The following is a 57671-nucleotide window of genomic DNA, read 5'->3' on the forward strand; positions in this document are numbered from 1 at the left end:
TCGGTCATTAAGATTAATCTCGTGAACAGTAATATGGAAGGTTTGAAATTAGGAATTGGTTCCAGCCTTGGTTTTACCAAAAAAATGAACATGTCTCAGAATCTCAATCTGAATTATAAATCTGCAAAATTTGAAATCAATACCCTTTTAAGCAGTACACATTCCAATGTTCTTACTGAGGTGAATGCTCAGAGAGAATATAAAAATAATATCTGGGATATTGCTCAGAATCAGGATATTCAGAAATCTACTAATATTTATTCTTTACTGGTGAATTATTTTGCAGACAAAAGGAATAAGTTCAGCATTTATGGAGAGTATAATCCTGTCAATACACAGAGCGAGCTTAATGCAGATAATGGCTTGCCTACAGCAGAAAGGGTTTCGAGAAAGGATTCTATTTTTAAATACAATTCAATGTTTAAAGATTTGGGAAGAAGTACAAATGTTCAGGCTAATTATAAATTTGAAAATGATTCTGCCACTCAGAAGCTTACTGTTCAGTTTGAATATTCAAATGCCAACAGAAAAACGAACAACAGCTTCAGAAATTACTTTTATCAGCAGCCTTCTTATCTTGATGGTAACAGGATAGATGATTCCTCTTCAAGAAATATCAATATGTACATCGGAAATGCCAATTATACTATGCAGACAAAGAAATGGGGAACATGGTCTGCAGGAGGAAGGTTTTCGTACAGTGACATCAATAACCCTATTAATATAACAGTAAATGATGTTGACTCTCAGGAAAGTGTACAGAATTACAGCGAAAAGCAGTACGCACTATTTTTAGAGGGACAGAAAGAGTTTAATAAAACATATGTAAGGCTGGGAATGCGTTATGAAAGTAATATCACCAATTTTTTTGATCAGGATCTTACTTCAAATTCATTCAAAATAGATGGGTTTTACCCTAATATTTTGGTTCAGCATAGCTTTTCAGATAATTTTCAGGCGGAAACCAGTTATAAAAAAACACTCATCAGACCTGATTATTTTTTGCTGAATCAGCTGAGAAGAAAGAACAGTGATGACAGTATGCTGTACACCTCCGGAAATATCAATCTGAGACCTCAGGTGGAGCATGAAGTAGATCTTTCCCTGTATTACAAAAACCAGATGTTATCTGTAGGAATGAATTATTCTCCCAATTACATCAGTACCCTGATTGTAAAGCGTGGTGATTATCTGGTGCAGGAGTATAACAATTTTAAAATGATGACACTGTATGCAAGCCTTGCCCTGAACAAAGTATTCAATAATAAATATATTGTTAAAAACTATTCCACGGTAAACTACCTTCCGATCATGGAGTTTGAAGGTTTTGAAAAAGGAAAAACCAATTTTGCTTTTGATAACAGAACTGTTTTGGGGATTATTCTTAAAAAAGGGTATGCTGCTGAGGTTTCTTATTCCTTTTCAACGGATTTTTATGACGGATTTTTCAAACATGGAAAAACAAATAATCTAAGCATTACCTTACAGAAGAAAATTCCTCATCTTAATCTTACCACTTATCTTGTGGTTACAGATTTGCTGAGAGGGCAGAAAAATTATGATGAAGCAATATATCCTATCGTGTATAAAAACTCATCTTACAATGACAGCAGAAGTATACGGCTGGGATTATACTGGACGTTCGGTAATCAGAAATTAAAGGAAATTAAAAAAGAAGATTCTCTTATGGATGATCTGAAGAACAGAAACAGAAAATAAAAACAGGATTTCCATATGATCAGGATATGAGATAGAAATCATTAAAGACTTTCATAGCAGAAGCAGCCATGGCTGAATTTAATAGGCTTTTCAGCCTGGCACCGGGTATGTTTCTGCGGGTATTTCAAGGGAAGAGGCTGTTCTTATAAGACAGCCTCTTTTGATATTTTGTGAATAGTTTATTTTAAAGTAAACTTCACTTTCGTTTTAATGGCATCGGAAGAATTTCCGATCAGCGCTTCAAAGTCTCCCGGTTCAGCTACCCAATCGTGTTTTTGAGCATCAAAATAGCTTAAAGCCGTTTTATCAATGGTAAAAGTCACTTCTTTCTGTTCTCCCGGATTCAGGTACACTTTTTCAAAACCTTTCAGCTCTTTTGCAGGGCGGGGAACAGAGGATTTTAAATCGGTGATATAAAGCTGCGCCACTTCAGCACCTGCTTTTTTACCTGTATTTTTAACGGTTACTGTAAATGTAATTTTACCATCCTGTGAAATAGTAGTCTGGTCGGCTTTCGCTTTTCCGAATTCAAAAGTGGTATAGCTCAGGCCATGTCCGAAACTGAACAGAGGTTTTATCTTTTTAGTATCATGCCAGCGGTATCCTACAAAAATGCTTTCATTGTAGGTAATATTGATAGGATTTTTCTGATCTTTTCCTTTTCCTGCCGCCAGTTCATCTTTCTGTCCCGGATATTCTCCAAGCTGATGTGCTGAATTGTCTTCAAGTTTTACAGGGAATGTAAACGGAAGTTTTCCTGATGGGTTGGCATCTCCTGCTAAAATGGCAGCAATTGAATTTCCGGCTTCAGAACCCAGATACCAGGCCTGTACAACCGTTGGAACCTCTTTAATCCATGGCATGGCTACAGCATTTCCGGAAACTAAAACTACAGCAAGATTTTTATTTGCCTTTGCAAGAGCAGTAATCACCTGATCCTGACTGTATGGAAGCCCATAGCTTTTTCTGTCGTTTCCTTCACTGTCCTGGAAGTCTGCTTTATTCAGGCCGCCTACAAAAATGACATAATCTGATTTTTTGGCCAGTTCTATGGCTTCATTCAGTAATTCAGTTTCAGATCGCGTATCTTTTAAGTCCTGTCCGGATTTTACTCCATTGTATTCACCTCCGATATCTCCTACATAGCCTCTTGCATACTGTATATCTGCCTGTTTTCCAAATCTGGATTTGATTCCGTCAAGAGGAAGGGTTTCATATTTCACTTTTAAAGATGAAGAACCACCGCCTACAGTCATTATTTTGATAGCATTTTCTCCGATAACGGCTATTTTTTTAGCCTTATTAATATCAATTGGAAGAATATTTCCCTGATTTTTTAATAAAACAATTCCTTCTTCACCAATTTCTTTAGCAACCGCTTTATGCTCTTCAGAAGCGATATTCCCGAAAGGTTTGTTACGGTTCATCGTCGTTTTATAAGCAAGACGAAGTAATCTGGTTACCTTGTCATCCAATTCTTTGGTGCCTACTTTCCCTGCTTTAATCAGATCAAGATAAGGCTTTGCCAGATAATAGTTGTCGTAGGCATTTTTAGTTCCTGCAGAAAGTCCGTTGGTCCATGATCCGAATTCCAGATCAAGCCCGTTATGAATGGCCTGTTCAGTATTGTTGACAGCTCCCCAGTCTGAGACTACAACCCCTTTATAATTCCATTCCTTCTTTAAAATATCATTTAAAAGATACTGATTCTGGCTGGCATACTGGCCTTTGTACATATCATAAGCACCCATAATGGTCCAGGAATCCCCCTCTGTTACTGCGGCTTTGAAGGGAGGAAGGTAGATTTCATAAAGCGCTCTGTCATCCACATTCACATTGCTTGTATGACGGAACATTTCCTGATTGTTCAGGGCAAAATGTTTTACAGAAGTTGCCACTCCGTTGGATTGTACCCCTTTGATATAAGGAACCACCATTTTTGAAGTCAGATAAGGATCTTCACCCATGTATTCGAAATTTCTTCCGTTTAACGGAGTTCTGTAAATATTGACTCCAGGTCCAAGAAGAATATCTTTTTTTCTGTAACGGGCTTCTTCACCCAAAGCTTTCCCATAGTTCCATGACATTTTTTTGTTCCAGGTGGCAGATAAAGCAGTCAGGGCAGGGTAGGCGATAATAGAGTCGTTGGTCCATCCCGCCTGATCCCATTCGTCCCACATTACTTCGGGACGAACTCCGTGAGGTCCATCTGTTGTCCAGAATTCCGGAATTCCCAATCTTGGTACACCCGGCGAACTGAATTTCGATTGTGCATGAAGCATGGCTACTTTTTCTTCCAGGGTCATTCTTGATAATGCATCCTGAATACGCTGTTCTACAGGTTTGGATTCATCCAGATATACAGGGATGGTAGTATTAGTCTGAGCCATATAAGAAGCAGAAATAAAAGTGAATAAACTTATAATGACGGTTTTCTTTAACATAATGCCTTTCTGTTTGATTAAAAGCAAAAATAAAGAAAATTTCTTTATTATCTCAAATTGAGAAAATAAAATTTTAGCGAATAAAAAACTGCCTGCTTATTTACAGACAGCTCATTATTAAATATTTTATTTGTAATGACGAAAAAAATAAAGAGAAGCATACGAGTGAAAAGCAATACTCTGAATCCCGGATCCACTCTCACAACTCTAATACTCTCAAACCCTCTCACTCATCAATCCCATCCCCTCACAGCGCCTCCTTTGAAGATTTCTTTAGCTTTCTTTTCCACTTCGGGAGACTGATAGGCTTTTACAAAGTTTTTTACTTTCTGGCTGTTTTTATTATCCTGTCTGGCCACTACTAGATTGACATATGGAGAGTCTTTATCTTCAACAAGGATACCTTGTTTCTCCTGATCAAGGCCGGCCTGAGCGGCAAAATTATTATTAATCACTCCCACAACAACATCTCTGTCATCCAGCACTCGTGGAATCTGAGCACCTTCAATCTCCATGATTTTCAGTTGTTTCGGGTTTTCTGTAATATCGGTTACTTTGGGCAGAAGTCCGACACCATCTTTTAATTTTAAAAGACCGCTTTTCTGTAAAAGAAGTAAGGAGCGTCCTCCGTTGGTAGGATCATTCGGTATAACGATAGTGTTGCCTTCCTGTAACTGGCTGATATTAGTAATTTTTTTTGAATAAGCTACAATAGGATAAACAAATGTATTCCCCACTGGCACAAGGTTGTAACCTCTCTGCTTTGACTGTTCTGTTAAATATGGAATATGCTGAAAGGCATTGGCATCAATATCTCCGTTAGTCAGTGCTTCATTGGGAACTACATAATCATTGAAAGGGATAAGTTCCACTTCCAGATTGTATTTTTCTTTAGCTACTTTTTTGGCCACTTCGGCAATCTCCTGTTCCGGACCATACGTAATGCCTACGCGGATAAAGTTCGGGTCATCTTTTCTTCCCGAGCACGCACTGAACAGCAATATTCCTGCAGCCAGTAAACCAAAAAACTTTATTTTTTTCATTCTATTTTTTTATTTTAAATGCTATTGAGGTAATAGATGGATGAACTCTCATACACTCAAACCCTCAAACTCTCAAACTCTCAAACTCAAAACTACCTGTGATCAAATCTTTTTGATAATCTGTCACCCATAAACTGGATCATGAAAACCAAAAGAACCAGAAGAATCAGAACGGTATTCATAATGACAATGTCATACCCGATATATCCGTATTGGTAACCTACCTGTCCAAGTCCTCCTGCGCCTACAGCACCACCCATTGCAGAGTACCCTACAAGAGTAATCAAAGTGATAGTAGCATTGTTGATTAATGAAGGAAGTGCCTCAGGCAGCAATACTTTTCTGATGATCTGTAACGGAGAAGCTCCCAAAGCTCTTGCTGTTTCTATAAGACCGTGAGGAACTTCAATAAGGCTGTTCTCCACCAGTCTTGCAATAAAAGGTGCTGCTCCCACACTTAGCGGAACTAATGCGGCATTCACACCTATAGAAGTTCCTGCCAGAATTCTGGTGAAAGGAATCATCCATACAATGAGAATAATGAAGGGAATGGCACGGAAAATATTAACCAGAATAGATAGTCCCCTATGGTAGACTGCATTTTCCAGCAGCTGTCCTTTTCTGGTTAAAAATAACATGATTCCTACCGGAAGTCCCAATACAAATCCAAAAAATCCGGATAAAAATGTCATATAAACCGTTTCCCAGGTTCCTTTTGCCAAAAGGGCAATTACCGTATCACTAAGCATATCCTTTTACTGTATTTTGAATTTTATTTTGGTTGAAATAATAGATCGCCTGCTGGTTTTCTTCCGCTTCACCCTGGAGCTGCAAAAGCAGTTTACCGAAATTGGAATTTCCAAAATATTCTACATCTGCTTTTAACAATTTATAAGGGATTTTATATTGGTTGTATAGCGTTGAAAGAATTTCTTCAACACTGATGTTTTCGTTAAGTTCTATTTCGATCAGCGGAAATAAACCTTCTTTAGGCTCTTTCTGAAGTCTGTTGATGAGTTCCTGTGGCAGGGTCATGATGTCTGAATTGATGAATTGGCGGATGATCGGGTTTTCTTTATCCGAAATAATCTCGCTTAAAGTTCCTTTTGTTAATAATTTTCCTTTGTCGATAACGGCCACATGGTTGCAGACCGCTTTGATGACTTCCATTTCGTGAGTAATTAAAAGAATGGTAATTCCCAGTCTCTGATTGATATCCCTTAAAAGCTGCAGGATAGACTGCGTTGTAGCAGGATCCAGTGCGCTGGTGGCTTCATCACAAAGTAAAAGGTGAGGGTCGTTGGCTAAAGCCCTGGCAATAGCTACTCTTTGTTTCTGCCCTCCGGAAAGGCTTTTGGGATAATCGTTGGCTTTATCTTCAAGTCCTACAATCTTCAGGAGTTCATTTACTTTTCTGTTGATATCGTCCTTGCTGGTATGATCCAGTTCCAATGGAAGCGCTACATTATCAAAAACAGTTCTTGAAGAAAGAAGATTGAAATGCTGGAAGATCATTCCTATTTTTTTACGCTCCTCAGCCAGTTGTTTGGAGCTAAGTTTGGTGAAATCTTTTCCATTAATAATGATCTGTCCTTCATCCGGTCTCTCCAATAAATTGACCGTACGGATCAGCGTACTTTTTCCTGCACCTGAAAAACCGATAATTCCTACAATATCTCCTTTATCGATAGTAAGACTCACCTTATCCAGTGCCTTAAAAGACTGTTTTTTCTGGTGAAATGTTTTGGATATGTTTCTGATTTCTATCATTCTGATTTTATATACTATTTAAATAGGCTGATAGGGTCTGCCTGCTTTGTTTAAAAATCTCTTTACTCTTCTGATTTTGACCTTGGACCGTTTTGAAAGTCTGAAATACTTGGTGACATTGGTTAGAAGTACTCCCAGCAATATAATAAATAAACCATACAGCTGACCTCCATTGATGCTTTGGTTCGCAACAATCCAGCCTGCAATCACTGTTACAATAGGATTGATGTAGGTATGGGTGCTTACCAAGGCAGCGGGTTTTACGGACAGAAGCCAAATGTACGACAAATAAGCGATTATCGATCCAAAGAAGATTAAAAATAGAACCCCAAACCATGCCGATAACGGAACGGCAGAAACTGAAAAATCAGTCCATTCCTTTCGGAAAAAAGCAATCAGAAAAGAAGCTAATCCTGCTACTATAAGCTGTTGGGCAATATTCATAAACGTAGATTGGGAAGCAGGATTTTTCTTTGAATAGAGAGCACCAAGTACCCAGGCAATGGAGCTTAATCCCAAAACTATAAACGCAGTAATACGCAGACTTCCGTCAGCAACTACATGAATATCAGAATTTATGCTGCCTTTTAAAAAGAGTACTAATCCTACAAATCCTATCACCAGTCCTATCGGAATAAATTTATCCGAAAAATAATATTTCCAGTTCTTTTTGTCGATCGCAATAAACCAGAATGGGCCGGTTGCAATAGAGATAGCCGCTTCTGAAGCCGTTACATATTGTTCTCCCCACGCAACAAGTCCGGTTCCTCCTGTAAGAATAAGAACCCCGATAACTGCATTTTTCTTCCAGTTGATCAGAGAATTTGCTTTTTCTCCTTTAGACAGAAGATATCCGATCATTAGAATTCCGGCAACCAGAAACCTTAATCCCGAAAGAATGAATGGCGGAAAACCTTTTAAGCCAAATGAAATAGCTAAAAAAGTAACTCCCCATATCACATAGATGTTTGTAAAAGCTAATGGAATCAACCATTTGTTTTTGGAATTATTCATTTTTATGTTTTTAATGTTGTTGTATTTAATAAGAAAAAGGCTCTACCACGTGGTAAAGCCTTTGAAAATATATCTAAATAAAAGTAAGGTCAACCACAGTGTTCTTCATGTACAGGCATACAGATATCCTTCATCATATTTTTGATGGTATATTTCTTTTTTGGATTATTCTTTAATTCTGCCTTCATTTTTTTTATTTCCTGAATACGTTTGCAAATATAGAATATAATTTTTATTAGTCTACTAAAAAAGTAGGTATTTTGAATATTAAATTATTGTTAATGAATTAAATTGTTGTCTTTCAGGTTGTTGTATGTTTTTTATTTTTAATTTTTTTTGGTGAAATATATTGTTTTTATGTCTTTTTGTTCCAGTTATATCAAAATTTCATTAAAACAGATGTTGTGAAAAAGTCAAAATATATTGAAATTTATGAGAATTATGTAATTGTGAAATGCCTGTAAAGGTGATTACAGAAACACAGGTATTGCATTTATTAAACCAGTTAAATGCACAGGATTTCTGTTCACAGTAATTCAGCATCAAAATTAAAAGAAATGAACGGTAGAATATTAGGCCTGTCATATTATTCCTGTTGCAGACAATGCTAGAATAAATTTAGATTTTCATACTAAAGTTTTAGGAGTAAGACAGGTAAAAAAAATCATAAATTTTGATGATCCGGGAACGTATCACTTTTATTTTGGAAATGAAAACGGAACACCGGGAAAGATTCTTACTTTTTCCCATGGGAAGGAATAGGTAAAGGAATAAACGGAATTGGTATGGTTATCCATATCGGATATTCAGTACTGAAACTACGCTCGAACTTATCAACTCGAATCCCGAAATCCCGCCTTCTGTCTTAATAACCAATTAACAATTTCAATACATGGTTATGCGATATTTTCCATGTAAAAAAACAGAGGTTTCAATAGTATGAATTTTATCATGCAAGTGAAAATATAATGAAATATTGTTGGAGAAACCAGTATTTTTGAAGTACTTTTTGCATATAATAAAACACAAATTTAGAATTATTTCAGAAAGCCAAATCAATGGCTTTTTGTTTTTAAATAATAGAATCTTTATGAAAAAAACAATTATTTTTAGTGGATTATTCTTATCCATTCTTATCAATGCTCAGAAGAATAACGTTATGTTTAATCCTTTTTCCCTCGCTTTTGGAAAAATTCAGGTAGGGTATGAGCGACCTATTAATTCTAACATGACTTTAGGCTTAACTATCGGGGCAAAGATGTCATCAGGTGTTTTTAAAATCTCCGGATTAAATACAAATGCAATCCAAACCGACGATTTTAATTATAAAGGTATTGAGCTGCAACCAGAATATAGATGGTATTTACAGAAAAATGTAAAAAATTACACCGGATTTTTCTTAGGAAGTTATTACAGATACCGGAATTACAATAACAAACTTGCTATTGTATATAGACCGAATTCAGCCGATGATTCTAAAAATTACAACCTTGAATCTGGTCTTATATCTCATACCTTAGGCTTTGAAGTAGGCTATAAGCTTCCTGTTTATAAAAATTTGTTTGTTGATTTTATAATAGCGGGACCAGGGGTGAGTTTTAATAAAGTTACCTTAGATACTTCTGGTGTAAACATCGAAGATCAGTTTTATACTGATTTGGCAGCTGCTATTAAAGAAAAATATAGTTTTGTAAATAATTTAAATCCAAACTTAAACTTCAAAAAAGACGGTAATTCAAACAGAAGTTCAAAAATTGTATTACCAGCTTTTAACTATGGAGTAAAAGTGGGGTATTCTTTTTAATTCTGGATTTGTAAAATACAGTAAAAAAAGCCATGGGAGGCAGCGTTAAGAATAATACATTAATCAAAAAGCTCTTCTCCTTATTAAAGAGGTTGGAAATTTACAGTACTACAGCGAATCTAACTAAAGTTATTCTTTTAAATTAAACAGGTTTAAGAGTAAAACATACCCGTATGTTTTCCAAAAACAACAATCCAATATAACCATACTGCCGGATACAAAAAGTTTCCGGCATTTTTTTTTTGCAGGAAAGTCATTTATTCAGCCAGTTAAATGTGCAGGGTTTCCAGTCTCTCTAAATTTGTCCTGTCAGACAAGAGCAAATAACAATCTGATATGGACAGGCAAGATTTTTTAAAGAAAGGATTATTGGGAACAGGAATGTTTGTAGCATCAGCTTCTCTGTCAGATGCTATGAAAAATGACATCGAACCCCTTAGAACCGATCGGATACAATCATCTTTACAATACAGAATCAAAAATAAAAGAAAACTCCATCCTCCAAAAAGCCAACTCAAGAGGAAAGGCAGACCATGGTTGACTGTTGAGCCAGCACACTTTCAGTTTTGCCAACTATTATAATCCTTAAAGAATGCATTTCGGAGTACTGAGAGTCCTGAATGACGATAAAATTGAAGCAGGAAGAGGTTTCGGAACACATCCTCACGACAATATGGAAATCATCAGTATTCCTTTGGAAGGTGACCTTGAACACAAAGATAGTATGGGGAATACAGCAGTGATAAGAAGCGGAGATATTCAGGTGATGAGCGCAGGAACTGGAATTATGTACAGCGAATTCAACAAAAACAGTGATAAGCTTGTAAAATTTCTTCAAATCTGGATTTACCCAAAAAAAAGAAATGTTACATCGAGATATGTCCAGATCACTTTAGACAAAACAAAAGGTTACAATAAATTTCAACAGATTCTTTTTCCTAATGCAGATGACGAAGGTGTATAGATCCATCAGTATGCGTGGTTTCATCTGGGAACTTTTGATAAGAATACAGAAACACTCTATCGGGTCAGAAAAAGAGGAAACGGAATTTATGCTTTCATTCTTAAAGGAAGCGCAGAAATAGGCGGCGAGACCATTGAAGAACGCTATGGATTCGGAGTCTGGGATATCCATGATCTCAATATCAAAGCCCTTAAAGAAGGTACGGAAATCTTTTTAATGGAAGTACCCATGAATTTTTAAGATTACTCTAAATCTACTGAATGGCCAATATCATTTCAAAATAAAAAAAAATAATGAACCTTGTTTCATTACATTGTTGATTGAGCCTACTTTTTTTAAGGGGACTTTTGTATTATGGAAAACCGTAGTTTTTATGTATTGAATTTTATTATATTAGTCAGTTAAACTGAAAATTTATAAATATATGGAACATATAACTGATACTGAGCGAGAATCTAATGATTTGACTACGTCTTTGGAAATTCATTTAAATGAAGAATATAAAATAAAAATAGAAACTGGAAATCAATTTAAAAATTCTATTTTTAAAGATGTTTATAAAAATGCTCTTAAGAATGTAATCGAAATAATTAAACAATCTGAAAAAGAATCTCAGTATGATGATTTTAATAATATTATTGCATTTACGGGAGAACGAGGAAAAGGGAAATCTTCTTCAATGATTTCATTTAGAGAATCATTAATTGACAAATCAAAACCTGATCATACTGATTTTTTTAAAAAAGATGATAATGATTCTAAAATTGATTATGATTTTATTCAAAATAAATCTTTTGCTGCAATTGATATTATTGATCCTTCGCTTTTTAGAGGGGGAGAAAGTCTTTTTGAAATTATTTTAGCTAAAATGTTTCAAAAATTTCAGGATGCATTAAAAATAAAAGTTTTGCTTGATGAAGATCGCCGTAATTTAATAAATCATTTTCAAGAAGTTTTCAAAAACTTACAAATTATCAATTCAGATAGACAAGATATCTATAAAAAAGAATCTATTGAAGCATTAAGCAAACTTGCTACAAGTAGTAATTTAAAGGATAAATTTAAAGATCTTGTTAAAAATTATCTAGAAAAATTTGAAAAAGGTAAAGAATACTTAGTCATAGCAATAGATGATTTTGATTTAAATACTGAAGGAGCTTATTTAATGCTGGAGGATATTAGGCAATTTCTAATACAAAAAAATATAATTTTATTAATTGCTTGTAAAATCGAACAACTCAGGGATGCTATCGAAATTTATTATAAGGAAAAGAATAATGTTAACGAGATAGATAATAAAATAAATAAATATTTAGAAAAGTTATTACCTTTTAAACGAAGATTAATATTGCCCGATGTACAAAAGATAAAAAATTTAGATTTGAAAATATTAGATAATAGAAAAGAACTTTTTGATATAAAATCATCGGATTTATCTAATGTTTTATCTAGTGTTTTGTTTGAGAATTTTGAAGTTTATCTACCAATATCTTTTCATTACAACAATTTTTATCCACATACAATTAGAGAAAGCCAGAATTTTTTTAATGTTTTGCAAGAAGAAAAAAACTATAACTTACTAAAAAATTACTTGCTTTTAGAAGTCAATAATAAAAAAATTTATAATGAAGTTTTTCTTGAAATAGAGGATTCTGATAATGTTTATTTGAATTTATTAACTATTCGAATTTTAAATAAAACTTTTGGTGTGCAAGAACTGAAGGGGTACTCTTCAAGTAAACTTCCAGAAAAAATATCTATTGGGGATGTAATATTTGCTCTTCTAACATATGAAAAGAGGTTATTCTTTGATAATTACAAAGAAGTTGCTTTTCTAGACTATTTAAAGCTTTATTATTTTATAAGGATAAGGGATATGAAAGATAAGGCAGTGCAAGATAATATGTTGAAATATGGATTTGTGAATGTAGATTCAAAAATAATGTCAGAAGAAGAAGGTACAAAATCAAGAGATTTCGTTGAATTTAAGGGAACTATTGATTTAAAAAAAATGAATACTGAAGAAAAATTTATTTTAAGCCAATTTATGTTTATTTTGGGGGATAATAAAAAAACATATAGAAATGAGTTTGAAAAAGATCATTTAGTAAGTTCTTATAAAAAAGGTATTCTATCTCCTTTTTCAATATTTCATAATATGATTAATATTGATGTCTTACATCATATATTTAAGTTTGACAAAAGTGATAATTTTGTTAAATTAAACATCAAATGGTTTTTAAAGTCAAAATTTATAACCCAATTATTCAATCCTAACTTTACCATTGCTTTTTTGTTTGAGCTAAATAAGTTTAGAAAATTAGAGGTTAAAGAAAAACTTCCTAATAATTATTTTGATACAATTTGTTTACTATTTGTTTATGGTTCTGTCAAAAGTCTAGAAAATATAAAATGTAATAAATCAATTATCAATGATTTTCTAGAATATCCTATAGTTAAAACTTTGATACTAGCTTTTTTATCTAGAAATAAAATAAATTACAAAGTTGTTAACGATATAAATAATAATCATAGCTTATCAATTGATAAATTGGGTGAATTAAAAATTACGGATCATTTGATTGATATTATAAATAACCTTTATGACAGTTTTGAACCTGAAGAAATGGAAAACCAAGATTTAGATTTAATTAAAGAAAAACTAAAACTTTTACATTCAAGAATAAAGAAGAATCCAAATTATAAGATCATAACACTATCAACAATTATCAATGAAATAAAAGCTATTGATGAATTTCATGAAGTGGTTGATGAGTTATCATCATATCAAGATGGTATTAAAAGTGGAGAAGAAGATATTGTTAATAGAACTAAAAAAGAATTAATTGACTATCTAAAAAATAAAATAAATGGATAATCTTCGTAAATCAATCCGTTTATTATTTACAGATTATTGTTCAGATTTTATTTTATCAAAAAAGGATTCGGAAAAATATATTAATGTAGATAGTTTTATTGAAAAAGGCTTTAGAACTTTTTCAAGCTATTCCGTAGATGAAATTCAAAATGTATATCAAAAACTTGATTCAGATTGGTTCCATGATGTCCATCAGGAAAAGAATAAGAACTATTTTCATATTCTAAATCATTTTACTTCTAAAGTTTTAATAGAGCAAGATTTAGAACCATTTGTAATATATGAACATCTGTTAAAGTGGAGAGATTTATCTTATTATATTGGAGAAGATATACTTACCACTTCTTTTTATGCTTGTTTAGATAATCGGTCTAGAAGGCAAAGAGATTTTTTTGCTTGGCGACCTACTGCATTTTCGGATAATAAGCGACTACATCAGCTTTTAAAAAAAGGATTAGCAGAAAATCATTTTCATCTAAAAGGCTCTGGGCCTGTTTTTGATTTAAGTTGGATTAATATCATGAACCATCCAACCTCTTTTGAAAAGGCATTTGAAGATCTAAAAAAAGAAATAAGTCTATTAACAAAAACTACTAATGCATCTCAAAGCTCAAAAAAGGAATTAAAAATACTTGTTTATAAAGCAGCTTATATAAGGTATGAGTTGTTTAGGTTAGTAAATAAAATAGATGAAAGTAAAGAATTTACTATTGATATAACTAAAGAAAGTAATTCATCAGCATCCTTTGATCTGTTGATGAATATGCATGAGCTTTCAAAAAATATTGAAGTGTTAAGATATGATTTGGGACATCAATTTGAATATAAGGGTAATGTAGAAATAATAGATTACACCATTCCTAAAAACATTCATATTCAAAATCTTGAGAAATCTTATGTGTTTTATGGAGAACGAAAACTATTATATGATTGCTTTACGCTAATTTATTCAGGCGATAAAAAATTTCAATCATCTATTTATTTATTCCATACCTATTTGTTAATTAAAGCGCAGTTTAGAGCAGAGCTTATTCAGGTAAATGATAAAGTTGGTTTTGGTAATTTCTCAATGTATCAGGATAGAAAAGAATTTTTTCTACCTGATGATTCTATTTATCATACTGCATTTATGAATTTGGCTGTGCATGATACTAAATCGCATAGTCAAATCAAATCTTTTGAATTAAGAGTTGCTCCAAAAGATAATGTGTTAAAATTAAAATCAAGCTTAGAAAGATATAACAAAGCCTTAGATAGGCAAGCAATATTATCAAAACAATTAAACCGTTCATTATCTGATGATAATACATTTGATTTAAAAAAGCATAATATATTTTACACCATACATTATATTAAAAAAAGAGATAGTAGAAAATACTCTGATTTATCAGAAGAAGTATTGTGCAGACATCATGATTTAAGGATAGAAATAAAGAATCAATCAATAGCCATAAGCCAGCTAAGAGAAGGGTATTCTGAAATTTCAGATTTGATCAGAGGGATAGATGCTGCATCTAGTGAATTCAATGCAAGTCCGGAAGTTTTTGCACAAGGGTTTCGCTATTTAAAGAATCACAAAATAAAAGGGTATTTTAACCATTTAAAAGATAAACTGGAAGAACCTAAAATATATGCAACTTATCATGCAGGAGAAGACTTTTATGATTTGGTAGATGGTTTGCGCGCCATAGACGAAAGCATCAGATTTTTAAATCTTACACAAGGTGATAGAATTGGGCATGCATTAGCATTAGGAATTGATGTTAAAGAATATTATGCTTTCAAGCAGTTTAAATTAATGCTGCCAAAACAAATGGTTTTGGATAATATTGTTTGGTTATTAGCCAAAATTAGAAAATTTGGAATTGGAATACATCGAAATGAAGTGAATCGGCTTGAGAAGCTGTATGAGAATTTATTTTATGAATTATACACAGCTAATTTTGATAAAGGAAGCTTGCTAGAACAAAAGTACATTCGTCATACTACCTATTTCGATGCCTGGAAACTTCGAGGTGATGATCCTTATTTATATTTATCAGATTTAAATGATGATATTTATATAAAACCTAATTTGACTTATTGGGAAAGATGCCGAATCAATGAAGATTATCCTAAAAATAAAAATATCCGAAACAATATAGATATAAAATGTCTTTATCAACAGTATCATTTTAATGTGAAAATTAAAAAAGCTGGCGCTCTGATTAAGCAATTTGAAATATCTCATGCTTATATGGAATTGGTAGAAGCTGTTCAGTTTAAAATGATGCATGAACTTAAGAATAAAAATATTGCCATTGAAACTAACCCTACATCAAACTATCTTATCGGAACTTTTAGAAGATACGCAAAACATCCAATTACTAAATTTTTTAATTTAGGACTAGAGCTAGATCACGAAAAGATAAAGAATTGTCCGCAACTTTCAGTATCTATAAATACTGATGACCAAGGAATTTTTTCTACCTCTTTAGAAAATGAGTTTGCATTGATGGCAATTGCTTTAGAAAAAGAAAAAGATGAGAATGGAGATTTGAAATATAACTCTTCTATGATTTATGAATGGCTGGAAAGAGTGAGATTAATGGGTATAGGGCAGAGTTTCAATACTTAGAGCTAAATTAGCAAAATCCAAAAAAAATCCCGATTTTTGCACTCCTTCAATAAACCCGAGTTCATGAAATTATGTATTGCCGAGAAACCCAGTGTTGCCAGAGATATCGCCAAAGTATTGGGCGCTACCACGCCTAAACAAGGCTATATGGAAGGAAACGGCTATTGTGTAACATGGACTTTCGGACACCTCTGCACCCTGAAAGAACCTCACGACTACGGTCCGCAGTTCAAATCCTGGAATCTCTTTTCACTGCCGATTATTCCCAGCAGCTTCGGAATCAAGCTGATCCCGAATAAAGGAGTGGAAAATCAGTTTAAAGTGATTGAAAGATTGGTGGAAGAATGTGATGAGGTCATCAACTGCGGGGATGCCGGGCAGGAGGGAGAACTCATTCAGCGTTGGGTATTGCAGAAGGCAAAATGCAACAAACCTATCCAGCGTTTATGGATTTCTTCATTGACGGAAGATGCTATTAAAGAAGGATTTGCAAGTTTAAAACCTGCCGAAGATTATAAAAATCTATATCTGGCCGGAAATGCCAGAGCGATAGGAGACTGGTTATTAGGAATTAATGCTACCAGGCTTTTTACCAAGAAATTCGGGGGAAATAAAGCGGTTCTTTCCATTGGAAGAGTGCAGACTCCCACACTGGCCATGCTGGTTCAGCGTCAGAAAGAAATTGATGCTTTTACCACAGAAGAATACTGGGAGCTGAAGACCAAATACCGTGATGTCATTTTCAATGCAGCGATCGATCGTTTAAAAACATTGGAACGGGCAGAGAAAGGGCTGGAATATCTTAAAGTCAATCCATTTGAAATTGTTTCTTTCGAAATTAAAGAAGGAAAAGAAAAAAATCCACGACTTTTTGACCTTACCGGTCTCCAGGTGGAAGCCAATAAAAAATATGGATACTCAGCAGAAAATACGCTGAATTATGTGCAAAGTCTTTATGAAAAGAAACACGTAACCTATCCGCGTGTTGATACCACCTACTTATCCGATAGTTTATATCCGAAAATTGCAGGAATTCTTCAGAAAATGTATCCTTATCAGGATCTGATTGCTCCGTTGCTGGAAGCTCCGATTCCGAAATCGAAAGCGGTTTTCGACGATACAAAAGTAACCGATCACCATGCGATCATTCCTACGGAAATTCCACCTTCACAGAATCTGAGCAGGGAAGAAAAACTGATTTATGATCTGATTGCCAAACGTTTTATTGCTGTATTTTATCCGGAATGTAAAATTTCCAATACCCTTGTAGAAGGAAAAGTAGGAACCATTCCTTTCAAAACAAGCGGAAGACAGGTTCTTGAAGCAGGATGGAGAGCCGTTTATGCCAAAGAACCCAAAGAAGAAGCTACCGATAAGGAAAAAGAAAAAGAGGAGGAACAGACGATTCCTGAATTTATTGTAGGAGAAACCGGACCACACGATCCGATGATTCACCAGGGAAAAACCACACCTCCAAAACCTTATACAGAAGCAACCTTGCTGAGAGCCATGGAAACAGCCGGAAAGCAGGTTGAAGATGAAGAGCTTCGTGAAATGTTGAAAAACAACGGAATCGGAAGACCATCTACCCGTGCGAACATCATCGAGACCCTTTTCAAAAGAAAATACATCGAGAAAAAAAGGAAAAATCTCATCGCTACCCAAACCGGAATACAGCTGATCGATACCATCGAAGACGAGCTGTTAAAAAGCCCGGAACTCACCGGAGAATGGGAATCTAAACTTCGTAAAATTGAAAAAGGAGAGTATGAAGCCAATCTTTTCAAAGAAGAACTGATTCAGATGGTTACAGAACTGACTGAAAAAGTGGTGTACGGAAAAGGAAAAGTGATTACCCTTCAGGAAGAAGAAAAAGAAGAAGTGAAGGAAAAGAAAAAAAGAGAACCTGCCCAGAAAAAAGAACTTCAGTCCTGGGAAGAAACAAAATGTCCTAAATGTAAAGGACACAATCTGATCAAAGGAAAAACAGCGGTAGGCTGCTCTGATTTCAAAAACTGCGGCTTTAAAATCACCTTTGAAATTTTCGGTAAAAAATTATCAGATAAACAGCTCCTGGATCTCGTATTAAAAGGAAAAACCTCAAAACTAAAAGGTTTTTCTATCCATCCGGAAGCTATCACAGAAGGTGTTCTCACTTTAAATGATGATTTTCAGGTACAGCTTAGTTGATCAATTTCAAATCGACAATTCCATTCGGAAAAACAGTTAACGAGAATGATTAAGTGGAGAATACGGGATTCGAACCCGTGACCTTTTGACTGCCGGTCAAACTTGGTAAATCTTTGTATACGCTAGTTCTATTGGGAATGACAAGCTGTAGGGATAGACTAAGTGCTGTATTTGTCATTCCGCGGGTTGCAGTTTTATACTTTCTCTGAAAGAGTGGTTTACCGGAACAATCTCCTGTACCAGCCATCAACATCACTCCTAATCTCATCATGATGCCTGCATAAAATGACTGCCAGCTCCAGCTCAGACCTTTCAGGTTGATAAGGATTCAAAGTAAGAAATCCGAAGAAATTTCCATCCTGATCAACAATCGCCGGAGGATAAGAAGCGTAAGCATTCCATGGAGAATATGCACCATATGTACTACCGTAGTTTCCATAGGTATTCCAGATAGATTTTGAACCGAAGGTATTTCCGTAATCGCTAAACTTGTTCCAGATCGAATTTTTATCAAAATTATCACAGTTTAGGCATCCCAAATATTGATCATGATCTGCACCGCCATACAAATGCAGCGTTTGCGCATGAAAAATACAGCCAGCCAGAAAACTTAAAAACAGAAGTGCTTTTTTGATATCCATAGAAGTATTCCTTTATTACAAAGCTAACTCTTTGAACCGGAATTTTGATAAAGCAAAAATAATGAGTTTGCCTGCTCAAAAGTTCATGCCCTTAGAAATTTTTTACGCTTTAAATTCTTTACTCTTTAAATCAATCTTTAAATTTACATGCAAATTCAAAAAATAATGACTCCAGAGAAAAGAAAACTCATTACAGACAGCTTTGGCCGTTCAGAAACCCTGAAATTCTATCAGGCAGAACTGCTGGAAGCAGAAACTGATTTTATCTCCATGAAGATCCCTAAAATGGAAATGATGACCAGAAAAGCAGGAATGTTCAACGGCGCAATGATCGCCTCTTTGGTAGATTTTTCCTCTGGATATGCCGCTGTGAGCCATTATCCGGAAGACTGTTATGTAGTGACCGTTGAGCTGAAAGTGAATTACCTTCGCCCTGCCATGGGAGATGCATTGGTTTCAAAATCTTATGTTATCAAAGGTGGAGGAAAAATTGTTGTAGTGAGAACAGAAATTTATGTTCAGACCGAAGGTTCTGATTCAGAAAGTCATGTGGCCACCTCATTAGTCACCATGATGAAAATAAAATAAGAATTTAAGAAAAAAAAGACAGAATATTCCTTCAATAAAGGGTTTCAGAGAATTCTTTTTTCCGAAATGGAATGGCTTTTGCTCCACAAATCCCATAAACATTAAAAAATATCACAATGAACTTAATTATCCGACTATTTATCACAGCGATTGTCGCTTACCTTTTAACTAAAATTTTACCGGGAGTACAGTTTGAAGGATTTTCTTCAGCGATCATCTTTGCTATTGTACTTGGGGTTCTTAACATATTTGTAAAGCCTGTTTTAAGCCTGTTTGGCCTTCCGTTGACCATTCTTACCTTAGGATTCTTTGCTTTGGTAATTAATGCTGCAATTGTTCTTATTGCAGATTATTTCATAGACAGCATGGTAGTAGATGGATTCTGGTGGGCATTTATCTTCAGTATATTATTGTCAATTGTAACCTCTCTGGCAAACTCCATGTTCTCAGATGGAGAATAACGATCAGAAATAAATCCAATATAAAATATAAAGCCTGCTATTTTCAGCAGGCTTTTTTGTAGATAGAAACCGAATGCCGTTACTTGTTTTTATTTTCTCTTTTCAAACAGCCACTTGGGAATATCTTCAGTTGTTAAAAACGGGATGGTAATCGTATTATGATTAAGGTTACCGTATGTTGTAAAAGTCAGATTTTTGTTTGAAACTAATTTTTTAAACAATTTGATACTTCCCGAATAGGGATTTTCATTGTCTTTTTCACCGTGAATGAGCCAGATATTTTTTTATCCAGTTGTTTCAGATTTGAAAAATCAGGAACCGCTGCAATGGAAACAATAGCAGCAAATTTGTCAGGCTCTATGCTCATAAGATTTTGTGCTGTAGAAGCTCCCATAGAATATCCCACCAGATAAATTCTGTTTTTATCAATATTCCGGTATTCTTTTTCTACATTTTTTATCAGATCCCATAGGGCAAAGACATCATTTGATGGTTTTGAGACCAGATCATTATCCGTGTTGTTGTCATAAACTGAAGAACGCGTGCTGAATTGTGGGGCTATCACATAGCATTGGTACCTGTCATATATTTCCTCTCTCAGCCATATCTTAGCCAAAGGTTCAAGCTGGCTTTCATTATCGTTTCCAATTCTTGTGGAATTATGAAAAGTAATGACTAATGGAAACTTTTGATTTTTGTCATTATCCTTCGGAGTCAGGATTCTGTAGGGAATTTGTATATCATTCTTGATGAAAACCTTTTTCTGAAAATTATCTGTATTTAAGCTGTTTAAAAATTTCCTGGTAGTAACGAAAGTCAGGCTATCTACCTGTGTATCCAAAAATTCACTTTTCTGAGCAAGCACCGGATTTGAAGTGATAATGACGAGTAAAGTGATCAGGATTTGTTTTAAATTTCGGTTATTCATAGTGTTTTTATAGTTTTCCGGTTTATTTTTCCTTTCAAATATAAATATTTAACAATTTGTATAAAACAGCAATTTAAGCTGGAATGGGTTGCCAGATATAAATAGGAGTTGCTTTGGCATCTGTACTTGTTTATATTTCTTAACTATACATTTATTTTTAAGAATATAGAATAAAAATCTAAACTTAAATGTTAATTCTTTCGTGCGTTTTTATTTTAAATATTAACTTTGGCAATCTTTGAATGTAATAAAAGGATTTCGTGAAACTACTATGATTTCACAGATCCGTTAAAAATGAATATCAACATATGAAACTTAAGTACAGTCTGCTGGCTTTGGCAGCTCCGCTTTTAATGAATGCACAACAAGTAATGACGCCTGAAATTCTTTGGACTTTGAAAAAAGTGGGAGTACAGGCAGTTTCACCGGATCAGGCTTCTCTTATCTATAAAGTAGGACAGGTTGATCTGAAAACAGAGAAAACAAAAAACGAGAACTATTTTCTGAATGTTCTTAATCATAAGTCTTCTAAAATCGATTTCGGTAAAAAAGCACTTATTCAGTGGGATAAAAACGGAATTTATGCTCAGGAAGGTGATAAAATCTATCTTTCTAAAGATGCCGGAAAAACCTGGACAGAATTTTATACTATCGGGGAAGCTGATAATATTGTCATTTCTCCGGATGGGAAGAAAATTGCCTTCAGCAAGCAGGTGCTGGTAGAGAAAGTAATGGGGAAAGATAAATTCAGTGATACGCCTAAAACTACGGCTCAGGTTTATACGGACCTGAACCACAGACACTGGGATTATTTCAATGAAGGAAGATACAACCACGTATTTGTAGTGAGTACTTCGGATAAAGTAGAAGTTGCTAAAGATCTTCTGGAAGGTAAAACCTGGGATTCCCCGCAAAGACCTTTCGGTGGAGCTGAAGATTTTATCTGGAGCCCGGATTCTGCACAGCTTTTATATGTTACAAAACCTAAAAGTGGCAAAGAGTACGCTACCAGTACCAATACCGATATCTTTGCTTATGATCTGGCATCAGGTACTACCAAAAACCTTACAGAATCAAACAAAGGATATGATGTAAACCCAAAATTCAGCCCGGACGGAAAATCTTTAATCTGGCAGAGCATGGCCAGAGATGGATATGAAGCAGATAAAAATGATGTGAAAATTCTGGACTGGAAGTCAGGAAAGACGACTAATCTTACTTCAGGCTGGGATGAAAGCGTTTCAGGAGATGTGTTTTGGGGAGCAGATTCAAAAACAATCTACTTCACAGCGGCATTCAGAGGGACAAAACAGCTTTTTGCCCTGGATTCAAAATCAGCAAAAGTACAGCAGATCACCAAAGGAGATTTTGACGTAAATGAAATCTTTACAGACAATAAAACTACACTTTTAGTAGGAAGAACAGACGTAAACCATGCCACAGAATTATTCTCTGTAAACGTTAAAAACGGAGAAATGAAGCAGGTTACTGAAGCCAACAAAGAAACTTATGCTAAGCTGGCTCAAGGGAAATCTGAACTTAAAATGGTGAAAACTTCAGACGGTAAAGAAATGGGAGTCTGGTTCCATTATCCACCGAACTTTGATCCGAACAAAAAATATCCTACTTTGGTATACTGCCAGGGCGGTCCGCAGTCTGCATTGACACAGTATTTCAGCACAAGGTGGAACTTTGCTTTGATGGCTGCCAACGGTTATATCGTAGTAGCTCCGAACAGAAGAGGTATGCCGGGCTGGGGAACAAAATGGAATGAAGAAATTTCAAGAGACTGGGGCGGACAGCCAATGAGGGATTATCTGGCAGCCACAGACTTTGCGAAAACTTTACCATACGTAGATGGAGACAGAGTAGCTGCTGTAGGAGCAAGTTACGGAGGATACAGCGTATTTATGCTGGCAGGAATCCATGAGAACAGATTCAAAACGTTCATCGCTCATGATGGTTTATTTGATATGAAATCATGGTATCTGACTACTGAAGAACTTTGGTTTGCCAACTGGGATATTGGTTCTCCATGGGAAAAGCCTCTTCCAAAAGCATACACAGAATTCAACCCAAGCAATTTTGTAGAAAAATGGAACAAACCCATCATGATTGTTCAGGGTGGAATTGATTTCCGTGTTCCTTATGAGCAGGGGCAGGAAGCTTTCCAGGCTGCAAAATTAAGAGGATTAAAATCTAAACTGGTGTACTTCCCGAACGAAAATCACTGGGTACTTCATCCACAAAACGGATTGGTATGGCAGCGAGAATTCTTCGACTGGCTGAAGGAAACTTTATAAGATAAACAACAATTTATGATCAATAGAAACGGGCTTTAGCCCGTTTTTTTTATAATGAATAATCTGACTTCCAGCCTCTCTCTTCCAGCTTCCCAATCTGTGAGCAATAAAATCAATATATTTGAATATGCAAAACCGTATTTCTTCATTTCCACCTCTTATTGATATCCAATCTGAAATTTTAATTTTAGGCTCAGTTCCCGGAGTAAAATCACTGGAAAAACAGCAATATTATGCTCATCCACAAAACAAATTCTGGAAAATCATTTTTGAATTGCTGAACGAAGAATTTACAGAGGATTATTCTCAAAGAATTGCAACAATAAAGAAACACCATATTGCCCTCTGGGATGTCATTGATTCCTGCGAGAGAAAAGGAAGTCTGGATTCTGAAATCAGAAACGAAGAAGCTAATCAAATTGAAGAATTGCTTGAAGAATATCCAAATGTCAGAGCCATTTTTTGCAATGGCGGAAAATCTTATAAAAACTTGCTGAAACTCTTGGGTAAAGAGTATAAACTGCCCATTTTTCTATTGCCTTCTACAAGTCCGCTTCATACCATTTCTTTTGAAAAAAAGCGGGAAGAATGGAAGAGAATTCTGGAGTTTTTGGTTTGAGAGTGAGTAGATAAAGTTAGATTCTTACCGGAATGACAAAATGTTCGGATAAATAAAGCGCTCTGTTTGTCATTCCGTAGGAATCTAAATATCATATGTAATCTTAGTACAAATGATAAGAATTTAAAAATCATTTACTTCCCAAGTATTCTCTCAATCCTTTCAACAGTTCCAGCTGGTTTTTGGTTCTGTCCAGATTGTGTTCAGGATGTGTGATAGAATAGTAGGTGCTTCCGTTAAGGTAATCCGTCAAAAAACGAAGTTCCTGAATGTAAATAGCGACCTGTGCTGCATAATCAAGATTCTCAGATTCTGTCTTAGTCAGTTTTTCTTTTAGATAAAATAAAAAGCCCTCTTTTACAACCTTATACATTTCAGGATTGAAATTGTTTTGGGCAGCTCCGTCATCTTCCTGTGTAGTATTGGTATAAGATTGGATCATTGTTCCAAAATCATATAAGATGGTAGAAATCATCATGGTATCCAGATCAATCACAGCCAGCGGCTTATGATTCTGATCAAAAAGAATATTACTGATTTTTACATCGGCATGAATAATTCTTTTAGGAATCTGATGGGTTTTCTCCATTTCGATCCATTGGTCAGGCAAAGACAGAAGCTGGTTGGTGATTTCTATTTCAGCTTTTGCATTTTCTTTTAATTGAGCTGGTGCATCTTTGAGTGCGTTTTTATAATCTGCAATCCTTTTCTCAAAATTGAGGAAATTGGGAAGAGAATCTTCAATGGCAGGCAGTTTTTCAGTATTTACAGTGTTCAGAAAATAACTGAAGGTTTTAGCAGCATCAAAAGCGGTCTGTAAAGATGGAGCAGTAAGAAAAGTAAGGCTGTTCTCTATAAAATTAAGCATACGCCAGGGCTCGCCATTTATATCTTCTACCAGCAGCTTATTAGCCAGAGACGGAATAGACTCAATAATCTGAAAATGATAATTATTGGACTTCAGAACTTCATTAATTAATAAATGATTATTAACGACAACCTCCGGCTGTTTAAAAACATGATTGTTGATTTTCTGCAGAATAAACTTTTTCCCCTGATCTTTATTCTCCAGAAGATAAGTTGTATTGATTAATCCGTCAGTAATAGGAGTGAGTTCATAATTATCCTTACCAATAAACTCAATAACAATATCATTTATTTCCATAAATCTTTCGGGTATCTGTGGTTGTTAGTCTCTGAAATCAGAAAATCTTGAATTTCTTTTTTATCATCAGCATAGGTAATTCCCATCCATTGGGATGGAGAGGCTTTCACTTTTACTTTTACTCTGTTTTCGTCTATCATTTTTTGTATTGCGGAAGGAATGTAAAATTCCTGATTGGGAAGCGGATCAGATTCAATGAAATCATAGAAATAGGCTTCCAGATAACAAAAAATATGAGGATGAAAAATAAAAAAGTTCATAGATACCAATGTTTCGGGATCTAATTTTATATTTTTTCCGTTGTCCACATAAATGATTGTACTATTGATTTTTTGGATAGACGTTTGTTCCTCTACTTTAACCAGGTAATTTCCGGCATCCAGGGTACATATTCCCCTCGCCACAGCACCGTTATCACTCAATGTTGTATCTACAGGGTAAGCAATCATCCCCAATTGTGTATCTGAAATATGATGATGATTAATTTCATGGGCTGCCAGTTGATAGGCTTCTTTTCCATAAAAATCATCCGCATTGATCATCACAAAAGGTTCCTGTATTGAATATTTGGCGCAAAGTACGGCATGAGCAGTTCCCCATGGCTTCTCCCGATCAGGGTAATCAAAGCCTTCCAGTGAAATAGGAATAGTGTCTTTCTCCTGATATACCCAAAGCAATTCAAAATTTTTAGCTTTTGAAATGCTGTTGAGTCTTTCAATATAACTTTCAGGAATCAGTTTGTTCACAATAATAACTATTTTTTGAAAACCTGCTTCCAGAGCATCAAAGATAGAATACTCAAGAATCGGCGAACCGTTATCAAGTATTCCATCCACTTGCTTGAGGCCTTTGTATCTGCTGCCTAATCCACCAGCTAATATGAGTAATGTTTTCTTAGAACTCATCAGTCATTCCAAATACAGGTTTACGGGTTTTCCATTTTCCGTTGGTGAAATCAGGAATATCAACAACCTGACCGCCTTTGGCAATAGACTCTTCACTCAGTGGCGTAATGGAATACCATAAAGCAAGATCGTACACATCCATCGGGAATTCTATATTTCGTTTGATACATTCAATAAAAGTATTCATCACAAAGAAATCCATTCCGCCATGTCCGGCTCCTGCAGCGGTAGCTTCAAACTTCTTCCAAATCGGATGATCATATTCTTTCATCCATTTTTCAGTATTATCCCAACGGTGGGTATGGTTCATTGTTTTTTCAAAATAGATGTGTCCCTGGTTGAAATCTCCCCATCCGAAATCCTGCCACAATCCTTCAGTTCCCTGAACTCTGAAACCAAGATCATAAGGTCTCTGTAAACTTGTATCATGAGTAAGAAGAATGGTTTCTCCATTAGCACAGGCAATCTGTGTAGTTACAATATCTCCCTGGTTGAATTTTACTTTCGCACTCGGATGGTTTTCTCCGCCTTTTGGATGCTCAACAATATATTTATGAAGCCCTACAGATTTTGATGAGAATGAAGAAAGCCTTGTTAAACGGTTTCCTCTGTTGATATCCATCATCATGGCAACCGGTCCTAAGCCATGCGTAGGATAAAGTTCTCCGTTACGTTTTACATAATGTTCGGTTCTCCATTTAGCCTCACTGAATCCTTTTTCTCCAAATTCAGCACCGGAATTGTACGGAGTAACTCCGTCATTGAAAAGAACACCTCTCAGATCATGCTGATAACCGCCTCTTCCATGTACCAGTTCACCAAACATTCCTTTACGGACCATATTCAGGATGGCCATGATATCTCTTCGGTAGCACACATTTTCCATCATAAATATGGGAACTTTCGTTTCCTCATATACCTTTACAAATTCCCAGCAGTCCTGAAGCTTTATCGCTCCGGAAACTTCCATACCCACAATTTTTTTAGCGCGCATGGCTTCCACACCTTGTGTAAGATGCCATTCCCATGGAGTAGCAATAACAACAGCGTCTATTGTTTTTAATTTTAAAAGATTCCGATAGTCATATTCTCCGTTGGAAAACTCCTGAGCAGCAGGTTTATTATTGTCTTTTAATATTTTTTGAGACGCGGCAAGCATCCTTTTCTCCGGATCTGCAAACGCAACAATCTCTACATCATTTCGTTTTGCCAGTAATTTTACATGCTCCTGACCACGAAGGCCTACGCCGATAAAACCTACGCGGACTTTTTTATCTGTTTTAAAATCATTGGAATAAGCAAATAAGGAATTGGGTAAAACCAATGCCCCAAAGCTTGCTAAAGCAGCTGTCTTAAGAAAGTTTCTGCGGGAATTACTATCGTTCATCTATTTTTTTCTTAAATATATTAAAACTTTTGTAAATCCCCATAACGTGATGGATAATAGGAGAATGAATTGAGGGAGGCGGTTTGTAAGAATTTGAACGTTGTTGGATTTTAAAGTTGAACGCTTTTGGAGTTGTTGAATTATAGGTTATTAATTTTCACTATTTTGTTTATTTATGTTTTTTTTATCTGCATGAAAATTTATTGATTAATCCAGGCCTTCCTTAATGCAATTTGTTTTGAATCAGGATGGGACACTGAAGTTACCTTTCCGGTAGTTTCATCATAATTGAATCCTGCTTTTTCCAGATACTCTTTTAAAGGAATGGGTTGAGTGCCTTCTACGAAATCTCTAAAAAAAGTATGTATTTCGGGATAAGTCATTTTGGTAATCTCATCAAAAAGTTCATCATCGTTAAAATATTTACCTGCTCCATACTTTTTCATAAGCATCTGCATCAGATCCTGAGTTCCCATTTTCCCGTTAGAAAGTTCTCTTAGTCTTATATCCAGACATAACCCGAGTAATGCTCCTTTCATATAAAAGTTCATATACTGATCCTGTCTTTCCATGGATTTTTTACTCATTTCTGTAAAAGACAGGGTGTTATCAAATTCTTTCATGCCTTTGATTTTTTCTTCCAGACTTTTTTCAAAATCTTCCAGGCTGATCATTTTTTGTTTGATAGGCATATGAATGGTCGCATACTCAGTCATCCCTTCGTATAGCCACAAATGTTCAGACATGACAGGATTCAGGAAATCATAATGCTGAATTTCCCCTGAATGAATATTGAGCGGGGTAACAACATGAAAAAACTCGTGAGAAGCAACCCTGTTTAAGGCATGTGGAAGAAATTTCATATTTCCGGAACGGTAAAGGCAGACTGTAGAGTGGGAATGTTCCAGGCCATCTCCCAGATATCCATTTTCATTGGAAGATTCATAATAAATCAGAAATGCATATTTGCTGACCGGTAATGTTCCGCCAAGATAAGCCTGCTGATTTTTCAGAATGTTTTCAATTTCGTGAGCAATCGTTTTGGAGTAATGTCTTTCCTTTTTGTTGTAGAATGATACAAGTACTTTGGTATGGCCTATTTTGAGCCAGGTAGTATCAGGAACGGAATATAAGACAGGAGAATCTACCAGTTCGCGGTAATCCTTTGCCCATACCATATCTGTAATTTTATCTATCTGTTTGTAATCCAGGGCGGAGGAAGCATAAAAATCCTTGTTCTTTGTAATCTTAATGTGATAAGGAATATCTTTCATTTCTTCAAAATATCCTACTAAAGAATTATAATTGATGACAAAAACGCTGTCTTTTATAAACATACTTCCTGCAGATCGGGCTTCATGAGATTCTTTTTCCAGGGAGTCCCATCCATCAGCTACCTGATAAGATATTTTCTTTACCCGGCTGAGATCATGTACCATCCAACTGTTTTTGTCCAGGCGTTCCGTTAAGACTTTTTTACCGTTTTTATCAGTGGCTGTGAAATCGGAAATATATTGTCCGAAATTCATAGCCTGATAAAATCCGGGTACCAGTTTGGGAATGATAAATCTGCCCTGTTTAAGATTATTCTTTGGAGGTGAAAAAGATACCCGGACTTCATCATTGGACATATGAAGAAGATCTATAGAATAGTCGTAATTTTTCTTTGACATTTGAGCAATCATAACGTTAGGTAGTATGATGATCACAAAAAATAGCTTTATAAGGGTATTCATGGGCTGCAAATCTTAATTATTACGAAAATTCTAAATCACTTCTAGGTTTTGTTGGTTTTATTTTTCCATGTAGTATACTTCTTCATAAGGCTGAATCAGTACCCATCCATGTCCTGAAAACTTCATTTGAAACTCTTCGCCGCTTCCTCTGCCGATAAGGCTTTTGAAAGAAACATTGGTTTTCAGTTCCGGGCTGAGGTTTCCGGACCATGCAACAGTAGCATTCGGGTCTGTAAATACAGGTGTATCAGGAGTTACAAGTAAAGTTAAAGGATCTCCGTGAGTGGTAATAGCGATGTGCCCTGTTCCTGAAAGTTTCGCCTGAAAAAGCCCTCCGGACATCATTCCTGCAATACTTTTCAGCATGGTGATATCACTTTTTACGCTTTGTTCGTGGGCAAGAATATCATTTCCGTTTACGCAAACAGATTCATTATTCAGATATAAAATACGGACTTTCTTCCCGGAATCGGCTACATACAGTTTTCCGGTTCCTTCTGCTTTCATCAGCCTGGCTCCTTCACCGCTTATAGCTTTCTTTAAGAGGTTTCCAATTCCTCCGGACAGCATTCCCTGTCTTTCAAAATTAATATTTCCCACATAGCTTACCATGCTTCCTCTTTTCGTCCATACTGCCTGATTGTTAAGGTTGATTTCCAGAAGATGTTTCGTTTCCAGCTCAAAATAATCTCTTTGCTGCGGATTTTCTTTTGTTTCGTTGATGAATGCTTCAATCGAATATTTACTCATAATGATATTTTTTTTAGTGTTATTACTTTAGTTTGTCGAGTTTATAGTCTCTTTTGTTACTTTTAGGATTCAGATCTGCAAATCCTGAGTTCCGGGCAGGCACATTTTTACCTTTTTCCTCACTCTTTTCATCATCATTGACATAATAATTTTCAGTTTTTAAATGAAAATCAAACCAGATAAATCCATATTCATCAGTCCGTCCGCTCCAGCTGAAGTTTTCAATTTTGTGATCATCAGGTTACGGATTATCAATGAAATATATTGTACTTACAGGTTCCATATTGAATTTTAATTTTTCCAAAAATACTCTTTTTATACCTTGAAAATCCCCGTAAAATCATGGTTTTATATTTGATTGTAAATAAAACTTGACAAAGGGGTGTTCAATGTCGTATATTTGCACTCCGAAAATTACACCTTGTAATTTCAATAATTTTTAAACCGTAATTTAAAAAATGAAAACATCAGATTTTAATTTTGATCTTCCTGCGGAATTATTAGCAGAACACCCATCAGAGCACAGAGACGAAGCGAGATTAATGGTACTTGACAGAAAAACACAAACTATCGAGCACAAATTATTCAAGGATGTTGTGGATTATTTTGATGAAGAGGATTTGTTTATCTTCAACAATACAAAAGTTTTCCCTGCACGTCTTTACGGAAATAAAGAAAAAACAGGTGCTAAAATTGAAGTTTTCTTATTAAGAGAGCTTGATAAAGAAACCAGAGTTTGGGACGTTTTGGTAGATCCGGCAAGAAAAATCAGAATTGGTAACAAATTATTCTTCACAGAAGATGAGTCTTTGGTAGCGGAGGTTATTGATAACACAACTTCAAGAGGAAGAACATTAAGGTTCTTATTCGACGGTTCTTACGACGAATTCAGAACGAAACTTAAGGAATTAGGAGAAACTCCGCTTCCAAAATATATCAAAAGAGCTGTAGAACCGGAAGATGCAGAAAGATATCAGACAATTTATGCAAAAGTAGAAGGAGCAGTAGCTGCCCCTACAGCGGGTCTTCACTTCTCCAAGCACCTGATGAAGAGATTGGAGATCAAAGGAATCAATTTTGCTGAAGTTACCCTTCACGTAGGATTGGGAACATTCAACCCAATTGAGGTAGAAGATCTTTCTAAGCACAAAATGGAATCTGAAGAGATCATCATTGATGAGAAAAATGCTCTTATCATCAACAAGGCAGTAGAATCTCACAGAAGAGTATGTGCAGTAGGAACTACTACCATGAGAGCATTGGAAACTTCTGTTTCTTCAAACAAAAAAATCTCTGCTTTCAACGGATGGACAAACAAATTCATTTATCCTCCTCACGATTTTGGAGTTGCTAACTCAATGATCACGAACTTCCACACACCGAAGTCTACTCTGATCATGATGATTGCTGCATTTGCCGGAAGAGATTTCGTAATGCACGCTTATGAAGAAGCCGTAAAAGAAAAGTATAAATTCTATTCTTATGGTGACGCAATGTTAATTCTATAAAAAAGTAAAAAGAGCCAAGTTAAAGGTAATACAAGTAGAAATGAGACAAAATGATTTACTTATCAGAACTTTTACATTTGGAGTTAATTGTCTTAAGTTTTTAAGAACACTCCCCAATGATGATTCTGAAAGTAAATTAATAAGATTTCAACTCGGGAAATCAGCTACTTCAATAGGTGCTAATTATGAAGAATCCCAGGCAGGATCATCCAAAGCAGATTTTAAAAATAAAGTAAAAATTGCTTTAAGGGAAGCTAGAGAAAGTCATTTCTGGCTTCGTGTTTTAGAAGAACTGGATGGTTATGATTCTGAGGAATTTAAAGCTTTATTGAATGAAAGTAACGAATTGAAAAACATTTTGGCTGCAATAGTTAACAATACTAAACTTTAAACCTTTTACTTTTAACTTGGCTCTTTAATATTATGAAAGATATCCGTACATTATCATTAGACCAGCTTAAAGACTACTTTGAGTCTTTAGGAGAAAAGCCGTTTCGCGCGAAACAGGTCTATGACTGGCTATGGAGTAAAAACCTCCATTCGATTGAAGAAATGACGAATCTTTCTAAATCACTTCGTGAGAAAATTTCGGAAGAATATATCATTAATCCTGTTTCCGTAGACCTTCTTCAGAAAAGCTCTGACGGAACCATCAAAAACGGAGTGAAACTTCACGACGGGCTGATGGTGGAATCTGTTCTTATTCCTACAGAAACAAGAACTACAGCCTGTGTATCTTCGCAGGTAGGATGCTCATTAAACTGCGAATTCTGTGCTACAGCAAGACTGAAAAGAATGAGAAACCTTGAAGTTGCTGAAATTGTAGATCAGGTAGCCCTGATTGACAGCCAGAGCAGAATGTATTTCGACAGACCGCTTACCAATATCGTATTTATGGGGATGGGAGAGCCGATGATGAATTACAAAAACGTAGTGGAGGCCATCAAAAAAATTACCCAGCCGGAAGGTTTGGGAATGTCTCCAAGAAGAATTACCGTTTCTACATCCGGTATTCCTAAAATGATCAAAATGCTTGCAGATGACGAACTGCGTGTAAAGCTGGCTTTATCCCTTCACTCTGCTATCGAATCCAAGCGTAATGAGATCATGCCTTTCTCTGATAAATTCCCGTTAACGGATATTATGGAGGCCCTTCAGTACTGGTATCAGAAGACCGGTTCTGTTATTACTTTTGAATACTGCGTATGGAAAGGGATCAATGATGGTGATGAAGATATTAAGGCGTTAATCAAATACTGTAAACAGGTTCCTTCAAAAGTAAACCTCATTCAATACAACCCGATCGGAGATGGAAAATACGATCAGTGTAACAAACAGGCTGAGGAAAATTACATCCGGCAGCTTGAAAATGCAGGAGTAACTGTAATGGTCCGAAGAAGCCGTGGAGGTGATATAGACGCTGCTTGCGGACAGTTAGCCAACAAAACAACAGATTAAAATTTCCTTAAAAAAAGCCTAAAACTTTCTTAAAAAATAGGCTAAAACCCTACCTTTGCACAAATTATTTTGTGATGATGGATTTTCTTATGAGCGAGGACGGGCTGGAAAATGTGTATGCATGGGCAATCCCATTGCATGCTACTGTTATTTTAGCTGAAATGATTTACAGCCACGTTTCAGAAGCTAAGCTATACAGCGGGAAAGATCTCGCCACCAATGTTTATCTTGCATTGATGAACTTTGGCCTAGACCTTATCATGAAGGCATTTGCCATGGGAGTGATGTTTTTCTTTTACCATCACAGACTTTTTTCCTGGGATCTTAGTGTGTGGTATTTGCTGGCATGTTTTATCATTACAGACTTTGCTTACTATGTGCTGCATTATGTAGACCACCGTTCCAGAGCATTCTGGGCAGTTCATATTACGCACCACAGTTCAGAATATTTTAACCTGACAACAGGATTCAGAAGTCCTGTATTACAGCCACTTTACAGATATTTATATTTTTCGCCATTAGCATTTTTGGGATTCAATCCATGGCATATTATGGTAGCATATGCTATCGGACAGGTGTATGGAACATGGGTGCATACACAGACTGTAAAGAGCATGGGATTCCTGGAATATATTCTGGTAACGCCTTCTCATCACCGTGTACACCACGCATGTAATGTGAAATATCTGGATAAAAATATGGGAATGTGTCTCATTATCTGGGATAAAATATTTGGAACTTTCCAAAAAGAAGATCCGAATGTACCTGTGAAGTATGGAATCTATCCAAAGATGCCGGATAACAGACCGGATACGGTACTTTTTTACGAATGGAGAAAAATCTGGAAAGATCTTAAGCAGCCAGGATTAAAATTTACAGACAGAATCAATTATATTTTCAATTCACCGGGATGGAGACATGACGGAACCGGAAAGACTGTAAGGCAGTATCAGAAAGAATATTTTGCCAAACAGGCACGAAAGAAAGAACAACAGCAAAATCAGAAAGAGCAGAAAACGGCTTAACTTCTGATTTAAAATCAATAGAAATCTAAGGAAAAGCGGGCTATTTTAGCTCGTTTTTCTGTTATAAGAAGATCATTAACAAAGGTTGAGAGTAAAAAGGTAAAAGAGCAAAGCAATCTGCAAAAAAAATTATCTTTAACCCTCAAACCCTACAACTTCTCTAATACCTACAATGTTTAGATTCCTTCGGAATGACAAGGTGTACGGATAGGCAAATCGTAGTTTGTCCATTCCGTAGGAATCTACACTTTCGCTCTCAAACGCTCTCACCCTTAAACTCTCAAACGCTCAAACCCACTACCTCAGAATAAAACCCTACTTTTGTCATATGAAAAAACTTCTTCTGATTATTACTCTTTTTGTTGGTCAATCTGCATTTTCCCAGCAGGCTGATTTTCTGAAAATAAAAAAATACAGAGTTCATTATCTGGATAATAAAATTGAGGAAACCTCAGGACTGAATATTTTAAACGGAAAGCTGTATACATTCAATGACAGTGGAAATGCTGCTGAACTTTTTGAAATTGATAAAAAAAACGGAGAAATTATCAGGACACTGAAAACCAATTTAATCAATACCGATTGGGAAGCGTTAGCTAATGATGGAGAGAATTTCTATATCGGAGATTTCGGAAACAATGCCGGAACAAGGAGAGATCTTAGAATTTATAAAGTTCCTTTTGGGAGTCTTGATTCTGCGAATATTCCTGGTTCAGAAAGGGCTTTAGATGGAATAGCTATTTCTTTTTATTATCCTGAGCAGACCGAATTTATTGCTAAAAATACAAAGAATGACTTCGATGCAGAAGCCATGATTTATTTGAATGGAAAGCTGCATGTTTTTACCAAAGAATGGGCTTCCAAAGCAACCTCACATTATATTGTAGATCCTGAAATTTCAGAAGTGCAAAAGGCAGAAAAAAAAGAAACCTATAAAACAGGTTTTGTGGTTACAGATGCCTCTTATTTTGATAAAAAGCTTTATTTAGTAGGATATACCAGAAAAACGGAAGTTTTTTTAGATATTTTTACAGAAACAGAAGCCGGAATATTTTTTAAAGAAAAACCAAAGCATTACTACCTTGGAACTGCTCTTTCATTATCGCAGATTGAAGGAATAAGTGTAGATGAAACGGGAATTTATATTTCAGGAGAAAAGTTCAGGTCTCCTCTGGGAACCACAAAACCTTCATTTTATTTTATCCCGAAAGATCAACTCAAAGATTAATTTTATCTTAAAATTGAGCGAAAAAAATTATCTTTGTGAGAATTAATAATTATTCACCCAGCATCGCAGATTGTGGCAAACATTGTAGAAGAGATTAAACGACCGATCAATGATGAAATGAAACTTTTTGAACAGAAGTTTTATGAGTCAATGCAGAGTAAAGTAGCTTTATTAGATAAAGTAACCCGTTTTATTGTTACCACTAAAGGAAAGCAGATGCGCCCTATGTTTGTGTTTCTTTGTGCCAAACTGGTGGGTGAGGTGACGGAAAAAACCTATCGCGGTGCTTCTATGATCGAGCTGATCCACACGGCTACGCTGGTACATGATGATGTGGTGGATGAAAGTTTTAAGCGTCGTAATTTCTTTTCAATCAATGCACTGTGGAAAAATAAAATTGCTGTTTTGGTGGGAGATTATCTTTTGTCAAAATCAGTTTTATTATCTACAGACCACAAAGATTATGATCTGCTTGGGGTTATTTCCAGAACCATCCGTGAAATGTCTGAAGGAGAACTTCTTCAGCTGGAAAAAGCCAGAAAACTGGATATCACAGAGGAGGTGTATTATGAAATTATCCGCCAGAAAACGGCTACTCTGATTGCTGCCTGCTGTGAAATAGGAGTTCTTTCCAATAATGCGGACGAAATTATTGCTAAGAAGATGATGGACTTCGGAACTTTTACAGGGATGGCATTTCAGATCAAAGATGATCTTTTTGATTATTTAAGCTCAAATGTGATCGGAAAGCCTGTAGGAATTGATATTAAAGAGCAGAAAATGACGCTTCCTTTGATCCATACCCTGAAAACAGCCAATGAAAAGGATAGGAAATATTATTTTGATACTATAAAACGTTACAACAATAACCCCAAAAGAGTAAAGGAACTGATTGAATTTGTTAAAAGCTCAGGCGGGTTGGAATACGCTGTTGAAGTCATGAAAGATTTTCAGCAGAAAGCAAAAAATATTCTGAATGAGTTTCCAGATTCTGAAGCAAGAAAATCATTACATATTATGCTGGATTATGTAATTGAGAGAAAATTTTAAATTAAACTGAGTTTGGTTTAAGAAAATTAAGATTTAAGCTTTTGGAAACCCGTATGAGTGTGAATGGGAGTCCTCTTCATCCTCATCATGTACGCAAGTTACTATACATTGCATGCTTAATGAGACATCACTTTAAAAGATGAAAATACGGAAAAACTCTTCTTTATCACCTGAATAGCTTCCTTTTTTAGCTTCACAGATTCCATTCTGATTAAAATAGGAAGTCATGTCCCGAATTCAGTTAAGTTAATAAACTTTAATTAAGTGAAAAGATGGATGCAGAAAAGCCCACTTGCGTTTTGAAAAAAAATCGATTTTAGAGCCTGGAAATCAATAATTTAATATGGCTATTTACAAAAAAAAATTAAAAAGAATAACAATCAATAAGGCTGAATTTAAACTTCCATGACTTTTAATTGTTGGAGAAAAAAGTTTTAAAAGGTTTTAAAATACAATAAGCCGGAGTAAAGTCCGGCTTATTGTATCTGTATCTCTTTAGATCTTTTGTATAGTAACATTGGTTACGTTTCCGCTTCCTGTACTTCCGCTTTCTGTTGCCAAAACGGTACAGCCCTGATTAGGTGATGCTGTAAAGCGAACCTGATAACCCGCATTTGGAATAATAAGAAGAGTGGTGTAATTCATGAGTTCTCCTACTGTAGAAGAGGTTGCTGTTGCATTATAATGACTTCCGCGTCCTAAATAATCGGCATCAGGAACCGGTCTTACTCCAATTAATAACTGTGTGCCTGCAGGAGCACTGCCAAAACTGGCCTGCAATGTTACTAAATAGTTTCCGGCCTGATTAAACGTTAAAACTCCCGTACTTGTATTGTATGAATAATAGGGTGAAGTAGATAATGGATTCCCAAATAACAAGGTGCTTATTGACAGAGTCGTTAAATTCTGGTTTCCTGCTAATCTTGCATGGAATAACGAATATGCATTAAAATTTACTGTTTTTAAAACGCCATTTGCGTCCGCTACTACAAATCTGTCGGTTCCTCCGATCCCAATGTTTGAATTAATATTACGAATTCTGGCATTACCTGTTGCCAGATCAAACTTTTCTGTAGGATCTATCGTTCCAATGCCTAGATTTCCCCCTGAAGTTATGGCAACATCATTAGATTGTTGGGTAATTGTGGGGAGTCCGGATGCTGCATTATCTTTCGCTCCATCCACATGAAGAGTCGTCTGAGGGTTGCTGGTATTAATTCCTACCTGTGCTTTTGGCATTATCGATAGTGTACAAAATAATAATAAACTAGTTGCTTGAAATAGTTGCTTTTTCATGATATTTTTAAATGTGTGTTTTTTTTTTTGAAAAAAAACATTGTCAAAATTCATGCCGATTTATTTATTGATTATTTGTAAAATTGTGGTATATTTTGTTTATAATGTTGGTTTTTATATTTTTTTAATAAATTTAATTGTTTATTTGTGTTTTTTTATTATTTATAATTTAATATTGTGGTCTTTAATTAAAGTTAAATTATTTTTATTGTCACAATAATTACAGCCAGAACAATGCAAAATAAAGCGGTTAAAAATAAATAATCCGCAATAGTTTCAAATCTGTCAGTTCGCTTTTCATGTTTAGATCGGATGGCTAAGAAAGAAAAAAAGCAACTGAATGCAAAAAACAGACATGCAATTCCTGCAAACTCATCCAAATACGTGCTATGGCTTATTTTTGATATTTTTAAAGAAGTAATAATTACCAGAGAAAATCCTAAAAGATTACTGGATGCATTGAGAATATGAGACGATTTTTTTTCCATCTTTTACAATTTTTCTCAAAATAAAGCACAATTTTTTTTATTATCAAATTTTTAAAAAAGATTATTAAAAATTAAAATTAATTTAAAAAGTGTATATTAGCAAAATACTTGAAGATTAAAAACTTTTTTACTTAGCTATGCAAACAACCTATATTGAAACACAGGAAATATCCTTTCAAGATTTTAAAAATCAAATACTTGAAGATTACAGGTTAGGAAGGATCTCTCGTGAAATGTCTTATCTCGGAAGGAGAGAAGTACTTACTGGAAAAGCTAAATTTGGAATTTTTGGGGATGGAAAAGAACTTCCTCAGCTTGCAATGGCGAAAGTTTTCAAAAATGGAGACTTCCGTTCAGGATATTACAGGGATCAGACTTTTGCATTGGCAATAGATGCCTTAACGGTAGAAAGTTTCTTTGCGCAGATGTATGCAGATACCAGCGTGGAAAGAGAGCCTGCTTCAGCTGGAAGACAAATGAACGGGCATTTTGCAACAAGAAGTTTAAATGAAGACGGAAGCTGGAAAGATTTGACAGCTCAAAAAAATATTTCTTCCGATATTTCTCCTACAGCAGGACAAATGCCGAGATTGTTGGGATTAGCCCAGGCTTCAAATATCTATAAAAGCGTAAAATTTGACGGTTCAGAAAAATTCTCAAGAGAAGGAAACGAAATTGCCTTCGGAACTATTGGAGATGCTTCTACAGCAGAGGGACACTTCTGGGAAACTCTGAATGCGGCATGTGCTCTTCAGGTTCCAATGATTGTTTCCATCTGGGATGACGGATACGGAATTTCAGTTCCTACGAAAAATCAGAGAGCAAAAGCTGATATCAGTGAAATGCTAAGCGGTTTCCAGAGAAAAGAGGGAGAAAATCAGGGTTGTGAGATCATCCAGGTAAGAGCTTGGGATTATCCGGCATTATTAGATGCTTATGCTAAAGCAGAACATTTTGCAAGAACAGAAAGTGTACCGGTGGTAGTGCATGTAGTAGATGTTACACAACCTCAGGGACACTCTACATCAGGATCTCACGAAAGATATAAAAATGAAGACCGTCTGGCTTGGGAAGCTGAGTATGACGGCCTGGCAAAATTCAAAGAGTGGATTCTGAACTATTCTATCGAAATTGATGGAAAAGAAGAAGTGATTGCTACCGCTGAAGAACTGAAGGCTATAGACGAAGAAGCGAAAAAAGCAGCAAAAGCAGGACAGAAAACAGCCTGGGAAAACTATCAGAAAGCTATTTCGGAACTTATTAAGTCTGTTTTACCTTTAGTAGAAAACCTTAAAGGACAGAATGCTGAAGTTGAAAATTATATCGCTCATTTCAACAAATTGGTTTCAAAAGCTAAGAAAGATATCTTCCATCTGGTAAGACAAACTTTACTGGCGACAAGAGGAACAAATTCTGCAGAAAGAAATCAGCTGATGCAGAAATATAACGAAGTAGCTGCTGTTGAAAAAGATAATTATTCTTCTCACTTATACTCTCAATCTCAATGGAAGGCTGAAAATGTTCAGGAAATCAAGCCTGTCTATTCTGACAGTTCTGAAGATGTGGACGGAAGAGTAGTGATCAGAAACAATTTTGACAAAATTTTTGAAAAATATCCTGAAACTTTAATCTTTGGAGAAGATACCGGAAATATCGGAGACGTCAATCAGGGATTGGAAGGAATGCAGGAAAAATACGGTGCTTTACGTATCGCTGACACAGGAATTCGTGAAGCAACGATTCTTGGACAGGGAATTGGTATGGCAATGCGAGGCTTAAGGCCAATCGCTGAAATCCAGTACTTAGACTATGTTCTTTACTGTTTGCAGGGAATGAGTGATGACCTGGCAACGGTACACTACAGAACCAAAGGAGGTCAGAAAGCTCCATTGATCATCAGAACAAGAGGGCACAGATTAGAAGGAATCTGGCATTCAGGTTCTCCAATGGCCGGTATTCTGAATCTTTCTAAAGGTATTCTTGTTTTGGTACCTAGAAACCTTACTAAAGCTGCCGGATTCTATAACACGATGCTTCAGGCTGACGAACCTGCAATCATCGTAGAATGTCTGAACGGATACAGATTAAAAGAAAAACAACCGGATAACTTAGGCGAATTCACTGTTCCTGTAGGGAAAATTGAAGTTACAAAAGAAGGAAAAGACGTTACTCTGGTCACTTATGGTTCTACCTGGAGAATTGTAACGGAAGCTGCCAACGAATTGGAAAAAATAGGGATTTCTGCAGAAGTGATTGATATTCAGTCATTGATTCCTTTCGATTTATCTCACGAAATTGCTGAAAGTGTTAAGAAAACCAATAGATTAGTCGTGATTGACGAAGATGTGGAAGGAGGAACTACAGGATTCATCTTACAGCAGATTCTTGAAAAGCAAAAAGCATTCAGATACCTGGATTCAGATCCGTTAACGATCTCTGCAAATGATCACAGACCTGCCTATGCAAGTGATGGTGACTACTTTAGTAAGCCGTCTGCAGACGATATGGTAGAAAAGATCTACGCAATGTTTAATGAAACAAATCCTCAGAAATATCCGGCGATATTCTAATTGGGATTTTAGATAAATTTTAAAACCGCTTCCTTTTGGGAGCGGTTTTATTTTATGATGTAAGTACTAAAATTTGTAGATTTGATAGGAGAATTTCTTTTTAAACTTTTACATGAAAATAACTCAACTCGTTATCCTGTTCAATTATAAGAAAATAGTACTTGGAATTTTAATCTCATTATTTCTTTTTATATTGTCTTTTCAGATTAATTCATCCTTATGGATCATATTATTAAGAAGTTTTGGAATTCTTATTGTTTTAAACATATTAGCTTCAATTGCTGCATCTTATATTCTTTATGATAATTCTGATCTATATGAATTGAAGGGATTAAATGAGTTTCTGGATTGGGAAAAAATTGAAAATGCAGTTGTAATTCATGCAAGCTTTGATCCTTTATCAAGAAAACTGGAAGAGAAATATGGTCATGTAAAATTCACTGTTTGTGATATTTATGGAAACAGGCATGAACATGAAAATGGGATTGAAGTTTCAAAGAAAATGTATCCTCCTAATCCTAAAGAAATAAGAATTTCCCCTGATACTTTACCTTTTGAAAACGAATCACAAGACATCATTCTGGCAGTCACAGCACTTCATGAAATTCTCGATCATCAGAAAAGAGTTTTGTTTTTTAAAGAAGCTAAAAGAATATTAAAGAAAGGAGGTTTGATCATTATATCAGAGCAGTTTAGAGATGTTACCAATTTTATATTTTTTAATATCGGATCTTTTCATTTTTTAAGTCAAAAACAATGGAAAAAATCAATTTCACCAGCAGAGATGAAAATATTTGAAAATAAGAAAATTACTCCTTTTGCCAATATGTTGATTTTGAAGAAAAATTAGAATCATAATTCATAAATGCTGGTGTTATACATTTTACTCCTCCTCAGCCAAAGTAATCCTTAGCTTATTCAAAGTATACATCAGCGTTATACAAGCTTTTGTTGATCATTGAATACATGGGTATATTTCCAGCCCGGAAGTCTGTTGATAACATCCTGTTCAAACCCAAAATCAGAGAGTTCTTTAGCGTGATAGTTGCAGCAACAGGCATAACCATTGATTTGAGAGATACGAAGTTCCACCAAAGCGATTAGTTTTTCATCAATACCGGATTTTCGGATGCTGCTGTGGGCTTTGTATAGATTTCCAATGGTTTCTTTTGCAATTTCTTTGTAATTCATTGTGAAATATTTTCTGCAAATTTGCATCTGAAATGGCTTTGAAACTATATGCTTACATTTTAGTGATATACTTACCTTTTGAAAGTGCTTAATTATATAAAATAAAAAAATGAAAAAAATAACTTCATTTTTGAAGTCCCGAAAATGGGCATTCATTATTTCGATATTATATGTCGGAACCGGAACATTAGCAGTATGTTCGGCTTATGGCAGCGATGCATTGTATGGTGAATGGACTTTATATGCTTTATTAATAACATTTCCTGTATCAATTCTGAGTTTTGGGTACAGATATGCTGATCCCAGTATATGGCCAGTTTTATTGATTCAGTTTTTTATGTTTTTAATTACATTTTTTATTTTATCCTTATTTATAATAAGTAAGTCTGATAATAAATAATTTTCAGAATTATTTAGGACTAGTCAACTCATTCAAGAAAGCACAATCTTTATCTTCATGCTGTCCTTTTACCTGATATTTAGCTTCCCACTCTTCCAGTAAATAAAGAATAGGCAACAATGCCAATCCTTTTTCTGTAAGAGAATATTCTACCCGAGGTGGAAGTTCTTTAAACTCTTCACGGATAATAAGGCCGTCAGCTTCCATTTCCTTCAGCTGATCAGTTAATACCTTTCTGGAAATGACATTAATGCGTACTGCCAGTTCCCCAAAGCGTAATTTCCTGTCTTTAATGACCAGAACAATAATAGGCTTCCATTTGCTTCCCAGAGCGGCCATTGCCTTACCCAGAGGACAGCTGTATTGCATTAATTCATTCTTTTTCATAGAGAGATCTTTATTTTAATACCATATGAAACCGGAATTTCATGTGTTACTTTGATGTTACTAATGTAGGTTACTGCGAAGTTACCACTATTTTTTTAATAAAAGATACAAAAGTGAACTATTATTAGTTACTTTGTGTAACAATTATAAAATATAAATTTAAATATGAGCACATCATCATTATTTAAACCATTTCAATACAGGAATTTACATCTTAAAAATAGAATTGTAATGGCTCCAATGACCAGAGCACAATCTGACAATGGAGTTCCAACCCAAAACATCGCAGATTATTATGGAAGGAGAGCCGCCTCAGAAGTAGGACTGATTCTTTCTGAAGGAACTGTGATCAACAGACCGGGATCAAAAAACTTGCAGAACATTCCTGATTTCTATGGTACAGAAGCTTTAAACGGCTGGAAAAATGTCATTGATACTGTACATCAGAATGGAGGTAAAATGGGTCCTCAGATCTGGCACGTAGGGGATACAAGAATGTCCGAAGACTATCCGTTGGTTACAATGGAAAAGGCTTCCACAATGACGATTGAGGATATTCAGGATACCATTGCGCAGTTTGCAGTATCAGCAAAATCAGCAAAAGACCTTGGTTTCGACTGTCTTGAAATTCATGGCGCTCACGGATACCTTATCGACCAGTTTTTCTGGGAAGTTACCAATACAAGAACTGACGAATACGGTGGTAAAACATTAAAAGAAAGAAGCAGATTTGCTGTTGAAGTCGTAAAAGCAATCAGAGCAGCAGTAGGAGAGGACTTTACCATTATCATCCGTCTTTCTCAGTGGAAGCAGCAGGATTATAAAACCAGACTGGCATTTACTTCAGGCGAGATGGAAGACTGGTTATTACCATTAAAAGAAGCTGGAGTAGATATTTTCCACTGCTCACAGCGTCGTTTCTGGGAGCCGGAATTTGAAGGCTCTGATTTAAACTTTGCAGGATGGGCAAAAAAAATTACAGGGCAGCCAACCATTACCGTAGGTTCTGTAGGCTTAAACGGAGATTTCCTTAATGCTTTTGCAGGGCAGGGAACAGAAAAAAGTGATCTTACGGAACTGATCAGAAGACTTGACAATGAGGAATTTGATCTGGTTGCAGTAGGAAGAGCTATTTTACAGGACTACCAGTGGGTACAGAAGATCAAACACGGAAATACGGAGGCTCTTCTGGACTTTTCAGCAGAAAGTATGGGCATTTTATTTTAATATCAATAATGAATATAAATTCGTTTCGAAGTCGATTTTTTTAACAGCATAATTTATTCACTTTTCGAAGCAGAATTGATTATTCAACCAGATATTAAATCAGCATAATTCACTTTATTTTATATTTAATTTTCACCTATTTATTAAAGAACCCGATTTCAGAATTTCTGAAACCGGGTTTTGTTAATTGTAAATGGTTCTAAGTGATTTTAAGGACATCCTATTGTATCCAATACACACTTCCATCGAGATGGAATCCCATTTTTGCCAGGAATGTAGCAGGCTGTTGTTCCGCCCGGACAATCAGGAGCATTTCCTCCATTAATTTTCTTTAAATCTATCTTAGATAATTTTCTTAGATTTTTCATACTTAATAATTTGTTGATTCATACAAATATAATATTTTTTGAAAGCGAAAAAATAATTTGTGCCAAAATGTGAAATATACTCTTTCAAAGACAATATACAATAAACCCGCTCCCGGAATTTCCGGGAGCGGGTGTTAACAGATTTAAATATCTAAAACTGCCCTTTAAACAGGCAGAAATGATTTCTTTATCTTATAAACCAATGCTTTTAGTTGGCTTCAGTTGTTTTAAGATGCTTTTAGGGATGGCATTCTTGTGAACAAGGATCGCTGTTGACTTGTATTCAACATAAGGTCTTGTTACATAAAGGTATCCGGCAAAATCATTGGTTACTCCCCATGAGTTTTTTACCATATAATACTCTTTACCCGTTTGATCTTTTGCCAAACCTACGATATGCATACCATGGTCATCCGTTGTAGAAAGGTTATTAAGTGCTTTCTGACGCATGTCTTCAGTGATGGTTTTATCTTTTTTAGGCTCTGTAAACAAGGTCTGTTTGTTCTCCGCAGTGATTTGGTCAAGGTCCATATCCGGAACATAAGCTACACCGTTTTTATAAGAGAAGTAAGGCTCAGAAACATCAGTTGCCCAACCTACAGAATACCCTTTAGCTACTGCATTGTCTATGATCGTTGTAAGATCTTTCATCGGAACATTCCAGTCAGAATCGTGGCTCCAGTTATCAGGAATCGGAACTACAAATTTCTGAAAATACGGGTAATCTTTATAGGAAGATAATTCTACATAATCTTCAGGATTGATTCCTACCACTTCCTTAGCAAATGTTTTTGGAGTGTAGTTTTTCCCTTCATACGTAAAGTTGGCTGGTACTTTTCCTAAATATTCATCAAGAATAGCATCTACAGAATCCATCCAGTTATCTGTCAGTTTTCCTTTTGAGGAAGCCTGAACAAGGCTGTCAAGAACCGGCTTCAGTTTGCCTTGCATTTCTTTGAAGTTGTTGGTTGTTTGTCCGGATTTTAATCCGGTATAAACATCCTGAGGAACCGCACCATACTTCTTGTACATATTGATTACGTCGTGAAGTTCTCCTCCGTCACCCCAGCTGATAGCGCCGTTATTCAAAACATATAATTTTGCCTTATCGTGGTAAGAGTTTCTTGCCGTAAAGATTTCAGCAAGATCCACAGGTTTTTTGCCCATTCTCTGCATTTCAGATTCAAGGAAAGAGTTTCCTGAGTAGCTCCAGCAAGTTCCTGATGAACCCTGGTTCTTTACAGAAGTTGCACCCACATCTTTTAACGTTGTGAACTGAAAATTAGCATTTTGTGATTGGTTGTTTTTTAACTTGTTGATTAAGTCATCTTGGGCAAACATCATACTTCCTGCAGACAAAACAAAAAGTAATGATGCAATTTTGGCATTTTTCATTACTATAAAAAGATTATTTATATTAAGAGTCGTTGATAATAGAGATTTGTTACAGATGGAAAAGTTAAATTTGAAATTAAGAAAAATAAAAAAATTAATAATATAGGCTCATTTATCCCTTTACTCAAAAAAGTTGATCATGTTTCCAACTCTTATAAAAGTTTCTGCATCTATAATAATATAACTCCTGACTATGGAACAAGAATTATTATTGGAATGTCAGCGTAACAACCGCAACGCCCAGCGGAAAGTTTACGAGAAAATGGCGGGCAGGCTTTATTCAGTCTGCAGACGCTATTTGAAAAATGACGAAGACATAGAAGAAGTCTTGGCTGATACATTCTACAAGATCTTCACGAAAATTACCCAGCTCCAGAATGCAGATACATTTGAAGCATGGGCAAGAAAAATTGCTGTAAATGAATGTCTGCAGAAATTAAGATCCAACAAAGGGATGTTTATTTCCCTGGAAGAAAATTTCAATAATCATTCTGAAGGAACTACAGAAAACCTTTCTCTGGAAAAAGATATTCTGAGCTTACTGAATTTTCTCCCGGAAGGCTGCAGAGCCATCTTTAATCTTTTTGCTATTGAAGGATATCCTCATAAGGAAATAGCCACCATGCTTTCCATTAGCGAAGGAACATCAAAATCACAGCTCAATTTTGCACGAAAAAAGCTGCAGGAACTTCTCGTGAATCAAAACATTTAAACTTTTACAACAATGGAAAATAATCATATAGATCAACAATTCAATGAAGCTTCCAAGCTTTCAGAAGAACCAACTGTTTTTCCTGGTTTTGATAAAGTATGGGGAAAAATTGAGGAGAAATTAGATAAAAAAGAAGAGAAAAAGAAAATCATTCCTATCTGGCTGCCCTATGGTATTGCTGCAAGTTTGATGATTGGTTTGGGAGCTTTTTATTTTATGAATAAAAAAAGAGGTTGCAGAACCTTTACAACCTGTAATAGTAGAAAATAAAGTTTCAAACAGTTCTGGTAATAAAGTTGATATTGCAAAAACAGACAGTACCATAAAGGAGAATATCAGAAAAGAAAAGTTGCCTTTATCTGTGCCTGATCCCATAGCATATCAATCTTCAGCAGTTGTGGGAACAGACTCATATAAAACGCATCCCAGCTGTAACATACCGACAGTAAAAGCTCCTGATAAAATAACAGCATCTTTACCCCCAATATATAATGATACCTTAAAAACAAAGGAAATTGATGAAGTTGTTGTCACTGCGTATGGCATTAAAAAGAGTTACAAATCCGTTACAGCCTCTTCAACCGTTATGATTGCTTCTACAGACAAGAATCCTGTACATTCACCGGCAGCCGTTTCTTCACTGGCAGGAAGAGTTGCTGGGATAGAAGTATCAACCGGAATTAAAAAGCATGATGCAATATTAATCAGGGGAACAAGAAGCATGGATGGTCATTCTACAGCCCCTTTATATATTGTTGATGGAATTATATTAGGCAGAGAATCTGGATTTTTAAATGCTCTGGATCCTAAAAAGATAAAAGAATTAAAAGTACTGAAAGGACTCGAAGCTGCTGCCCTGTATGGAAGCAAAGCTAATAACGGAGTTATTGTAATTACCACAAAGGGATTATCTACAGCAGAAATAGAAAAGCTGAAAAAAGTTTCTTCAGAAAGTGAAGAGAAAGTACTAAAAGAACCGGAAGAACCCGAAAAAAAACTTCCCAAAGCAGGCCAGCTTACTGCAGGTGAAATTAACGATTTTTCTAAGTGGGATTATTGGAAAGATATTGCAGTTCCTACTCTGGGTGAGTATAAAAATACATGGAAGTTCTTCCCTGATAAAAGGGTTTCAGTTCAACTTGTGAATAAAGACAGAAAGCCTGTAATAGGGGAAAAAGTAAAATTATTGGATGATAAGAAAAACATTATATGGGAAGCCGTTTCAGATAATCTTGGTAATGTAGAATTATGGATATCCCCTATGACAGGTGATAATTCAGATTCTGAGAAATATTATTTATCCGATGGTTCCGGGCAGATCATCAGCAGTAATCTCAGAACCTTTAAAAATGGACAAAACCTCATTATTTTGGACAAGACCTGCCTGCAAAAACATGTATTGGATCTTGCCTTTGTAGTAGATGCTACCGGTTCTATGGGAGATGAGATTTCTTATCTTCAGTCTGAGCTTTTAGATGTGTTGAAGAAAACAGAAAGACAGCTTAAAAATACAACTGTAAGGTACGGATCAGTTTTCTACAGAGATCAGGGAGATGAATATGTGACCCGAAAATTTGACTTTTCAGATAAGGCAGAAGACCTCGTTGAATTTATTAAAAAACAGAACGCAGGAGGTGGCGGAGATACGCCGGAAGCAGTTGTGGAAGCCCTGAAAGTTTCTGTTGAAGAGTTGAAATGGAGTCACGAAAACTCAGCCAAAATAATGTTTTTGATTCTGGATGCCCCACCACACCATTCAGAACAGAATATAAAGGAACTTTACAGTACAGTAAAGAATGCTGCAAAGAAAGGGATTACCATTATACCACTGGCTGCCAGTGATACAGATAAACAAACAGAATACCTGATGCGTACATTTGCTTTACTCACCAATGGTACCTATACGTTTCTTACAGATGACAGCGGAATAGGAAACAGCCATATCAAACCTACCATAGATTCTTATGAAGTTGAAAAACTGAATGATTTATTATTAAGATTAATCCTTCAGAGAGCCATTTTACCGGAGTGCAGTGCAGGAATTTCAAATGATAATATTAACAAGAAAATGGAAAAAGAAATTGACAGTCAGATTGACAGTAAAACTGTAGTATTCCCAAATCCTACAAAAGGCCTGATGCAGATAAAAACAAGAAAATCAATTGAAGAACTGTTTGTATATGATCTTGCCGGAAAGATTATCATGAGAAAAGAAAAACTGCCGGAAGGTAAAAATTCAATTGATTTAACTTCTTATCCTCAAGGGATTTATCTTGTACGTATTCATACTAATGATCAATGGGAAACATTTAAGGTCATTAAAAATTAACTGTCTGAAAAAAGAAATTTTCCCGGAAATTTCTTTTTTCATATTTTTAAGCATACTAATAACTGATGAAAAAGAATTATTTGCTGTTGCTGCCATTTACGATTACCCTATTACAGGCACAAAATTCACAACTCTATTACTCTGGAAAGTTTTTAACATCTAAAGATAAAGAACAGAACTTTTTAAAGGTTTATAATAAAAACAGTGGTATTTATGAACTGACTGATGAGAAAGGATTTGCCATTATTGCTGCCAAACCTTATGATACTCTCGTGTGGAATCAAGGGAAAAATACCCATATTATTTCTTCTTATGAACTCAGGGAATTAAAAACGATTCTGGAAAATCAGACAGGAAGTAAAAGTGTAGAAAATATTTACAGTAAAGCCTATGACAGTCTTGTTTCAAAAGAGATTAAAGACGATTTCAGTATTGAAAAAACTAAAACCCAACTCAGTAATAGATCGCATTCTTATTTTGATGAAATAAGAAAACTAAAGCAAAAAAATGATACTGTTTATGTTTTAAAAAGGATCAATAAGACAACATTACTGTTTAACGGAAGTTTTACCACATCTTTTGATATTAAAAACAGAAATGCTGTTCCAGGGACTCAAAATAAGTATGTTCAGGGAAGATTAGAAAACGGAAATCTTTTTTGGAAAGGCCCTGAAACGAATGAAATGTTCAGTTTTGGACCAGATATATCAACACTTGGATTTAATGGATTCCCTTATGAGTATGACCAGAATGGAAAACTGATTCCGTGGATTAATGGACTTCAGCGTGCAAAAAGATATGATAATAATCTTTTTAAAACCACAGTGGGTTATAATAATCAATTGAATGTAAATGCTTTTATACAACAGGGTAACAATGAAAAATTCCGTCTTTCACTGAATCTGGGGCAGCAAAAGAACCAGATGTATTTTATTGATCAGTTTGATATTACCAATACCCTTAAAGCAAAACTGAATGCAGATTTGGGTAGATATTACATTAATCTGGCTTTTAATTACGAAGAAAACAAGGCAACCAATACCAATAGAATAGGATTGTTCAACAGAGCCTATCAGAATTCATTGCTTACGCCCATATCTTTTTCAAACGAACAAAATATTTTCCTGAATAACGGTTCACAGAGAAGTTACAGCAAATATGCAGACAATCCTTCTTTTCTTTTTGAGCAGGATAGCAAATACCGCTATAAGAATCGGGACAGGCAGTTGAGTCTTAATGTAGCGAAAGATTGGGGCAGTTTTAAACTGAATATCAGTCAGTCCTACGAGAATATTACTAGCTGGAATCAGGATCAATATCAACCTTCTACTTATGGTTTTATCAACGGAATATCCAATGAAAGGATTCAAAACAACAGTTCCTATCATTCCAATATACAGGGCTCTTATTCATTGGGAGACTATGACTTTAGAAATACTTTCAGCCTGAATTTTATTTTAAACGATAAAAAATCTGATGTTTATAACAGCCTGACCCACCAAAAATATCTCTATCAGAGAACTTCACAGGATCATATTTTTAATTATAATATGAACATCCGCGATTATGATTTTGAAGCAGGGTTTAATCTTGGGAATTCATTTTACATCTCCAATACTTCCCTTAAGAATAATTATTGGCTTCCAAAAGCTAACTTTTATCTGAAGTTCAATGGGATCTTCAATTGGTATAATTACAATTTTAAATTATTGGGAAGTTACACCCAATTAAGCTCCGAGCCGGAAATGACAAGATCCTATGCTCCATATTCTACTACTTTGCTGAACGCAGAAAATTACAATCAATATTTTCCGGTACAGGAAGTAGAAAGTTTCAGAGGTTTGTCCAATATCAATACTAGAGAATGGAAAATTGGAGTCAGGCTGAATCTTGGGTATAAAATAAGTGTAGAAGGAGAATATTTTAATAAAAAGAATAAAGATGATATATTTCCTGTTTTTGAAAACAATCAGTTAAGACTTAAAAATATAGCAGATCATACATACAGCGGGTACGAATTCAATTTTACCTACGAACGTTTGCGTTTGGGATATGATATGTATATCACCAATAAGGTCTCATTCTTTCAATACAAAGATATTGTAGACCGCATTGCTCCCGGATATCAGAACCATGCGGTTTCAGGATTTAAAGATATTTATAAAACACTATCAGAAGGACAGGTTTTGGGTGCTGTGATGGGCAGTTACTTTGAAAGAAATGCAGCCGGACAATTGGTCATTGATGAGTTTGGGTTTCCTAAAAAAGCAGACGGAATGAAAATTATTGCAGATCCTACACCGGATTTTGTAATGAAATTCAATCATAGTTTTGCCTATAAAAATTGGTCCTTAGATATCAATTGGGAATGGAAAAAAGGAGGCCATCTGTGGAACGGAACACAGGCTGTTCTCGATTACTACGGCCGTTCTTATGGCTCAGGAGAAGAAAGGAATATCAAAAATTATATTTTCGAAGGTGTACAGGCCAATGGAGCTGTCAACCAGATTCCTGTTGATTTTTATGATCCCAATCAGAATGTTCTGGAAAACAGATGGTCGAGGTACGGTTATTTAGGAGTAGCTGAAAATTATGTTCAAAAAGCAGATTATGTAAGGATCAATAACATATCCCTTTCCTCAGATTTCCCGATTAACAAGAATAAACAGACTCTCAGACTGACTTTTTATGTAAATAATATCATGCTTTGGCAGGCCAATAAAGGCGTGGATCCTAATCAGAATTTCTACGATTTGAGTAATGGAAGAGGACTGGATTTTTTTAATCTTCCCTCCTTTAAAACATTTGGCTGTATTGTTTCACTTAAATTTTAACTCATGAATCTCAAGTTTATATCCACCTATATCATCCTGATGTGCTTATTATTTTCAGCCTTTTCTGTGAAAGGCCAGCAACCATTTCAGGATTTTGAAAAAGAAAAGACCTACATTCAGACCAATCATGTTTTTTATAAACCTGGAGAGCAGATGTATTTTAAAATATATGTAGTAAAAGGAAGCAATAATTTACCCGTCGAAGAAAGCAGAGTCGTCAATTTTGAAATAACAGATCCTGCAGGAAGTGTTGAGAGAAAATTAAAATACGAAATTACCAATGGATACGCCCGGGGAGACTTCTATTTTGCTGAAGATATGAAAGGAGGTATCTATAAAATCAGAGCTTTTACCAACTGGATGCAGAATGAAGAAGGCAAAAATGCATTTGAGAAAGAAATTACCCTTCAGAAAATTGTATCTCCAAGGATTTTAATGAAGCTGGATTTTCCGAAAAAAGGATATGGACCGGGAGATGAGGTGACCGCAGATTTTTCCATGAGAAGCCTGAGCAGCCTTCCGATCCCTTTTTATGAAGCTGATTTTACGGTAATGCACAACGGAGAAACCATTTCAGAAGGAAAACTCATTACGGATAAAGAAGGCAAAAAATTGTTGACCTTTAAGCTTCCTGAAGTTTTGAAATCCTCTGATGCTCTTTTGAATATCAAAGTGAATTTTGACGGGTTTACAGAATCCATTTCCAGAAATATTCCTATTGTTCTGAATAATCTGGATGTGAAATTCTTACCGGAAGGCGGAACTTTTATCAATGGAATAGAGCAGAATATCGCCTTTAAGATTCTGGATGAGTTTGAAAAGCCTGTAGATGCTGTTCTGGCAGTTTACAATCAGAATCATGAAAAAATAAAAGAAATTTCAGCCTATAATTTCGGAATGGGAAGCTTCCGGTTTACGCCTAAAATAGGAGAAACTTATTATGCAAAAGTGCTGAAGCCTGAAAATGTTACCCAGACTTTTAATCTCCCGGAAGCAAAAAATGAAGGACTGGTTTTAAATATTCGGAATGAAAATAAAAACATGAATTTCACCATCGTTTCTACCCGGGAAAGAACAATTACCCTGCGGGGAAGTTTCCGCGGAAAAGAAGTTTACAGCAAAATAATTACACTGAAAAAAGGAATGAATTCTTTGGAAATTGCAGAAAAGGATTTCCCCACAGGGATCTGCAGATTCACTGTTCTGGAAAATAACATTCCGCTTGCAGAAAGAATTGTTTTTACCAATAAAGTAAACCAGCTGAATATAAAAGTTACTCCTGTAAAGCAACATTATCTGCCAAGAGAAAAAGTAATGCTGAATATTGAAACTACCGATGAAAATAATAAACCTGTTCCCGCCAACCTCGGAGTAAGTGTAGTAGATGATAAGCTATGGACGTATGCTGATGATAAGCAGAATCATATTATTTCCTGGCTTTTGATGGACTCAGAGCTCAAAGGGAAGATTGAAAAGCCTCAGTTTTATTTCGATAAAAAAGAAGAAAAAGCAGATAAAAGCTTAGACCTTGTTATGCTGACAAACGGCTACCGATATTTTGAGCCTGTTCCGGAAATTCTGAAGACCAATAAATACAAATACCTTCCTGAAAAGAAAAATACTATTTATGGTGTGGTAGAAGATGAAAACAAAAAAACAGTGAAAGCTGATGTCTTTCTTTTGGACCCCCATAATAAAAAGATTCTCAAACAGACTGTTGCTGAAAACGGGAAGTTTTATTTTTCAGATTTAAATGCAAATAATTCTTATAAGATTATTGCAAAGTCTTTTCAGCCTAAACATCAGTTGAAAATAAGGATTCTGTCTTATAATCTGGATTTTAATCCTTTAGTAAAACAGAAACTTACCAACATAGACGTAGAAGAAATTGTAAAGGAAGCTGAAAGAAAAGAAGAAATAAAAACAGAAAATAAAAACAATACCAATCAGCTTAACAATGTTGGAAGATCAAAAACGGATACAATCAGTAAAAATAAACGTATTGAAGAAGTAGTGGTGGTAGGCTATGGTGTAAATAAAGATAAAACAGCGGTTGCTTCTACAACAGTAGCATCTGCTATGGAACTTCAAAACTCCAGTGTAACTTCCGTATTGAATGGGAAGGTTGCCGGATTAGTTGTAACTGGTGGCGGGCAGCCGGGTGCAGGAGAACAGATTCATATCAGAGGAACGGCCTCCATTAGCAACAAAAATCCTTTATTCATCGTGGATGGCGTTCCTGTAGAAAACTTTAATACTATCATCAACCCAAATGACATCAACAGCATTACCGTTTTGAAAGATGCTGCTGCTACCGCTATTTACGGAAGCAGAGCTGTGAATGGAGTTATTATCGTGACCTCACTTAAAAACAGAAAATCAGAAATAAGTTTTGATATAACTCCGAAATCTTATTTTGCCATAGAAACCTTGCCATATGGAAGACTTGTTTCATATGCCGGGGCAAGAGAATTTGTATATCCTGAATATAAAACAACCAATACCTCTTACCGTTTTGATTACAGGGAAGCGCTTTACTGGAATCCGGTCGTAGAAACCGATAAAAATGGAAAAGCAAAAGTAGAGTTTTATAATTCAGATGCGAATTCCACTTTCAGAATTATGACAGAAGGAATTGCTGCATCAGGACTTTTGGGAAGAGATGAAACGACTTATGCTGCCCAGAGTCTGATTTCGATAGATACTAAAATTCCTCAATACCTCACGAGAACAGATCAGATGATAATTCCGGTGGTCATTAAAAATAATTCTCCCGAAACGCGTAAAATGACCATGGATGTGATTGTTCCGAACCATGTGAAACTCATCAGTTCTGATAGTCTGATTACTCTGAAACCCCTAGAATCAGGAAGATTATTTGTGAAAATACAGACTGATGAGGTGGTGAATTCCAATATCCAGTTTACCATAAAATCCGGAGAGTTGAGAGAAACGGTGATCCTTCCGTTTAAAGTAGAAGAAAAAGGATTTCTTCATCAATTTTCCATCATTAATAATAAAACAGAAGATCTCAAAATCAATATTCCGGAGTATATCAATGGAAGCCTGTATTCATCCTATTATGTATTTGAAAATACAGCTCTGAAAATGTTTGAAGACATGGAACAACTGAAAAAAGAACCTTACGGATGCTTTGAACAGCTTTCCTCAACAGTATATCCTAACATTTTTATTCTTGATTATTTAAAATCAAGTAAAAAAATAGACACAGCAACTGAAAATCTGGTGATAAAAAACCTGAAAAAAGGCTTCCAGAAGCTGCTGAGTTATAAAAATAAAGACGGAGGTTTCGGATATTTCAGTTCTGCAGAATCAGATGTTGCTCTTTCCGCATTTGCGTTATTGGAATTTACGGAGTTAAAGAAGTATGTGAACCCTGATGCTAAGCTTATCCAGGGACTTTCCTCATTTATTCTGTCGAAAAAGAATGCAAACGGATTATTCGAAGTAAGAAAACCCTATGAGTCTAAAAAAGATTTTTCGGAATATTCATGGTCAAGAAACATGTATGTTATATACGCTTTATCCAAACTTGGGTTTAAAAATGAAATTGAAGATTCCTTCCAGGTAATGCTGAAAAGAGCTTTAGCTGCAAAAGACTCTTATCAGTTGGCTTTGCTTGCCAATGCTGCCGCTCACTTAGGAAAACAAAAGCAATATGATGAGCTGATTCGGATACTGGATCAGCAGTATAAAACGAAGAATATAAAAACTAAAGTCACTTTTACTGGTTCATGGGGAATGTCTGCCGATGCAGAAACACTTTCGTTATACCTTATGGCACTTCAGAAAGATGAGAAACTTAATCAGTTGAAAATCGCTGAAGCGGCTGATCAGCTTATTAATTTCAATGGATATTACGGGTTTGGTTCTACACAGGCTACTACATTGGCGATACAGGCATTGTCTGAATTTTTCTCTAAAAATGAGAAATTGTATGGAACTGAAAAACCGGTTATTAAGATTAACAAAGCGAATACTTATCCTAATATAAGTCTGTCATCAGCATATAAAACAGGGGAAAATGATATCACTATTCATTATCCATCACAAAGAGGACTTCCTTATAAGCTGGAATATCAATATTACACCCTGCAGGCTCCTGAAAGCAAGGATATTCCTCTTACCATGGAGACCAAATTAAAATCAGGAACATTAAAAACAGGAGAGACCAACAGAATGACTATTACCGTCAAAAACAAAATAAACGGTGAGCTGCCAATGACCATTGCAAAGATTGGTATACCAGCAGGACTGACTCTGCAAAATGCCTTACTGAAAGATATGCTTGATAAAAAACAGGTTTCTTACTATGAAATTTTCGACAACTATCTGGTTTTATACTGGGAACATTTCAATGCTGAAGAAACAAAGACCGTTAATCTTGATCTCAAAGTAGAATTTGCCGGAACGTATACAGGAAAATCAAGTAATGTTTACCTCTATTATATGCCGGAAGCAAAATATTGGAATCAAGGCATTACAACCCGTATTGAACCTTAATTTTTATATATTAAAACAGGCATTCTAAGGAGGTCTGTTTTATTTTTAAAATTAAATTTCAAAAATTATTGAAAATTCAAAAAATATAATTACATTTGTTACAGAAATTAAAACAGAACAAGATGCAACTTTCAGAAGCAAAAGAAAAATACATTCAGACCTGGGGAACCTTTGCTACCAATTGGGGAATCAACCGTACGATGGCACAGGTACATGCACTGCTTCTGGCTAGCGGAAAACCTCTTTCTACGGATGAAGTCATGGAACAGCTGGAGATTTCAAGAGGAAATGCCAATATGAACCTTCGTGCTCTGATAGACTGGGGGATCGTGAAAAAAGAATTTGTAAAAGGTGACCGTAAAGAATATTTTGTAGCAGAAAAAGATGTATGGTATCTGTTCAAGCAAATTACCAAAGAAAGAAGAAAAAGAGAAATAGAACCTGTCATTTCGTTTCTTGAAGAATTAAAGAATATTGAGGATAAAGATTCGGAAGAAGCTCAGGAATTTATCAAGCTGATGAATGATTTCAGCTCTGTCACCGGAAAAATCAACAATATCATGGATCTTGCGATAAAAAGTGATGACCACTGGCTGGTAGGGAAGATTACTAATCTGTTGAAATAAAACAAAAGAGGATGAAAATCCTTTTTTATTTCAATTTAATTTTCAAAAATTACTGAAAATTTTAAATAAATAATAATTATGAAAAATTTAATCATTCACTTATTCCTGATTATTTATTTCAGAAGAAAAGGATCACTTTAAATAATACTCCCCATGAAAACATTTCTAAAATACGATTACTTTATCCAATTGATCATTCTCATAGTCTGTATCGTAGGTGCTGTAATGCATTACAAAGACTGGAAGTTTATAGAATTCTACTATGGGGTTGGAGGAGCGCAATTGATAAGTTATCTGATCAGGTTATTTTTTAAACTAAAACAGACATCTGAGTTCAGAGTATATGGATTAACCATCATGCCGGTCTGGATATGTCTGCTTCTGGTTGATCAAAAAATTTATAATGAATTCACAATGGCTCTCATAGGCATATTTCTGCTTCTTTCATTGCTTTATACTCCGATAATGGCCATTCTCTATGTGTATGATTGCTACAACAGTTATGAACCCTATAAATTACGACTATGAAAACGCTCAAAAATCACACCTTGATCTACGACAATGAATGTCCAATGTGTAATCTGTATTCCAAAGGTTTTACAAAATGCGGAATGCTGGATGAAGAGGGAAGAGAAGCCTTTACAGAAATCACATTGAGAAATAAAACCCTGATAGATTTCAACCGGGCAAAGAATGAGATTGCATTGATAGATCATAACAGAAACGAAGTTGTATATGGATTAGACAGTCTGCTTCTCATCATTGGAAATTCTTTTCCATTGTTAGAGAAAACAGCAAGAATGAAGCCTTTGTATTGGTTTTTGAAAAAGTTGTATTCCTTAATTTCTTATAACCGGAAACAGATTATTCCTTCTCAAAAAGACCATACAGAACGATCCTGTGTACCGGATTTTAACCTGAAATGCAGAGTTGCATACATCGGTTTTGTTGTTATTTTTTCGGCATATATCTTAAGTGTATTTTCTGGTAAACTGAACTTGAATTTAGAGAGAAATTTCGTGAGAGAATTTGCCGTTTGTCTTGGCCAGATCCTTTGGCAGACTATCTTTTTAAAAACTTATCTCAAAGATAAAATCTGGGATTATCTCGGAAATATGATGACTGTTTC

The 57671-nt window shown here is 35.4% G+C and carries 45 protein-coding genes and 1 pseudogene (2 of these 46 cut by a window edge); 29 read left to right on the forward strand and 17 right to left on the reverse strand.

What is annotated here, in order from left to right:
* A protein-coding gene (locus tag BW946_RS07415) for an outer membrane beta-barrel protein (protein ID WP_076595566.1) crosses the window boundary here: on the forward strand, positions 1–1719 show its 3' portion. 369 nt of this gene lie to the left of the window's left edge; the window shows 1719 of its 2088 coding nt (coding positions 370–2088); the start codon falls outside the window, past its left edge; it ends in the stop codon at positions 1717–1719.
* A gap of 179 nt (positions 1720–1898) precedes the next feature.
* Here BW946_RS07415 and BW946_RS07420 read toward each other — a convergent pair whose 3' ends face one another.
* The 5 genes from BW946_RS07420 to BW946_RS07440 form a co-directional block, all read right to left on the reverse strand.
* Complete coding sequence (locus tag BW946_RS07420; RefSeq protein ID WP_410493448.1) at positions 1899–4109, reverse strand: glycoside hydrolase family 3 C-terminal domain-containing protein; 2211 nt, start codon at positions 4107–4109, stop codon at positions 1899–1901.
* A gap of 287 nt (positions 4110–4396) precedes the next feature.
* Entirely contained in the window at positions 4397–5206 is an 810-nt protein-coding gene (metQ, locus tag BW946_RS07425; protein ID WP_076595568.1) for a methionine ABC transporter substrate-binding lipoprotein MetQ, read from the reverse strand.
* Positions 5207–5298: 92 nt separating this feature from the next.
* Positions 5299–5955 carry a methionine ABC transporter permease MetI gene (gene metI, locus BW946_RS07430; RefSeq protein WP_076595569.1) on the reverse strand — a complete coding sequence of 219 codons (657 nt, stop codon included), beginning with the start codon at positions 5953–5955 and terminating at the stop codon, positions 5299–5301.
* Positions 5948–6976, reverse strand: a complete 1029-nt coding sequence (locus tag BW946_RS07435; protein WP_076595570.1) for a methionine ABC transporter ATP-binding protein — start codon at positions 6974–6976, stop codon at positions 5948–5950. Before BW946_RS07435 ends, metI begins: the two co-directional genes overlap by 8 nt.
* A gap of 18 nt (positions 6977–6994) precedes the next feature.
* The gene (locus BW946_RS07440; protein WP_076595571.1) at positions 6995–7990 is read right to left on the reverse strand and encodes an EamA family transporter; all 996 of its coding nucleotides are present in this window, start codon (positions 7988–7990) and stop codon (positions 6995–6997) included.
* A gap of 1090 nt (positions 7991–9080) precedes the next feature.
* On the opposite strand from BW946_RS07440, the gene BW946_RS07445 reads away from it, so the two are divergent.
* The 5 genes and pseudogenes from BW946_RS07445 (at position 9081) to BW946_RS07465 (ending at position 18443) form a co-directional block, all read left to right on the forward strand.
* The gene (locus BW946_RS07445) at positions 9081–9794 is read left to right on the forward strand and encodes a DUF3575 domain-containing protein (protein ID WP_076595572.1); all 714 of its coding nucleotides are present in this window, start codon (positions 9081–9083) and stop codon (positions 9792–9794) included.
* A gap of 541 nt (positions 9795–10335) precedes the next feature.
* Positions 10336–10998 (forward strand): annotated as a pseudogene (locus BW946_RS07450) (pirin family protein).
* A 184-nt stretch (positions 10999–11182) separates the two neighbouring features.
* A complete protein-coding gene (locus BW946_RS07455; protein ID WP_076595573.1) occupies positions 11183–13636 on the forward strand; it encodes a hypothetical protein in 2454 nt (817 codons plus the stop codon).
* On the forward strand, positions 13629–16253 hold the full coding sequence (locus BW946_RS07460) for a hypothetical protein (RefSeq protein WP_076595574.1): 2625 nt from the start codon (positions 13629–13631) through the stop codon (positions 16251–16253). Before BW946_RS07455 ends, BW946_RS07460 begins: the two co-directional genes overlap by 8 nt.
* Before the next feature lie 63 nt (positions 16254–16316).
* Positions 16317–18443: a type IA DNA topoisomerase gene (locus BW946_RS07465; protein ID WP_076595575.1), complete on the forward strand. Its 2127-nt coding sequence runs from the start codon at positions 16317–16319 to the stop codon at positions 18441–18443.
* A gap of 218 nt (positions 18444–18661) precedes the next feature.
* Here the strand turns inward: BW946_RS07465 and BW946_RS07470 are convergent, their stop codons facing one another.
* Entirely contained in the window at positions 18662–19084 is a 423-nt protein-coding gene (locus tag BW946_RS07470) for a hypothetical protein (protein WP_083688804.1), read from the reverse strand.
* 165 nt (positions 19085–19249) lie between these two features.
* Here BW946_RS07470 and BW946_RS07475 point away from each other — a divergent pair, with 165 nt between their 5' ends.
* Together BW946_RS07475 and BW946_RS07480 are read left to right on the forward strand one after the other, a co-directional pair.
* A complete protein-coding gene (locus BW946_RS07475) occupies positions 19250–19672 on the forward strand; it encodes a PaaI family thioesterase (protein ID WP_076595576.1) in 423 nt (140 codons plus the stop codon).
* Between the two features lie 116 nt (positions 19673–19788).
* Positions 19789–20133, forward strand: coding sequence for a phage holin family protein (locus BW946_RS07480; protein ID WP_076595577.1), 345 nt, complete (start codon positions 19789–19791; stop codon positions 20131–20133).
* Between the two features lie 205 nt (positions 20134–20338).
* Here BW946_RS07480 and BW946_RS07485 read toward each other — a convergent pair whose 3' ends face one another.
* A complete protein-coding gene (locus BW946_RS07485; protein ID WP_228402482.1) occupies positions 20339–21061 on the reverse strand; it encodes a carboxylesterase family protein in 723 nt (240 codons plus the stop codon).
* A 308-nt stretch (positions 21062–21369) separates the two neighbouring features.
* On the opposite strand from BW946_RS07485, the gene BW946_RS07490 reads away from it, so the two are divergent.
* Both BW946_RS07490 and BW946_RS07495 read left to right on the forward strand, forming a co-directional pair.
* Positions 21370–23364 (forward strand): S9 family peptidase, encoded by a 1995-nt coding sequence (locus tag BW946_RS07490; protein WP_076595578.1) that lies wholly within the window; start codon positions 21370–21372, stop codon positions 23362–23364.
* A gap of 127 nt (positions 23365–23491) precedes the next feature.
* Entirely contained in the window at positions 23492–23983 is a 492-nt protein-coding gene (locus BW946_RS07495; protein ID WP_076595579.1) for a DNA-deoxyinosine glycosylase, read from the forward strand.
* Positions 23984–24113: 130 nt separating this feature from the next.
* Here the strand turns inward: BW946_RS07495 and BW946_RS07500 are convergent, their stop codons facing one another.
* The 5 genes from BW946_RS07500 to BW946_RS07520 all read right to left on the reverse strand — a co-directional run bounded on the left by BW946_RS07500 (position 24114) and on the right by BW946_RS07520 (position 29926).
* Entirely contained in the window at positions 24114–25148 is a 1035-nt protein-coding gene (locus BW946_RS07500) for a phosphotransferase enzyme family protein (RefSeq protein WP_076595580.1), read from the reverse strand.
* Positions 25139–26053: a nucleotidyltransferase family protein gene (locus tag BW946_RS07505; RefSeq protein ID WP_076595581.1), complete on the reverse strand. Its 915-nt coding sequence runs from the start codon at positions 26051–26053 to the stop codon at positions 25139–25141. Before BW946_RS07505 ends, BW946_RS07500 begins: the two co-directional genes overlap by 10 nt.
* Entirely contained in the window at positions 26043–27440 is a 1398-nt protein-coding gene (locus BW946_RS07510; RefSeq protein WP_076595582.1) for a Gfo/Idh/MocA family protein, read from the reverse strand. Before BW946_RS07510 ends, BW946_RS07505 begins: the two co-directional genes overlap by 11 nt.
* Before the next feature lie 200 nt (positions 27441–27640).
* A complete protein-coding gene (locus BW946_RS07515; RefSeq protein WP_083688805.1) occupies positions 27641–29176 on the reverse strand; it encodes a M61 family metallopeptidase in 1536 nt (511 codons plus the stop codon).
* 57 nt (positions 29177–29233) lie between these two features.
* Positions 29234–29926 (reverse strand): AIM24 family protein, encoded by a 693-nt coding sequence (locus tag BW946_RS07520; RefSeq protein WP_062672057.1) that lies wholly within the window; start codon positions 29924–29926, stop codon positions 29234–29236.
* Between the two features lie 458 nt (positions 29927–30384).
* Here BW946_RS07520 and queA point away from each other — a divergent pair, with 458 nt between their 5' ends.
* The 6 genes from queA (at position 30385) to BW946_RS07550 (ending at position 36195) form a co-directional block, all read left to right on the forward strand.
* Positions 30385–31434: a tRNA preQ1(34) S-adenosylmethionine ribosyltransferase-isomerase QueA gene (gene queA, locus BW946_RS07525; RefSeq protein WP_076595584.1), complete on the forward strand. Its 1050-nt coding sequence runs from the start codon at positions 30385–30387 to the stop codon at positions 31432–31434.
* 40 nt (positions 31435–31474) lie between these two features.
* On the forward strand, positions 31475–31825 hold the full coding sequence (locus tag BW946_RS07530) for a four helix bundle protein (RefSeq protein WP_076595585.1): 351 nt from the start codon (positions 31475–31477) through the stop codon (positions 31823–31825).
* 32 nt (positions 31826–31857) lie between these two features.
* Positions 31858–32892: a dual-specificity RNA methyltransferase RlmN gene (rlmN, locus tag BW946_RS07535; protein ID WP_076595586.1), complete on the forward strand. Its 1035-nt coding sequence runs from the start codon at positions 31858–31860 to the stop codon at positions 32890–32892.
* A 74-nt stretch (positions 32893–32966) separates the two neighbouring features.
* The gene (locus BW946_RS07540) at positions 32967–33917 is read left to right on the forward strand and encodes a sterol desaturase family protein (protein ID WP_076595587.1); all 951 of its coding nucleotides are present in this window, start codon (positions 32967–32969) and stop codon (positions 33915–33917) included.
* A gap of 328 nt (positions 33918–34245) precedes the next feature.
* A complete protein-coding gene (locus tag BW946_RS07545; protein ID WP_076595588.1) occupies positions 34246–35145 on the forward strand; it encodes a hypothetical protein in 900 nt (299 codons plus the stop codon).
* Positions 35146–35217: 72 nt separating this feature from the next.
* Positions 35218–36195, forward strand: a complete 978-nt coding sequence (locus tag BW946_RS07550) for a polyprenyl synthetase family protein (protein ID WP_076595589.1) — start codon at positions 35218–35220, stop codon at positions 36193–36195.
* Between the two features lie 495 nt (positions 36196–36690).
* Here the strand turns inward: BW946_RS07550 and BW946_RS07555 are convergent, their stop codons facing one another.
* Entirely contained in the window at positions 36691–37491 is an 801-nt protein-coding gene (locus BW946_RS07555) for a hypothetical protein (RefSeq protein WP_139325982.1), read from the reverse strand.
* Positions 37492–37803: 312 nt separating this feature from the next.
* Here BW946_RS07555 and BW946_RS21355 point away from each other — a divergent pair, with 312 nt between their 5' ends.
* From BW946_RS21355 to BW946_RS07570, 3 genes are all read left to right on the forward strand, one after another.
* Positions 37804–37962 (forward strand): hypothetical protein, encoded by a 159-nt coding sequence (locus BW946_RS21355; RefSeq protein ID WP_168802040.1) that lies wholly within the window; start codon positions 37804–37806, stop codon positions 37960–37962.
* 154 nt (positions 37963–38116) lie between these two features.
* Positions 38117–40549 (forward strand): alpha-ketoacid dehydrogenase subunit alpha/beta, encoded by a 2433-nt coding sequence (locus tag BW946_RS07565; RefSeq protein ID WP_076595592.1) that lies wholly within the window; start codon positions 38117–38119, stop codon positions 40547–40549.
* A 112-nt stretch (positions 40550–40661) separates the two neighbouring features.
* On the forward strand, positions 40662–41399 hold the full coding sequence (locus BW946_RS07570; RefSeq protein WP_076595593.1) for a methyltransferase domain-containing protein: 738 nt from the start codon (positions 40662–40664) through the stop codon (positions 41397–41399).
* Between the two features lie 86 nt (positions 41400–41485).
* Here the strand turns inward: BW946_RS07570 and BW946_RS07575 are convergent, their stop codons facing one another.
* Positions 41486–41740 (reverse strand): carboxymuconolactone decarboxylase family protein, encoded by a 255-nt coding sequence (locus tag BW946_RS07575; RefSeq protein WP_228402484.1) that lies wholly within the window; start codon positions 41738–41740, stop codon positions 41486–41488.
* A gap of 109 nt (positions 41741–41849) precedes the next feature.
* On the opposite strand from BW946_RS07575, the gene BW946_RS21360 reads away from it, so the two are divergent.
* Entirely contained in the window at positions 41850–42140 is a 291-nt protein-coding gene (locus BW946_RS21360; protein ID WP_076595594.1) for a hypothetical protein, read from the forward strand.
* A 9-nt stretch (positions 42141–42149) separates the two neighbouring features.
* Here BW946_RS21360 and BW946_RS07585 read toward each other — a convergent pair whose 3' ends face one another.
* A complete protein-coding gene (locus BW946_RS07585) occupies positions 42150–42527 on the reverse strand; it encodes a winged helix-turn-helix transcriptional regulator (protein ID WP_076595595.1) in 378 nt (125 codons plus the stop codon).
* A 165-nt stretch (positions 42528–42692) separates the two neighbouring features.
* Between BW946_RS07585 and BW946_RS07590 the strand changes: the two genes are divergently transcribed.
* Complete coding sequence (locus tag BW946_RS07590; protein WP_076595596.1) at positions 42693–43754, forward strand: NADH:flavin oxidoreductase; 1062 nt, start codon at positions 42693–42695, stop codon at positions 43752–43754.
* A gap of 209 nt (positions 43755–43963) precedes the next feature.
* Here the strand turns inward: BW946_RS07590 and BW946_RS21365 are convergent, their stop codons facing one another.
* A complete protein-coding gene (locus BW946_RS21365) occupies positions 43964–44122 on the reverse strand; it encodes a bacteriocin-like protein (RefSeq protein WP_170872060.1) in 159 nt (52 codons plus the stop codon).
* 192 nt (positions 44123–44314) lie between these two features.
* Positions 44315–45517: a C1 family peptidase gene (locus BW946_RS07595; protein ID WP_076595597.1), complete on the reverse strand. Its 1203-nt coding sequence runs from the start codon at positions 45515–45517 to the stop codon at positions 44315–44317.
* Between the two features lie 193 nt (positions 45518–45710).
* Between BW946_RS07595 and BW946_RS07600 the strand changes: the two genes are divergently transcribed.
* The 8 genes from BW946_RS07600 to BW946_RS07635 all read left to right on the forward strand — a co-directional run.
* On the forward strand, positions 45711–46229 hold the full coding sequence (locus BW946_RS07600) for an RNA polymerase sigma factor (RefSeq protein ID WP_076595598.1): 519 nt from the start codon (positions 45711–45713) through the stop codon (positions 46227–46229).
* Between the two features lie 12 nt (positions 46230–46241).
* Positions 46242–46499, forward strand: a complete 258-nt coding sequence (locus BW946_RS07605; protein WP_076595599.1) for a hypothetical protein — start codon at positions 46242–46244, stop codon at positions 46497–46499.
* 127 nt (positions 46500–46626) lie between these two features.
* Positions 46627–48558: a T9SS type A sorting domain-containing protein gene (locus tag BW946_RS07610; RefSeq protein ID WP_170872061.1), complete on the forward strand. Its 1932-nt coding sequence runs from the start codon at positions 46627–46629 to the stop codon at positions 48556–48558.
* A 65-nt stretch (positions 48559–48623) separates the two neighbouring features.
* Positions 48624–51392, forward strand: a complete 2769-nt coding sequence (locus BW946_RS07615) for a TonB-dependent receptor (RefSeq protein ID WP_076595601.1) — start codon at positions 48624–48626, stop codon at positions 51390–51392.
* 3 nt (positions 51393–51395) lie between these two features.
* The gene (locus tag BW946_RS07620; RefSeq protein WP_083688806.1) at positions 51396–55916 is read left to right on the forward strand and encodes a TonB-dependent receptor plug domain-containing protein; all 4521 of its coding nucleotides are present in this window, start codon (positions 51396–51398) and stop codon (positions 55914–55916) included.
* A 122-nt stretch (positions 55917–56038) separates the two neighbouring features.
* Complete coding sequence (locus BW946_RS07625; RefSeq protein WP_034696386.1) at positions 56039–56542, forward strand: GbsR/MarR family transcriptional regulator; 504 nt, start codon at positions 56039–56041, stop codon at positions 56540–56542.
* A gap of 153 nt (positions 56543–56695) precedes the next feature.
* Entirely contained in the window at positions 56696–57070 is a 375-nt protein-coding gene (locus BW946_RS07630) for a hypothetical protein (RefSeq protein ID WP_076595603.1), read from the forward strand.
* Positions 57067–57671, forward strand: the 5' portion of a protein-coding gene (locus BW946_RS07635) for a thiol-disulfide oxidoreductase DCC family protein (RefSeq protein ID WP_076595604.1). It continues 208 nt past the right edge of the window; only the first 605 of its 813 coding nucleotides appear in the window; the start codon lies at positions 57067–57069; its stop codon lies off the right edge, out of view. Before BW946_RS07630 ends, BW946_RS07635 begins: the two co-directional genes overlap by 4 nt.

This window comes from Chryseobacterium sp. RU33C (genome assembly GCF_900156015.1).
In the GTDB taxonomy this organism is placed as follows: domain Bacteria; phylum Bacteroidota; class Bacteroidia; order Flavobacteriales; family Weeksellaceae; genus Chryseobacterium; species Chryseobacterium candidae.

What these genes read in the sequence shown, in the direction of transcription:
- BW946_RS07620 (WP_083688806.1), top strand. Translation starts at nt 51,396, where the DNA reads ATGAATCTCAAGTTTATATCCACCTATATCATCCTGATGTGCTTATTA.
- BW946_RS07480 (WP_076595577.1), top strand. Translation starts at nt 19,789, where the DNA reads ATGAACTTAATTATCCGACTATTTATCACAGCGATTGTCGCTTACCTT.
- BW946_RS07540 (WP_076595587.1), top strand. Translation starts at nt 32,967, where the DNA reads ATGATGGATTTTCTTATGAGCGAGGACGGGCTGGAAAATGTGTATGCA.
- metI (WP_076595569.1), bottom strand. Translation starts at nt 5,955, where the DNA reads ATGCTTAGTGATACGGTAATTGCCCTTTTGGCAAAAGGAACCTGGGAA.
- BW946_RS07570 (WP_076595593.1), top strand. Translation starts at nt 40,662, where the DNA reads ATGAAAATAACTCAACTCGTTATCCTGTTCAATTATAAGAAAATAGTA.
- BW946_RS07475 (WP_076595576.1), top strand. Translation starts at nt 19,250, where the DNA reads ATGACTCCAGAGAAAAGAAAACTCATTACAGACAGCTTTGGCCGTTCA.
- BW946_RS21355 (WP_168802040.1), top strand. Translation starts at nt 37,804, where the DNA reads ATGGCTAAGAAAGAAAAAAAGCAACTGAATGCAAAAAACAGACATGCA.
- BW946_RS07590 (WP_076595596.1), top strand. Translation starts at nt 42,693, where the DNA reads ATGAGCACATCATCATTATTTAAACCATTTCAATACAGGAATTTACAT.
- rlmN (WP_076595586.1), top strand. Translation starts at nt 31,858, where the DNA reads ATGAAAGATATCCGTACATTATCATTAGACCAGCTTAAAGACTACTTT.
- BW946_RS07490 (WP_076595578.1), top strand. Translation starts at nt 21,370, where the DNA reads ATGAAACTTAAGTACAGTCTGCTGGCTTTGGCAGCTCCGCTTTTAATG.
- BW946_RS07630 (WP_076595603.1), top strand. Translation starts at nt 56,696, where the DNA reads ATGAAAACATTTCTAAAATACGATTACTTTATCCAATTGATCATTCTC.
- BW946_RS07495 (WP_076595579.1), top strand. Translation starts at nt 23,492, where the DNA reads ATGCAAAACCGTATTTCTTCATTTCCACCTCTTATTGATATCCAATCT.
- BW946_RS07575 (WP_228402484.1), bottom strand. Translation starts at nt 41,740, where the DNA reads ATGAATTACAAAGAAATTGCAAAAGAAACCATTGGAAATCTATACAAA.
- BW946_RS07555 (WP_139325982.1), bottom strand. Translation starts at nt 37,491, where the DNA reads ATGAAAAAGCAACTATTTCAAGCAACTAGTTTATTATTATTTTGTACA.
- metQ (WP_076595568.1), bottom strand. Translation starts at nt 5,206, where the DNA reads ATGAAAAAAATAAAGTTTTTTGGTTTACTGGCTGCAGGAATATTGCTG.
- BW946_RS07510 (WP_076595582.1), bottom strand. Translation starts at nt 27,440, where the DNA reads ATGAACGATAGTAATTCCCGCAGAAACTTTCTTAAGACAGCTGCTTTA.
- BW946_RS21360 (WP_076595594.1), top strand. Translation starts at nt 41,850, where the DNA reads ATGAAAAAAATAACTTCATTTTTGAAGTCCCGAAAATGGGCATTCATT.
- BW946_RS07455 (WP_076595573.1), top strand. Translation starts at nt 11,183, where the DNA reads ATGGAACATATAACTGATACTGAGCGAGAATCTAATGATTTGACTACG.
- BW946_RS07470 (WP_083688804.1), bottom strand. Translation starts at nt 19,084, where the DNA reads ATGGATATCAAAAAAGCACTTCTGTTTTTAAGTTTTCTGGCTGGCTGT.
- BW946_RS07440 (WP_076595571.1), bottom strand. Translation starts at nt 7,990, where the DNA reads ATGAATAATTCCAAAAACAAATGGTTGATTCCATTAGCTTTTACAAAC.
- BW946_RS07505 (WP_076595581.1), bottom strand. Translation starts at nt 26,053, where the DNA reads ATGAGTTCTAAGAAAACATTACTCATATTAGCTGGTGGATTAGGCAGC.
- BW946_RS07465 (WP_076595575.1), top strand. Translation starts at nt 16,317, where the DNA reads ATGAAATTATGTATTGCCGAGAAACCCAGTGTTGCCAGAGATATCGCC.
- BW946_RS07500 (WP_076595580.1), bottom strand. Translation starts at nt 25,148, where the DNA reads ATGGAAATAAATGATATTGTTATTGAGTTTATTGGTAAGGATAATTAT.
- BW946_RS07605 (WP_076595599.1), top strand. Translation starts at nt 46,242, where the DNA reads ATGGAAAATAATCATATAGATCAACAATTCAATGAAGCTTCCAAGCTT.
- BW946_RS07600 (WP_076595598.1), top strand. Translation starts at nt 45,711, where the DNA reads ATGGAACAAGAATTATTATTGGAATGTCAGCGTAACAACCGCAACGCC.
- BW946_RS07545 (WP_076595588.1), top strand. Translation starts at nt 34,246, where the DNA reads ATGAAAAAACTTCTTCTGATTATTACTCTTTTTGTTGGTCAATCTGCA.
- BW946_RS07460 (WP_076595574.1), top strand. Translation starts at nt 13,629, where the DNA reads ATGGATAATCTTCGTAAATCAATCCGTTTATTATTTACAGATTATTGT.
- BW946_RS07530 (WP_076595585.1), top strand. Translation starts at nt 31,475, where the DNA reads ATGAGACAAAATGATTTACTTATCAGAACTTTTACATTTGGAGTTAAT.
- BW946_RS07435 (WP_076595570.1), bottom strand. Translation starts at nt 6,976, where the DNA reads ATGATAGAAATCAGAAACATATCCAAAACATTTCACCAGAAAAAACAG.
- queA (WP_076595584.1), top strand. Translation starts at nt 30,385, where the DNA reads ATGAAAACATCAGATTTTAATTTTGATCTTCCTGCGGAATTATTAGCA.
- BW946_RS07520 (WP_062672057.1), bottom strand. Translation starts at nt 29,926, where the DNA reads ATGAGTAAATATTCGATTGAAGCATTCATCAACGAAACAAAAGAAAAT.
- BW946_RS07595 (WP_076595597.1), bottom strand. Translation starts at nt 45,517, where the DNA reads ATGAAAAATGCCAAAATTGCATCATTACTTTTTGTTTTGTCTGCAGGA.
- BW946_RS07625 (WP_034696386.1), top strand. Translation starts at nt 56,039, where the DNA reads ATGCAACTTTCAGAAGCAAAAGAAAAATACATTCAGACCTGGGGAACC.
- BW946_RS07515 (WP_083688805.1), bottom strand. Translation starts at nt 29,176, where the DNA reads ATGAATACCCTTATAAAGCTATTTTTTGTGATCATCATACTACCTAAC.
- BW946_RS07565 (WP_076595592.1), top strand. Translation starts at nt 38,117, where the DNA reads ATGCAAACAACCTATATTGAAACACAGGAAATATCCTTTCAAGATTTT.
- BW946_RS07485 (WP_228402482.1), bottom strand. Translation starts at nt 21,061, where the DNA reads ATGAATAACCGAAATTTAAAACAAATCCTGATCACTTTACTCGTCATT.
- BW946_RS21365 (WP_170872060.1), bottom strand. Translation starts at nt 44,122, where the DNA reads ATGAAAAATCTAAGAAAATTATCTAAGATAGATTTAAAGAAAATTAAT.
- BW946_RS07420 (WP_410493448.1), bottom strand. Translation starts at nt 4,109, where the DNA reads ATGGCTCAGACTAATACTACCATCCCTGTATATCTGGATGAATCCAAA.
- BW946_RS07585 (WP_076595595.1), bottom strand. Translation starts at nt 42,527, where the DNA reads ATGAAAAAGAATGAATTAATGCAATACAGCTGTCCTCTGGGTAAGGCA.
- BW946_RS07615 (WP_076595601.1), top strand. Translation starts at nt 48,624, where the DNA reads ATGAAAAAGAATTATTTGCTGTTGCTGCCATTTACGATTACCCTATTA.
- BW946_RS07445 (WP_076595572.1), top strand. Translation starts at nt 9,081, where the DNA reads ATGAAAAAAACAATTATTTTTAGTGGATTATTCTTATCCATTCTTATC.